General features: G+C 31.4%; 59 protein-coding genes and 2 pseudogenes (2 of these 61 only partly in view). 9 read left to right on the top strand and 52 right to left on the bottom strand.

What is annotated here, in order from left to right; genetic code table 11:
- The 4 genes from LKE46_RS08295 to LKE46_RS08310 form a co-directional block, all read right to left on the bottom strand.
- Positions 1-703 carry the 5' portion of a spore germination protein gene (locus LKE46_RS08295; protein WP_291720426.1) on the bottom strand. The gene continues 779 nt to the left of window position 1, outside the view, so 703 of the gene's 1482 nt are visible here — the first part of the coding sequence; its start codon is at positions 701-703; its stop codon lies off the left edge, out of view.
- Positions 704-827: 124 nt separating this feature from the next.
- The gene (locus LKE46_RS08300) at positions 828-3080 is read right to left on the bottom strand and encodes a transglutaminase-like domain-containing protein (RefSeq protein WP_291720429.1); all 2253 of its coding nucleotides are present in this window, start codon (positions 3078-3080) and stop codon (positions 828-830) included.
- The gene (locus LKE46_RS08305) at positions 3077-4186 is read right to left on the bottom strand and encodes a DUF58 domain-containing protein (RefSeq protein ID WP_291720431.1); all 1110 of its coding nucleotides are present in this window, start codon (positions 4184-4186) and stop codon (positions 3077-3079) included. The genes LKE46_RS08300 and LKE46_RS08305 overlap by 4 nt, the downstream gene beginning before the upstream one ends.
- Positions 4183-5142, bottom strand: a complete 960-nt coding sequence (locus tag LKE46_RS08310; protein WP_434735216.1) for an AAA family ATPase — start codon at positions 5140-5142, stop codon at positions 4183-4185. Before LKE46_RS08310 ends, LKE46_RS08305 begins: the two co-directional genes overlap by 4 nt.
- A 256-nt stretch (positions 5143-5398) precedes the next feature.
- Here LKE46_RS08310 and LKE46_RS08315 point away from each other — a divergent pair, with 256 nt between their 5' ends.
- The 4 genes from LKE46_RS08315 (at position 5399) to LKE46_RS08330 (ending at position 9902) form a co-directional block, all read left to right on the top strand.
- Positions 5399-6184, top strand: a complete 786-nt coding sequence (locus tag LKE46_RS08315; RefSeq protein ID WP_291720436.1) for an electron transfer flavoprotein subunit beta/FixA family protein — start codon at positions 5399-5401, stop codon at positions 6182-6184.
- A 20-nt stretch (positions 6185-6204) separates the two neighbouring features.
- A complete protein-coding gene (locus tag LKE46_RS08320) occupies positions 6205-7143 on the top strand; it encodes an electron transfer flavoprotein subunit alpha/FixB family protein (RefSeq protein WP_291720439.1) in 939 nt (312 codons plus the stop codon).
- Positions 7144-7278: 135 nt separating this feature from the next.
- Positions 7279-8712, top strand: coding sequence for an FAD-binding oxidoreductase (locus LKE46_RS08325; protein WP_291720442.1), 1434 nt, complete (start codon positions 7279-7281; stop codon positions 8710-8712).
- A gap of 50 nt (positions 8713-8762) precedes the next feature.
- Positions 8763-9902 (top strand): acyl-CoA dehydrogenase, encoded by a 1140-nt coding sequence (locus LKE46_RS08330; RefSeq protein WP_291720445.1) that lies wholly within the window; start codon positions 8763-8765, stop codon positions 9900-9902.
- 72 nt (positions 9903-9974) lie between these two features.
- Here the strand turns inward: LKE46_RS08330 and LKE46_RS08335 are convergent, their stop codons facing one another.
- Complete coding sequence (locus tag LKE46_RS08335; protein WP_291720448.1) at positions 9975-11690, bottom strand: methyl-accepting chemotaxis protein; 1716 nt, start codon at positions 11688-11690, stop codon at positions 9975-9977.
- Between the two features lie 308 nt (positions 11691-11998).
- Between LKE46_RS08335 and LKE46_RS08340 the strand changes: the two genes are divergently transcribed.
- Positions 11999-12604: a tyrosine-type recombinase/integrase gene (locus LKE46_RS08340; protein ID WP_291720451.1), complete on the top strand. Its 606-nt coding sequence runs from the start codon at positions 11999-12001 to the stop codon at positions 12602-12604.
- A 174-nt stretch (positions 12605-12778) separates the two neighbouring features.
- Here the strand turns inward: LKE46_RS08340 and LKE46_RS08345 are convergent, their stop codons facing one another.
- Positions 12779-14071, bottom strand: coding sequence for a UDP-glucose dehydrogenase family protein (locus LKE46_RS08345; RefSeq protein ID WP_291720454.1), 1293 nt, complete (start codon positions 14069-14071; stop codon positions 12779-12781).
- Between the two features lie 153 nt (positions 14072-14224).
- Between LKE46_RS08345 and LKE46_RS08350 the strand changes: the two genes are divergently transcribed.
- The gene (locus LKE46_RS08350; RefSeq protein ID WP_291720457.1) at positions 14225-15370 is read left to right on the top strand and encodes a hypothetical protein; all 1146 of its coding nucleotides are present in this window, start codon (positions 14225-14227) and stop codon (positions 15368-15370) included.
- A gap of 24 nt (positions 15371-15394) precedes the next feature.
- On the opposite strand, the gene LKE46_RS08355 is transcribed toward LKE46_RS08350, so the two are convergent.
- From LKE46_RS08355 to LKE46_RS08375, 4 genes and pseudogenes are all read right to left on the bottom strand, one after another.
- Entirely contained in the window at positions 15395-16408 is a 1014-nt protein-coding gene (locus tag LKE46_RS08355; RefSeq protein ID WP_291720462.1) for an Rpn family recombination-promoting nuclease/putative transposase, read from the bottom strand.
- A 160-nt stretch (positions 16409-16568) separates the two neighbouring features.
- Positions 16569-17348: pseudogene (locus LKE46_RS17700) on the bottom strand (DUF262 domain-containing protein); the annotation flags it as partial.
- 311 nt (positions 17349-17659) lie between these two features.
- Positions 17660-17929, bottom strand: coding sequence for a DUF1858 domain-containing protein (locus tag LKE46_RS08370; RefSeq protein ID WP_291720465.1), 270 nt, complete (start codon positions 17927-17929; stop codon positions 17660-17662).
- Between the two features lie 174 nt (positions 17930-18103).
- Entirely contained in the window at positions 18104-18922 is an 819-nt protein-coding gene (locus tag LKE46_RS08375; RefSeq protein ID WP_291720468.1) for a hypothetical protein, read from the bottom strand.
- 141 nt (positions 18923-19063) lie between these two features.
- On the opposite strand from LKE46_RS08375, the gene LKE46_RS08380 reads away from it, so the two are divergent.
- Positions 19064-19225 (top strand): hypothetical protein, encoded by a 162-nt coding sequence (locus LKE46_RS08380; RefSeq protein WP_291720471.1) that lies wholly within the window; start codon positions 19064-19066, stop codon positions 19223-19225.
- 372 nt (positions 19226-19597) lie between these two features.
- Here the strand turns inward: LKE46_RS08380 and LKE46_RS08385 are convergent, their stop codons facing one another.
- The 10 genes and pseudogenes from LKE46_RS08385 to LKE46_RS08425 form a co-directional block, all read right to left on the bottom strand.
- Positions 19598-19747, bottom strand: coding sequence for a hypothetical protein (locus LKE46_RS08385; protein WP_291720475.1), 150 nt, complete (start codon positions 19745-19747; stop codon positions 19598-19600).
- A 145-nt stretch (positions 19748-19892) separates the two neighbouring features.
- Positions 19893-20534, bottom strand: coding sequence for a hypothetical protein (locus LKE46_RS08390; RefSeq protein WP_291720477.1), 642 nt, complete (start codon positions 20532-20534; stop codon positions 19893-19895).
- Between the two features lie 214 nt (positions 20535-20748).
- Complete coding sequence (locus LKE46_RS08395; RefSeq protein ID WP_291720480.1) at positions 20749-21744, bottom strand: Rpn family recombination-promoting nuclease/putative transposase; 996 nt, start codon at positions 21742-21744, stop codon at positions 20749-20751.
- Positions 21745-21917: 173 nt separating this feature from the next.
- Complete coding sequence (locus tag LKE46_RS08400) at positions 21918-22244, bottom strand: hypothetical protein (RefSeq protein ID WP_363316046.1); 327 nt, start codon at positions 22242-22244, stop codon at positions 21918-21920.
- 564 nt (positions 22245-22808) lie between these two features.
- Positions 22809-23501 carry a hypothetical protein gene (locus tag LKE46_RS08405; RefSeq protein ID WP_291720483.1) on the bottom strand — a complete coding sequence of 231 codons (693 nt, stop codon included), beginning with the start codon at positions 23499-23501 and terminating at the stop codon, positions 22809-22811.
- Positions 23502-24459: 958 nt separating this feature from the next.
- Positions 24460-24723 (bottom strand): annotated as a pseudogene (locus LKE46_RS08410) (NAD-dependent dehydratase); the annotation flags it as partial.
- 93 nt (positions 24724-24816) lie between these two features.
- Positions 24817-26151, bottom strand: coding sequence for a carboxypeptidase-like regulatory domain-containing protein (locus tag LKE46_RS08415; protein ID WP_291720486.1), 1335 nt, complete (start codon positions 26149-26151; stop codon positions 24817-24819).
- Positions 26152-26896: 745 nt separating this feature from the next.
- Entirely contained in the window at positions 26897-27166 is a 270-nt protein-coding gene (locus LKE46_RS17705) for a transposase family protein (RefSeq protein ID WP_363316051.1), read from the bottom strand.
- A 306-nt stretch (positions 27167-27472) separates the two neighbouring features.
- The gene (locus LKE46_RS08420) at positions 27473-27640 is read right to left on the bottom strand and encodes a hypothetical protein (RefSeq protein WP_291720489.1); all 168 of its coding nucleotides are present in this window, start codon (positions 27638-27640) and stop codon (positions 27473-27475) included.
- A 66-nt stretch (positions 27641-27706) separates the two neighbouring features.
- A complete protein-coding gene (locus tag LKE46_RS08425) occupies positions 27707-27847 on the bottom strand; it encodes a hypothetical protein (protein WP_291720492.1) in 141 nt (46 codons plus the stop codon).
- 129 nt (positions 27848-27976) lie between these two features.
- On the opposite strand from LKE46_RS08425, the gene LKE46_RS08430 reads away from it, so the two are divergent.
- Positions 27977-28456, top strand: a complete 480-nt coding sequence (locus LKE46_RS08430) for a hypothetical protein (RefSeq protein ID WP_291720495.1) — start codon at positions 27977-27979, stop codon at positions 28454-28456.
- Positions 28457-28572: 116 nt separating this feature from the next.
- On the top strand, positions 28573-28824 hold the full coding sequence (locus LKE46_RS08435) for a hypothetical protein (protein WP_291720498.1): 252 nt from the start codon (positions 28573-28575) through the stop codon (positions 28822-28824).
- Here the strand turns inward: LKE46_RS08435 and LKE46_RS08440 are convergent.
- The 32 genes from LKE46_RS08440 to LKE46_RS08595 all read right to left on the bottom strand — a co-directional run.
- Entirely contained in the window at positions 28821-29045 is a 225-nt protein-coding gene (locus LKE46_RS08440) for a hypothetical protein (protein ID WP_291720503.1), read from the bottom strand. The genes LKE46_RS08435 and LKE46_RS08440 overlap by 4 nt on opposite strands.
- A complete protein-coding gene (locus tag LKE46_RS08445) occupies positions 29038-29433 on the bottom strand; it encodes a hypothetical protein (protein WP_291720506.1) in 396 nt (131 codons plus the stop codon). Before LKE46_RS08445 ends, LKE46_RS08440 begins: the two co-directional genes overlap by 8 nt.
- Positions 29434-29660: 227 nt before the next feature.
- The gene (locus LKE46_RS08450) at positions 29661-30113 is read right to left on the bottom strand and encodes a hypothetical protein (RefSeq protein ID WP_291720509.1); all 453 of its coding nucleotides are present in this window, start codon (positions 30111-30113) and stop codon (positions 29661-29663) included.
- Between the two features lie 287 nt (positions 30114-30400).
- Positions 30401-30820: a hypothetical protein gene (locus LKE46_RS08455; RefSeq protein WP_291720513.1), complete on the bottom strand. Its 420-nt coding sequence runs from the start codon at positions 30818-30820 to the stop codon at positions 30401-30403.
- A gap of 1 nt (position 30821) precedes the next feature.
- Positions 30822-30959: a hypothetical protein gene (locus LKE46_RS08460; protein ID WP_291720517.1), complete on the bottom strand. Its 138-nt coding sequence runs from the start codon at positions 30957-30959 to the stop codon at positions 30822-30824.
- A gap of 138 nt (positions 30960-31097) precedes the next feature.
- Positions 31098-31460 (bottom strand): flagellin, encoded by a 363-nt coding sequence (locus tag LKE46_RS08465; protein WP_291720520.1) that lies wholly within the window; start codon positions 31458-31460, stop codon positions 31098-31100.
- Between the two features lie 41 nt (positions 31461-31501).
- A complete protein-coding gene (locus LKE46_RS08470) occupies positions 31502-31729 on the bottom strand; it encodes a hypothetical protein (RefSeq protein WP_291720523.1) in 228 nt (75 codons plus the stop codon).
- On the bottom strand, positions 31678-32328 hold the full coding sequence (locus LKE46_RS08475) for a hypothetical protein (RefSeq protein WP_291720526.1): 651 nt from the start codon (positions 32326-32328) through the stop codon (positions 31678-31680). The genes LKE46_RS08470 and LKE46_RS08475 overlap by 52 nt, the downstream gene beginning before the upstream one ends.
- Positions 32329-32379: 51 nt before the next feature.
- Entirely contained in the window at positions 32380-32760 is a 381-nt protein-coding gene (locus tag LKE46_RS17710) for a hypothetical protein (protein WP_366843243.1), read from the bottom strand.
- A gap of 37 nt (positions 32761-32797) precedes the next feature.
- Complete coding sequence (locus LKE46_RS08485; protein WP_291720529.1) at positions 32798-33973, bottom strand: DUF2920 family protein; 1176 nt, start codon at positions 33971-33973, stop codon at positions 32798-32800.
- Between the two features lie 54 nt (positions 33974-34027).
- Positions 34028-35035 carry a dTDP-glucose 4,6-dehydratase gene (locus tag LKE46_RS08490; RefSeq protein ID WP_291720532.1) on the bottom strand — a complete coding sequence of 336 codons (1008 nt, stop codon included), beginning with the start codon at positions 35033-35035 and terminating at the stop codon, positions 34028-34030.
- A 37-nt stretch (positions 35036-35072) separates the two neighbouring features.
- A complete protein-coding gene (pseG, locus tag LKE46_RS08495) occupies positions 35073-36047 on the bottom strand; it encodes a UDP-2,4-diacetamido-2,4,6-trideoxy-beta-L-altropyranose hydrolase (RefSeq protein WP_291720536.1) in 975 nt (324 codons plus the stop codon).
- A gap of 16 nt (positions 36048-36063) precedes the next feature.
- Positions 36064-37080, bottom strand: coding sequence for an SDR family NAD(P)-dependent oxidoreductase (locus LKE46_RS08500; RefSeq protein ID WP_291720539.1), 1017 nt, complete (start codon positions 37078-37080; stop codon positions 36064-36066).
- Positions 37081-37110: 30 nt separating this feature from the next.
- The gene (locus LKE46_RS08505; protein WP_291720542.1) at positions 37111-38103 is read right to left on the bottom strand and encodes an SGNH/GDSL hydrolase family protein; all 993 of its coding nucleotides are present in this window, start codon (positions 38101-38103) and stop codon (positions 37111-37113) included.
- 31 nt (positions 38104-38134) lie between these two features.
- On the bottom strand, positions 38135-39235 hold the full coding sequence (locus tag LKE46_RS08510) for a chemotaxis protein (RefSeq protein WP_291720544.1): 1101 nt from the start codon (positions 39233-39235) through the stop codon (positions 38135-38137).
- Positions 39236-39298: 63 nt separating this feature from the next.
- Positions 39299-40390: a UDP-galactopyranose mutase gene (glf, locus tag LKE46_RS08515; RefSeq protein WP_291720547.1), complete on the bottom strand. Its 1092-nt coding sequence runs from the start codon at positions 40388-40390 to the stop codon at positions 39299-39301.
- 21 nt (positions 40391-40411) lie between these two features.
- On the bottom strand, positions 40412-40900 hold the full coding sequence (locus LKE46_RS08520; protein ID WP_291720550.1) for a glycosyltransferase family 9 protein: 489 nt from the start codon (positions 40898-40900) through the stop codon (positions 40412-40414).
- A 12-nt stretch (positions 40901-40912) separates the two neighbouring features.
- A complete protein-coding gene (locus LKE46_RS08525; protein WP_291720553.1) occupies positions 40913-41815 on the bottom strand; it encodes a glycosyltransferase family 2 protein in 903 nt (300 codons plus the stop codon).
- A gap of 108 nt (positions 41816-41923) precedes the next feature.
- A complete protein-coding gene (locus LKE46_RS08530) occupies positions 41924-43003 on the bottom strand; it encodes an FkbM family methyltransferase (protein WP_291720555.1) in 1080 nt (359 codons plus the stop codon).
- A gap of 391 nt (positions 43004-43394) precedes the next feature.
- Positions 43395-44747 carry a glycosyltransferase family 2 protein gene (locus LKE46_RS08535; protein WP_291720558.1) on the bottom strand — a complete coding sequence of 451 codons (1353 nt, stop codon included), beginning with the start codon at positions 44745-44747 and terminating at the stop codon, positions 43395-43397.
- A gap of 26 nt (positions 44748-44773) precedes the next feature.
- Positions 44774-45775, bottom strand: coding sequence for a glycosyltransferase family 2 protein (locus tag LKE46_RS08540; protein WP_291720560.1), 1002 nt, complete (start codon positions 45773-45775; stop codon positions 44774-44776).
- Between the two features lie 35 nt (positions 45776-45810).
- On the bottom strand, positions 45811-47589 hold the full coding sequence (locus LKE46_RS08545; protein WP_291720562.1) for a hypothetical protein: 1779 nt from the start codon (positions 47587-47589) through the stop codon (positions 45811-45813).
- Between the two features lie 30 nt (positions 47590-47619).
- Positions 47620-49374, bottom strand: coding sequence for a UDP-N-acetylglucosamine 2-epimerase (locus LKE46_RS08550; RefSeq protein WP_291720563.1), 1755 nt, complete (start codon positions 49372-49374; stop codon positions 47620-47622).
- 25 nt (positions 49375-49399) lie between these two features.
- Complete coding sequence (locus tag LKE46_RS08555) at positions 49400-50692, bottom strand: class I SAM-dependent methyltransferase (protein ID WP_291720565.1); 1293 nt, start codon at positions 50690-50692, stop codon at positions 49400-49402.
- A 28-nt stretch (positions 50693-50720) separates the two neighbouring features.
- Complete coding sequence (locus LKE46_RS08560) at positions 50721-51383, bottom strand: TylF/MycF/NovP-related O-methyltransferase (protein WP_291720568.1); 663 nt, start codon at positions 51381-51383, stop codon at positions 50721-50723.
- Between the two features lie 93 nt (positions 51384-51476).
- Complete coding sequence (locus tag LKE46_RS08565) at positions 51477-52646, bottom strand: acylneuraminate cytidylyltransferase (protein WP_291720570.1); 1170 nt, start codon at positions 52644-52646, stop codon at positions 51477-51479.
- Position 52647: 1 nt separating this feature from the next.
- A complete protein-coding gene (locus LKE46_RS08570; protein WP_291720572.1) occupies positions 52648-53517 on the bottom strand; it encodes an N-acetylneuraminate synthase family protein in 870 nt (289 codons plus the stop codon).
- A 209-nt stretch (positions 53518-53726) separates the two neighbouring features.
- A complete protein-coding gene (gene pseI / locus LKE46_RS08575) occupies positions 53727-54779 on the bottom strand; it encodes a pseudaminic acid synthase (protein WP_291720575.1) in 1053 nt (350 codons plus the stop codon).
- A gap of 110 nt (positions 54780-54889) precedes the next feature.
- Positions 54890-55639, bottom strand: a complete 750-nt coding sequence (locus tag LKE46_RS08580; RefSeq protein ID WP_291720578.1) for a glycosyltransferase family protein — start codon at positions 55637-55639, stop codon at positions 54890-54892.
- Positions 55640-55645: 6 nt separating this feature from the next.
- Complete coding sequence (locus LKE46_RS08585; protein ID WP_291720580.1) at positions 55646-56317, bottom strand: HAD family hydrolase; 672 nt, start codon at positions 56315-56317, stop codon at positions 55646-55648.
- A gap of 12 nt (positions 56318-56329) precedes the next feature.
- On the bottom strand, positions 56330-57307 hold the full coding sequence (locus LKE46_RS08590) for an ATP-grasp domain-containing protein (RefSeq protein ID WP_291720583.1): 978 nt from the start codon (positions 57305-57307) through the stop codon (positions 56330-56332).
- A gap of 29 nt (positions 57308-57336) precedes the next feature.
- Positions 57337-57671 carry the 3' portion of a hypothetical protein gene (locus LKE46_RS08595; RefSeq protein WP_291720586.1) on the bottom strand. 7 nt of this gene lie beyond the right edge of the window, so the window shows 335 of its 342 coding nt (coding positions 8-342); the start codon falls outside the window, past its right edge; it ends in the stop codon at positions 57337-57339.

Genomic DNA, 57671 nt, shown 5'->3' on the forward strand with positions numbered 1-57671 from the left:
TCTCAGTTGCAAAACATTGAGGAAACACGCTATAGGGATGACTTTCTATATATTGTTCTATAATACCCGCTCCCGTTATTGAATCCACATCTATGGCAGACAACCTATCCCTTATATTTTTCATTATCTTTTCATCTGCAATGCTGTCTATATATATTAGTTTTATATCTGTCTGAGTATATTTTCCCAGGGTAAAATTTTCAATAGTCAGATCGGTATGCTTTATCATCCTTCTGATCATGCTTACATTTGTCTCCAGGTTTTCAACAAATCCTTCTCTTGAGCCCCTGACTGCATATTCATTTAAAGATTCTGATATCTGTCTATAATTTCCATCTCTTGTATCTATTATTATAAAATCATCCGTACATTCTATAATCAATACAGTATCTCCACGTTTCAGGGCAAATATGGCCTGGTCAATATCCTCTTCTATAAGTGTACTACTTGAAGTTATATATTTTTTACATATTATGTTACATATATCCGTAGAGAGACGTAGATTATCATTTGTACTCAGCATGAGAGGCTTTAGTATATTCATATCTATGGATTTTCTGTCTGCAAGAGAATTTACATAAAGGAGTACTGCCTGTATTGGAAATTTATTTCCTATTTCAAAGAATCTTTTTATAACTGTATCTGTATTTCCAAGACCGTCAATAATCTTTTTTATACTGCTGTTCATATCTAAATCATCCATTAATATCACCCATAATAGTTTGGATTTACTCTAGAGAAATTATACAAAAATAAAAAACCGAAGTACTCAAAATTTTTGTTCTTTAGTACTCCGCTTCTCCGATTTATATTAGCAGTTCTATATTCTAAATCCACTTTTTTATATAATATCTTAATATATTGGAATTTTCTTTTATAATTTTTTCCGCAGCACTTATAACAAGCTTTTTATCAAAATCACTTTTTTTATCTCCATATACCTCCCCGTATACGGCTTCCACCAACACTTCAATATCAATTATATTTTTTATTCTGACAGCAAATTCCCTGTCGGTTTCATAAGATTTTTTTACCAGCCCTATTGTTTTCAATCTTTTCAACAGATAGGTATACAATGGTACCAGGGATTCACTATGAACTATACTTTTAAGTATAAATTTTCTCCTTAAAAATTTGACTATGATACATATCAAACCTATACAGACAATTACAGCTGCATATCTATAATTTTTAACTTTACCTAAAATATGAGTAAAATAATTTTTATCTGCCGGCTTCTGCTGCTTACTTTTAGCTTCAGTATCTTCATGTGATTTTGGAATTACTTTTGTTCTTCCATCATTCCCGGTATTCTGCGTCTGGCTTTGCCTGCCAGCACTTTTAGTATTTCCCTGCAAAGTACTGTCTGTACTGTCTGTCGAACCTTCTTCATATCTTGGAGTAGTTTCAAGTATTGACCATATGCCTTTCTCAGCCGATGTAAGAACTTCACACCAGGCATGGGCATCTGAAGATCTTAAAATATATCTTCCTCCACTGTCTTTTTCATCTCTTACTTTAAAACCCTCCACATATCTGGCTGGTATGCCAACAGCTCTGCACAGCATTACAGCCGCACTGGCAAATGACATACAGTATCCCCTCTTCTCATTGAATAAAAAGAAATCCACATAATCTGGAGAACTGTCACCCATTGGATCAGGTTGTAAATCATATTTATAATTGCCAAGCAGATAATTTTGAATGAGCTTTACCTTTTCCGAATTGTCCGATGCCTTTGATGTTATTTTATATGCAAGTTTTTTAACTCTGTCGGAGCTTGTAAAATTCAAGGCATTATTGATCAGATTGTAATTTACATTATTGACATTGGCTTTTCCATGAATGTTGTTTATATCATCCTTATGTTCTGATTTTACATATTTTTCAAATGTTTCCGTGCTGCTGTAGTCATAGTAGTCTATACTATAATTAAATAGATTCTGCCCTACCAGATAATTCTCATTGTCATACATGGTAATATACGAATTTTTATTTGGAACTACTTTTTTTATATAATTAGGTGATATCATTACACTTGAAAAATTATTATTTAAATTTTGAACAGTAATTTTTCTGACCTTAATATTGTTTTCTTCATTGTATTTAATATTCTTTTTGACAAGTTCACTGTTGTCTGCTATGTTGGGTACATTATAACGTATCAAACTATCTACGTTCAATACATTTTTTCCTATTATTATTGGAAGTTGTACATTTTCTATCCATCTATTATAGTTATATCCGTAATATACTTTTGTTCTCAAATACCCGGGAACATCACCGCTTATCAATGAAAGCTTCGTACTTTCTATCTGAAGCTTCTTACCTAAGAAAGACATGTTCCCCTCATTGATTCCAATAGTAGAAAAATTATAAATCCTCGTCTTTTCACCATTAAACATGCTGCTGAGTTTATATTCAATATCATCCGCTTCTTTTCCCGATCTCTCCGGGACAAATTTGAATACAACACCAGATAATATAATGCTCGCTATAAGATAGTAGCTAATTATTCGTTTTTTGGAACCCCCTTTTAACTTTTCTCCAAAATCATATTTGTTCAAATCTATAAAGACAAGAAAGATGTATAAAAGCAATACATCTTTTACAGCTGAATCAAATTGCAATAAACCATACAATACCAGTACGAAAGTATTAATAAATACTGCCGCCGTACCCTTCTTAAATTTGAACAAAATCAAATATATTATTGTTACTACAGGTATCATCAAAAAATAGAATGGATAAATCAATGAAAAATGGACACTTGAATTCACCACAGTCATATTGTCTATTCTCAACGCCATATCCCGCATATCGTTGAACAGCTTTATAAAATAGGAATACCTGTAAATACCTGCAAATATGGACATCGCAGCAAATACCACCGATAAAGCCAGAAATATTTTCTTGCTTCTGTTTAATATATAATTTATAAACTCAAATACTGCCATAGTTCCTACAAGCAGTAATGTTATATATCTGCATGATATATATACAACACCATAAGCCCTGCTGACCAGAACAACAAGTAATACAACATTCAGTATGGCTACGGGAATATATAATTTTTTCATACTTCCTCCTCACTAAATGTCCAATATATGCCAGTATCAGATAACTTTTTCTTCAAATCTCCAGAGATATCTTCCAGTGTAAATATAATCAAATTTTTACAGCTCTCTTTTATTTTTAAAATCATCTTTATATCTCCGGGCAGTATTCCATAAGTTATAATGTAAGTACATTTATATTTTGGGTTACTTTTTTGTTCATTCTTCAATATTCTGTTGAAAAAATTTCCTTCTCCCATGCTTTTGTGTTTTAAATAATATAGTAGGATTAATTCATAGTCTTCAGGTGTTGTCAATTTAAATGAAGCACTATTTGAATTTTCAATATTTAAGTAAATACTCTCGCCACCGTATAATACATGCCTTATTATGGATATGGAGAAAGAAACTATCATCTCATCCGATACGTTGTAATTCAGCATATCCATATAAATTTTAATGCCCTGCTTTTCGACAACATCAAATTTTTTAACATATAAATTATTTCTTTTGGCACTTACTTTCCAGTGCACATTTTTAAGACTGTCTCCAACTGCATATTTTTCAACGGAAAAATATGTATCCGGCATATACATGCTTATATTATTTTCCATGCAATTCACCGTATCATCTATGATTTTCTGAACTTTCAAAGGAAGCTTTATGATTTTAGGATAGATTTTCATCATAAATCCATCGTCAAAATTCAATCGCCTTGACGATATTGAAAACATATCTGACGCTTCCAGAAAATAATTCTGCAGGGTATAAATTCCCCTTTTGCTCAAACTACAGTTCAGTTCAATTTTAATATTGCTAAAAGGCAGTAACCTAAATCTCCCGTCTACATCAATAAATTCAGATGTAAAATGTATATATGGATACAAAAATACACTTTTATTTTTTACTTCAAGATAAATTTTCAGTTTGTCATCCACAAAAAATTTTCCATCTGGAAAACCAAGTCTTACTTTTATATATTTTTTCAAAAAAAGTAACGAAACCATTGAAACAGCAAGCATGGATATGAATGTCAAAAATAATGAGTTGATTATTTCTTTCCCATAAAAATAGTATGCGGCAGCCAATACCGCTAAGGTAACTATAAATGATATTTTAACTTTTATCATAACATATTTAAATTTGGTACCGGTATTTCCTTTACTATATTATCGATAACCTTAAAAACATCATTACCGTTAAACCTTTCTTCTCCTGACAGTACTATTCTATGGGGAAGTACTTTCTTCACATTTTCCTTCACATCATCCGGGACCACATAGTTTCTTCCCTTTACAAAAGCAGTAGACTGGGACATTTTTAATAGTGCTATCGAAGTCCTTGGTGAAGCTCCCAATGATAATTCTGGACAATTTCTGGTTTTATTTACAATATCGACTATGAACTCATATATTCTTTTGTCTACATGTACATTTGCCACCTCATTCTGGCAGCACCTTAATTCGTCAATATCCATAACAGGTTTTATACTATCCAGCTGATTTTTCCCTTCACCATATGTGGAACGATATGCAGAAAGCATTTCTATTTCCTGATTCTTTGACGGATAACCTATGGACAATTTGATTATGAATCTGTCAAGCACCGCTTCAGGCAGCGGGAAAGTACTGGAATAGTCCAGAGGATTCTCAGTCGCCATTACTATAAAAGGACTATCCAGTGGATATGTATTGTTTCCATCAGTAACCTGCCCTTCCTCCATTACTTCAATTAATGCACTCTGAGTTTTGGGAGATGTCCTGTTTATTTCGTCTGCCAGAACCACATTTGCAAAGACCGGTCCCCTATTAAATTGAAATTCATGTTTCTCTGGATTGTAAATAGAAATTCCAAGTATATCAGAAGGCAGTACATCGGGTGTAAACTGTATTCTATTAAATTTCAAGTCCAGACTCCTGCTTAAAGCTTTTACCAGAAGGGTCTTACCTACACCTGGTACATCTTCGATAAGTACATGTCCTCCTGCCAGGATGGCCTTTAATACATCCAATATTACCTGTTCTTTTCCAACTATGATTTTTGATACATTTTCAACTATATTATTTATATCTTCTCGCAATTCAATCTCCCCCTGATAATTAGCTCATATTGATATACTACAATTATATAGGATATTATAAAAAATTTTAAGATATGGCACTAAAAAAAGTTACTTAAATACTTGAAGCATTTTATATATTGTGATAAAATTTTAACTAGAGTGGTAGTACCATTTAGCAATGCTTTTTGGGAAAATCAATCAAAATAGTAATTATAATATGGTACTTTATGGTTCTATTAAAAACAGTTTAATAATATAAAGTATAAAGGAGAGGGAAAATATGCAGATTCTGTTATGTGTAAAGCAGGTTCCAGATGATTCCGTTGAAATCCATTTGGATAGTAAGACTAAAAAACCTAATTTAAATGGAGTCAGTTTGGCAGCGAATGCATTCGATACATATGCATTAGAATTAGCAGTTCGTTTTGTAGAAGCTAATGGAGGTAGTGTCAGTGTATTAAATGTTGGCGCAGAGGATTCTTTAAACACATTGAAAAATTGCATTGCCGTAGGAGCTAAAGAAGCATTCTTTGTAAAAGATGATTCGTATGCAGATTTGGATGCAGCAGTCACAGCTGATGCTTTGGCAGATGCTATCCACAAAATTGAAAAAGACAAAGGTGAAAAATTTGATTTGATTCTCTGTGGTAAGGAATCTACAGATGAAATTACCGGTCAAGTAGGACCGTTGCTGGCTGAAAAGCTTGGAACAGGTTTTGTTGGTAGTGCTATTGAAATCGATTTGAAAGACGATGGAATCGACGTTCATCAGGAAATTGAAGAAGGATATAATGTAGTTTCTTTAAAGATTCCAGCTGTATTAACAGTAAGCAAGCCGGATTATGATCCACGTTATCCTACTATAAAAAATAAGATGGCTAGTCGTAAGGCAGTTATCCCAACTTATTCAGCAGCAGAAATCGGAGAGGTAAAACAGGCAAAAGTACATTACGTTGAATATGTTGACCCTCCTAAAAAAGAGGCTGGTATCAAAATTCAGGAGAAAGATGCTGCATTGGCAGTAAGTACAGCTATAGAGCAGATGAAAAAAGATAAAGCAATCTAATTAAGGAGGAAATCAAAAGTATGAAAGCATTATTGTTTATTGAAACAGATGGAAAAAAGGCATTAGGCGGAAGCCTTGAATTGATTAGTGCAGCAAAGGCATTAAATGCAGAAGGAACAGCTCTTATAGTAGGTACCAGGGATGCTGCGGATACTGCAGCTGAATTGGGAGCTCCAGCTATCTTTATAGATGCTGCTACAGATTTTGATACTTTGACAGAAGTAATATCAGAAACTGTCAAAGAACAAAATCCAGATATTGTTTTACTAGCCAACACAGCATTAGCTAAAGACATTGCACCTCGTGTTGCCGGACGTGCGGATTTAGGAATCGTAAGCGATGTAATAGGAATAAGTGATAATGATGGTAAAATCATATATACCAGACCGGCTTACGGCGGTACAGTTTTAGAACATATTGAAGTAGATGGTAAGGCCATAGTAACAATCAGAAATGGAAGTTTTCCAAAGCCAGAACCTGCTTCAAATGCAGGTGTTACCGAGAAAAAATTAGAACTCCCGGCTGACGCTGTCAAAGCAAAAATTATTGATACAGTAAAAGAAATTTCCGAATCCGTTAATTTGGAGGAAGCCCAGGTTATTGTTTCCGGTGGACGTGGACTTGGAAGTGCAGAAAATTTCAAGCTTGTGGAAGAATTGGCAAATGTCCTTGATGGTGTAGTTGGTGCAACAAGACCGGTAATTGAAGAAGGTTGGATTTCCCGTGCACATCAGGTTGGTCAATCGGGAAAAATCGTGGCTCCAAAACTCTATATTGCATGCGGTCTTTCCGGTGCAACACAGCATACATCCGGAATGTCAGGTTCCAATTATGTTGTGGCAATCAACAAGGATGAAGAGGCTCCAATCTTTGAAATAGCTGATGTAGCTATTGTTGGAAATGTACTTGATATTCTTCCGGTTATGATTGAAGAACTGAAGAAGGTAAAGGCAAATTAAAGATTTTTCTATTCCTTAACAGGGAAGTGAAAATAAAGTCAACAAAATTTATTTGTAAGTTTATTTGATTTGCAAGTATAATGCTCCATTAATTGGAGCATTATATAATAAAAAATTAGAAAGGAATGATTATTAATGCCAGAGTATAATCAATTGACAGAAGAAATAATCTCGAAATTACAGGAGGCAGCTCCAGGACACATTTTAACTGGTGACGATATCAATGAAGATTATAATCACGATGAAATGCCTATTTATGGAACATCAGCTCCACAAGTTGTACTTGTAGCACATTCTACAGAAGAAGTTGCTGCTGTAGTAAAAATATGCAATGAAAATAAGATTCCAGTAACTCCAAGAGGAGCAGGAACAGGACTTGTAGGTGGAGCAGTTCCAGTTTTAGGCGGCGTTTTGATTGATATTACAAAGATGAACAAAATACTTTCTTATGATCTTGAAAACTTTGTTGTTCACGTTCAAGCTGGTGTTCTGTTAAACGACCTTGCAGAAGATTGTACAAAACAAGGCTTATTATATGCACCTGATCCTGGTGAAAAGTTTGCCTGCTTAGGTGGCAACGTTTCAACAAATGCTGGCGGAATGAGGGCCGTTAAATACGGTGCTACACGTGACTATGTCCGTGCAATGACAGTTGTGCTTCCAACAGGTGAAATTACTAACTTTGGAGCTACAGTATCAAAGACAAGTTCAGGTTACAGCCTTTTGAACTTATTGATCGGTTCAGAAGGAACTCTTGGAATTATTACAGAACTTACTTTAAAAGTTATGCCGGCACCAAAAGTTGTTGCAAGTTTAATTATTCCTTTTGAAAATTTAGATGATTGCATTTCCACTGTTCCTAAGTTTAAACTGGCACATTTAAATCCTCAAGCATTAGAATTCATGGAAAGAGAAATTGTTTTATCCAGTGAAAGATATATTGGAAAGAGCGTATTTCCACAAGTAATTAACGGAGTAACTGCAAATGCTTATCTGCTTGTTACCATAGATGCCAACAATGAAGATGAATTAAATGACCTCATCGAACAGGCAAGTGAATTGGTACTAGAAGCAGGAGCAATTGATGTTCTTGTCGCTGATACACCTGCAAAGATAAAAGATGCATGGGCTGCACGTTCCAGTTTCCTTGAAGCAATTATGGCTGAAACAAAATTATTGGATGAATGTGACGTTGTAGTTCCTGTAAATAAAATTGCTTCTTATCTTAACTTTGTAAATAAAACCGGCGAAGAGTGCGGATTGACCATCAAGAGTTTTGGTCATGCAGGAGATGGAAATCTTCACATATATCAATGTAGCAATGATCTCGAAGAATCAGAATTCAAAACAAGAGTTGACAAGTTCTTCAATATTATCTATGATGAGGCAACAAAAGTTGGCGGCCTTGTTTCAGGTGAACACGGAATTGGTAGTGGAAAGGTGAAATACCTGGCAGACAGTGTTGGAGAATTGAATATAAATTTAATGAAGGGTATTAAAAAAGTGTTTGATCCTAATTCTATTATGAATCCAGGAAAAGTATGTTATCCAGTAGATGGTACAAACTAATACAACACAATTTATATACACATATAAGAAAAGAGAGGTAGGAATTTAATATGGATTTTAAACAAGATGAAAATCACCAACAATTACAAGAAATGTATCGTGATTTTGCAGAAAATGAGGTAAAACCAATTGCAAAAGAAATCGATGAGACCATGCGCTTTCCAGAAGAAAATGTAGCAAAAATGGCTGAAATGGGCTTGCTTGGAATTCCATTTCCTGAAGAATATGGCGGAGCTGGAATGGATACATTAAGTTATGTACAATGCGTAGAAGAATTATCTAAATGTTGTGCAACAACAGGTGTTATTGTTTCAGCACATACAAGCCTTGGTACAACACCAATTTACAAATTTGGTACAGATGCACAAAAAGAAAAATATGTAAAACCACTTGCTTCAGGTGAAAAATTAGGTGCCTTTGGATTGACAGAACCAGTTGCTGGAACTGATGCTTCAATGCAGAAGACAACAGCTGTATTAGAAGGAGACCATTATGTATTAAATGGGAGCAAAATATTTATCACTAATGCAGGATATGCAGATGTATATATTATTTTTGCCATGACAGATAAAAGCAAAGGAACAAAAGGTATTTCAGCATTCATCGTTGAAAAAGATTTTCCTGGTTTCTCTGTTGGAAGCCATGAATTAAAGATGGGAATCCGTGCATCTTCTACATGTGAACTATTCTTTGATAACTGCATAGTTCCAAAAGAAAATCTTTTGGGAGAAGAAGGCAGAGGATTCAACATAGCAATGGCAACTCTTGACGGAGGACGTGTTGGTATAGCTGCACAGGCTCTTGGTATTGCAGAAGGTGCACTAGATGAAACTGTAAAATATGTTAAGGAACGTATTCAGTTTGGACGTCCTATTGCAAAATTCCAGAATACACAGTTTGAACTTGCTAAAATGCGTGCCAATACAGAAGCTGCAAAGCTTTTAGTATATCAAGCTGCATATGCAGAAGATAATTATAAGAGATTTACACATTATGCTGCTATGGCAAAATTATTTGCTGCTAGAAATGCCACTGATGTAACAAACCGTTGCTTACAATTATTTGGTGGATATGGATATACAGCTGATTATCCAATTGAAAGAATGATGCGTGATGCAAAAATAACTGAAATTTATGAAGGAACATCAGAAGTTCAGATGATGGTACTTTCCGGTTGGATGCTTAAATAAACAATATATAAAGTTAAAACTAAAAGATGTTCAGAAAATTATTTCTTGAACATCTTTTTTTATCTGATAAATTTAATTGACTTTAAATCTACTTATCATATTTGAAAGTTTTTCGGCCATGGCAGCCTGATTCTGTGAAGAACTGGATATTCCTTCAATTGCCTTGGTTACTTCATTTATACTGCCCAGTATTTCTTCAGAACCTGAAGCTGATTCTTCCGCAGTAGAAGCCGCGCCCTGTATAGCAACACTCACCTGAGATGCAGCTTCACGCATCTGTCCTGCAGAACTGTCAATTTCTTTTGAAATGTTACTTACAAATTCTGCATCTTTTTCATACTGAATTCCTGTATCCATAAGGAATTGATAATTTGGTGCCACACTATCCGCTATATAATTTAGAATTTCTTCGCTGCTTTCAGACAAATTTTCAAAAGCCTTTTCTACAGATAATACCATTTTGTTTATATTATCTACTGCATCGGTGGATTGTTCCGCCAGCTTTCTGACTTCATCGGCAACTACTGAAAATCCCCTTCCCTGCTCGCCGGCTCTTGCTGCCTCAATAGCTGCATTCAATGCAAGAAGATTTGTCTGTTCGGCTATGTCCCCAATAGATGCTGCCATTGTTTTAACCTCAGAAACTATCTTGCCCTCCTGGATGGCTTTTATAATTTTATTTTTCTTTTCTTGATATAAAATCTTCCCCTCCTCTATACTCGTGGAGGCTTTTCCCTTTATATTTGCGGCACGATTCTTTATTTCCTGGGAGGATTTTGCAGCTGAATCAGCTTTTTTTGATAATTCACTGGTACTTGCTTCCATTTCCTCTGAAGAAGCACTTATTTCTTCCGTAATACTGCTTAAATTTTGAGATCCCTCTGCTATTTGACCTGTCGATTCATTTACCGAGGACATCATGGATGATATTTCTTCACTGACGGCAGACAGATCCTGGCTTGATGCATTGATATTATTTATATTCTCTGCTATTTCATTAATCAGATCTTTTATATTCTTGTTTGCAATATTCAAGCCTTCAGATATTATTCCCATTTCATCCCTATTTGAAATTTCCAGCCTCTGACTCAAGTTGCCGGTGCTTAGTTCCTTTGTAAACAGCAAAATTTTATTTGCCGATTTTGATATGGAAGATGAAATTTTAAGACCTAAAATCGTGGCAGCTATCCATCCAAATATTGTTATTATAATTATAGTATACAGGGAAGATCTATATATGATTCCATTCTTTATATCTGTATTTTCAGCATTTTTTGAGGATATCTCAATCAACTTATCTATGATGGAAGTTACCTTCATTCTGTAATCATCGGCCTTTTCATTTAAAGCTGCCGCCTCGTTATATTTTCCTTCGGACATTAGATTTAAAACGTTATTGAATACGTCTCTATACTCAGTTATTTGAATATTTAACTGAGAGGCCAGACTTTTTGTTTCCTGAGTTAAATCGGATTTTCTATATGTATTCAGTATTTTATTGTTTTCTTCCATGTATGGCGATATAATTTTTATAGTGTTATCAGTTTTACTTTTGTCACGACTTACAACTAGATTAATTATATCCAGACGTATTTGCAGTGTATTGTTGTCAAGCTTGTTTAGGTCTCTTATAGTTTTTAAATCATTATTATATAGCTGAGTGGAACCAGCGTTTATTTTGCCCATGTTTATCGAACCTATCAGACCTACCAATACAATAAACAGGGCTATTAAAGAAAAGCTTGTTAAAAGTTTTTGTCTGATTTTCATGCTGCTTAAATTTTTCATAATTGTATCCCTCCAATACTGTTGACTAACTTTACTTGTTTGAACTATAGTAAATAATGTACTATTTTGTTGACACAATATACATATATTGTGTCAATTTAGCTTTGGATTCTGATATTTTTTTACCATATATGAAAAATAAATCACTTGATTTTTATAAATGCTTAATAATATGCAATAAATATATACATATTATGATAAATATAGTTAAATCTTTATTAAAAATTGGTTTTACATCTATATTATGATATAATAAATGCAACAATATATGTATAAAGTTGAATTATTTAAGGAGGATTAATACATTTATGAGATGGCAGAATAACAATAAAGATAGAATAAAATATTTTACACAGGAGGAAGCTACAAGACTTTTCAAAGCTATGGAGAAAAGTCGAAGTAAACATGCTCTCAGGGATCTAGCTATATTCAGGGTAGCATATAGATGCGGCCTTAGAGCTTCTGAAATTGGTCTGATAAAACTGGAAAATTACAATATTTCCAAAGGAGAGATCTACTGCACTAGATTAAAAGGAAGCAACAACAATACTATAAGATTGGACATGAAAACTAAATCGATTCTTGACAAATACATACATAGGAGCAAATTATCAGATACTTCCGAAACTCTGTTTCAAAGCCAAAAAAATGCTCCAATATCCAGGTTTACTTTGGATTATTTAATGAAAAAGTATTGTAGAATTGCCAGAATACCTGATAAAAGCAAGTATCATTTTCATACTATAAAACACAGTACGGCCGTTCATCTAGCTGAATCAGACATGGACATCAAGGAACTTCAGTGGTGGCTTGGGCATAAATCCGTATCAAATACTGAAATATATTTTCAGTTTACTACAAAACAGCAGGAAAAGATGTATGAAAAACTCGACAAAATAAACGAAATGGTTTAGAACAGCTAGTATATATCCCTCCGAAATTCATTTATACTTATATTAACACTATACCAGTTATACATATGTAAAAATAGCGTACCTGAACTTGATTTACACAAATCCGGGTACGCTCCCTTCTGCCCATGGATATAACCATATTCTATAGCTATTTTCTATAGCTCATTAGCATATTTATCTCCCAATAGAATAATACTCTATTCCCATATCTTTAAATGTATCCACATTATAACAATTTCTACCATCATAGATTACAGGTGTTTTCATCAATTCTTTAAACTTACCTGGTTTTATGTTTACAATCTCCTTCCACTCTGTGAATATAAAAGCAACATCTGCACTTTTTAAAGCTTCCTCCGGTGAATTAACATAACACACTTGTTCAGGAAAAATCTTTCTAAAATTATCCATGCCTACTGGATCATAGGCATATATATCCGCTCCTTCTTCAAGCAGCATTTTGACGTTTGGTATGGATGGAGCCTCTCTCAAATCATCGGTTCCCGGCTTAAAAGTAAGTCCGAGAGCTGCAACTTTCAAGCCTTCGAATATCTCGAATCTCTTTCTGGCTTTCTTTATCAATTTGAATTTCTGATTTTGATTGACTTCTATAGTAGCTTTTATGGTTTTGATTTCGTATCCGTTGTCTTCTGCCAGCCAGTGAAGTGCTTTAGTATCTTTTGGAAAACATGATCCTCCATAGCCTATACCGGCTTTCAAAAACTTGTTCCCTATTCTTGGATCGTAGCTCATTCCTTTGACTACATCCTCCACATTGGCACCAACCAATTCACATACATTGGCTATTTCATTAATAAAAGAGATCTTAAGTGCCAAAAAATCATTAGATGCATATTTGATCATTTCTGCGCTTCTCCTGTTGGTAACTACAATAGGCTGACTAAATTTTTCATATACACTCTTCATTATGTCTGCTGCACTCTGTGACTCAGTACCTATAACTATCCTCTTTGCATGGAGTGTATCTTTTACTGCGGTTCCCTGGGATAAAAACTCCGGATTTGAAACCAATTCTATATTTACATTATTCTTCAAATTCCTTTTTATATATGACTCTATTTTATCATTGGTTCCAATCGGGACTGTGGATTTAACAACTACCAGACAATCCTTCTCCACGCTTTGAGCAATCTGTTTTGCTGCTGTATAGACATATTTTAAATTGGCCGAGCCATCATATTTTTCAGGAGTTCCCACACCTATGAATATAACATCAGCGTCCTTATACGCATTTCTATAGTCAGTAGTAAAATCCAGTCTGCCATTTTCACAGTCCTCTTTTAAGATTTTATCCAATCCCGGTTCATATATGGGGGAAATTCCACTTTTCATGAGCTTCACCTTTTTCTCATTTACATCTACACAGGTTACATCATGTCCTATATGTGACAAACATGCTCCTGTGACCAACCCTACATAGCCTGTCCCTGCTACTGCTATTTTCATAATAATTTTTCCTCTCTTGATCTTGACTTGATTATAATATTATATTTTATATCATAATTGTTAAATGCTGATAAAGTTTTATCTTCATACATCAATAATTTAATATATTTGTATTTTTATCCTAAAATTACTAAGAAAGAAGATGAAGCAATCTTGAATCTTAATATATTCGATAATGGAGTTCTTTACAATAAACCAAATTTATATTATCACTTTAACGGGATACCAGCTTTATACCTAAATTTTAATCTGTCCCCTGCATCAAATAGTGATTTTTCACAGGATATAAGCGAAATATCTGATGACGCACATATTCAGTACATCTATATAAAAGAACTGCAGGATTCCGCCAATCCTGATAATCCTGAATTTATTGAAAATTATGCACTACAATATACAAAGATAAAATCAGGGATTTTAAATGAATCTCCTGAAAACGAAATTGATAAAAAAATAAATCTTCTGGATAAAGTCTATAATGATGTCGTAAATTATGCAGCAGATAAGCTGTCCCATAACTTTGAAAGTTTTTTTAACTATTCATACACAGAATGGCCACAAAACGACTCAGAATCTAAAGCATTTGATAAGGAGATTTTCAAAAACACTGTATTGTCCATGTCAGATACGGTTATGTCCGTAGTAGAAAAGGCTTTTGAGAACAATAATTTTGATAATCTCCAGTTAAATATTGAAAATAAACTTTCAAGCATAGAATCAGGTACAACTACGGATATAAAGGAAGTTGCCGTTTTTTTTAAAAGCCTACCTCAATTCAAGAATCACATAAAGGAATACTTTGAAGATAGCACATACAGACCTATTGCCAATAACTGGTCCATATCCGATGCAGCCGATGCCATAAACAAACAGTATTCCATGGCTGAAAATTTTCTTCAATCAGGAAATACATCCAGTAATACAGCTAAAACTGTATACAACACCGTTTTAAAAAATATAAGTGCATATCATAGAAACTTTGCATTTGGATTCCAGCTGGATGACTTTCAGGCGGAAATCAATAAGGACAACAGCTATTACAAATTACTAAAAGCTCAATACGACAAATACGAAAAAAAGCTGCAGGATGCCAGAAAACAGAATAAAATGAAAATAGTACTGATGTATCTTGAAATACTGGGCTCATACAAGGACAAACTCGGTGAAATAAAAGACAAGTTAAAAGATGATCTGGATGCCAAAAACAAGCTATTAAAAAATCCTGAAAGTGTAGTAAATACTGATGCCTATAAGGCTATAAGCAGTCTTGAAACTTTTGATGAAAGCAAAAGAGCATAGCGTACACTATGCTCTAACATCTTCTTAAAAATATTTCTCCAGTTTTTCCACCTTATCAATATCAAATATATCTGTAGCTATAACATCCAAAGTTTCATCCGGCAAATTGCTTATTTTGCTGGTATAACCATCAGGCAGCTTTTTGAACTTCTTTATCAATTGTTTAATAATCAATTCTGATTTACCTTCTTTCCTGCCTTCTTTTCTACCTTCTTTTCTACCTTCTTTTCTACCTTCTCTTATGATATTGTCTATAGTTTTTCCCAGATTAGATACCATGGAATCCGCCTCCTCCTGACCTGATTTTTCTAATATTTCCTCTATTTTTATTTTATATTCATTGTCTAATCTTGGCCTCATTATGCCTTTTAACCATGTCTTTAATATATCAAATTGCTCAGGAGTTATCTTCTTCAACACATATGCAGTCAGCCTGAGTCTCCTGATAAGATCCTCCCTGCTTATTTCCTTGTCAAGCAAAAATACTGTAGACACCATATTTGCCATATTTTCAAGATGCCTTTCATCATATCTATAAATGTCAAACAGCATATACCTGAAATCTACTACATTTTCTTCAAAAAGTTTGCTGCCGCTCAATACATCTTTAAAATTTCTATAAGCAGTCCATGTGTTCTTTCCGTTATAAAGCACCATTGGAATAATTGAAGGGAGCTTGAAGTCTTTTTTTCTTCTGTCATTTCTGGGAGTATTTTTCAATATCTCCCTCCATATCTCCACTATATAAAACAGCAGTCTCATTGGCATTCTATAATCCACAGTTGACTGAAACTCAAGCAGTATATAAAATATTACATCCTGACCCTGTACATTTACCCTATACACTATATCTGATTCCTCTTCACTGAAATCTTCAAGTATATACGACTTGTCAATTAACATCAAATCTTCACTTTTTATTAAATTAACCCAGTCCTTTTTGACAAAACCATGCAGCAGTTCCAGAAATGTTTCCTTGTGAGAAAATATATACTTGTAGCCTACGTCATGTTCATGATGGACTCTATCTTCCGGCATATCATCTTCCTCCTAACAATATCTTACTTTATTATTAGTATTTGCCGGAACATAGGTTCTTATTCATTGAAAAATGTATTTATTATGTTTATTTTATCAAAATATTTCCTGATAATCTATACTTAATCAATAGACAGAGTTAATCTGCTGTAAATGCTTCTCATACTTGTTCCAAAGCAGCACCAATTCTCTTATTTAAATACTTTTCTTTCTTGTCTATAAAGTCCAAGTTACCTAATGCACTATTTTTCTTTTTGCTTAATAAAACCAAATTAAAAGTATCTGCACCCTTTTTTAACTTTGGAGGTACAACCCCATAAATCTTCTCATGAAACTCATCCAATAAATTACTTCTTGCCTTATCCTTAATCAAAATTGTTCTAATAAACTGCAAAAATCGATCAAATCGTTCCCCCTGCTTTCCTTCTATTTCTTCCCAAAGTTCTGCATATTTTTTTATTTCTTTCTCTGTTTTCAACTCACCTATATTTTCCGATTTTAAAATATCAGCAGTAGTAAGTGGGATCCCTCTGTTATTTAGAATTGAAAACATTCTAAATGCATCTTCTGTATTATCAGTAGATACATAAATAAAAATTGCCCTATTAAATATAAATTCTAAAAGCTTCAGTTTATTCTCATCTAGCAGATTTGCTACTAAATATTTCAATATAATTACAGCATTTGCCATGTTTGATAAAGAAACATTACTGGATTTTAAATATTCATTAAGTAGTTCTTTATTGTCTGTTCCTTTACTCGTTATTAAAACATCCTTAATAAAGGTTTCAACATTATCTCTAATTTTATATGTAATACGCATACGCGCCGGTACCTTTTTCAGTTTATTTTCTTTCTGATATATTGTCTCTTGAATAGTATACTTATAATCTTGATCACAAATTGCATCTCTAAATACAGCCATCATAATAAAAAATGTTGTTAATCTCTGCTAGCCATCTAATACTTCATATTCAGGTTTTTCTGACTTTATCTCTCCACTTACCATTATTTATCCCTCCAACATTTACTTTTCCAGCACTTATCTGTTTTATACCTTTAATTATGATTTATTATAATTATACTCTATACTACAGACAAATTAAATTATTTGGAACACATCCTGAATTTTTGGAAGAATACCTGTTCTGTGATCCATGGGTTCAGTCTTCCTGCAAAATAACACGCAGCAAAAAAGACCATTCTATATAAATGGTCTTAAAACTAATTACATCGATTAATCTGTTTATTTTATTTGGAATATCTCGACTTCATACTATTTATAATTTTACTTTTTATTTTCCATTTTATTTTTTCTCCTAATGGAATTTTGTTCAGGCTTTCAATCAGCTCATCCAGATTGATTTTATGAATTTTTGCAGCCTCTTCTATACTCTCTTTCTGAGATGCCGAACATGCAATACATTCCAGGCCAGATTTTTTTAATATCTCAACTGCCTTAGGTCCCATACTTATAATATCTTTTATCAAAGTTTTCTCATTTACCTTTATAATACTCACCCTCATTACTTATAACTTAATGGCAAATTGATAAAGCAATTACAAATGATAATAAAATAATCACTTCCTTACTGATTATCTATTTTCTAGCTTTATTTTATCAGAATGTCCTATGATAATCCATACTTACTCTTAATTAATCATTGAATAATTTGTTGAGTCCAAGCAGACCCGTCAAAGTAATTTCATTACGATATTTTTATTAATTGACAACGATTGTGCGCTTACCGCCCTTGTAGGATCCTGTTTAATTAATTTATTTAAATTTAAGCATCTAGCCCCTGATTGATAACTTTGTTTTAAAATATCTAATTTAGTAGAAAATATCCATGATTTTATACTGTCAAATAAAGTAATACTTGTTAGATTATCTGTCTGTTGACTTAAGTAATTAGAATATTCATTAATTGGACTTATTAATTTATTTTCTATTCTATCTGTATCTTTCAATATATCATCTATACTTAAATCCCCTTCTATAGTTATCTTATTTGTATCCTTTTTCCCAATTTTAGAACTGCTGGTGCTGTTATTAGCTTTTACATTAATAGTTTCATCTTCCAATTGTATATTTAAATTTTTCATACATATAGTTGTTCCCTTACCATTCTCTTCATCAGGTATATATACTTGATTATTACGTATAGAGGAATTATTCCCGAAAGTGTCAGTTAGGAGAGTGTCAATATCAGACAATATCTTTTTTGCTTCATCTTTAACTGTTTTAGCATCATCTGAGTTTGCCTTATTGTATTCAGTTGATAACTCCTTCAGCCGTTGTCCCATATTCTTCAAATTATCAATTTTTTGGCTTGTTTGCTGTATCAACGACATGCCCTGCTGAACTTTATCTTCCTTTAGAGAAAAAAACTTAACTTTTGATTCTAAATCTTCAATTTCCAACTTTTCATCTCTAACATTTTGACTATTAATTTGTTGATTTAACTTTTGAGATAAATATCTATTATTTTTATAACATATATTTTTTATCATATTCAGTCCCTGAACATTCAACACAATATCCCACACTCCTCTCCCCTTATTATATCGAATAATTCATGAAATAATTTACATAGGCAAACGTAAAAACGTACGATATAATATAGAAAGAGGTGATACTGATGAAAACTTATAATGTTACATCAGCAAGAAATGATATATATATATAATATAATAAATCAAAATATAATAAATTCAGAGCCAGTGCAGATAACTAGCAAAAACGGTGATGTCATTATGTTAAGTGCAAAAGATGCTAAAAAGCTAGAATCTTGTGGAAATGTGGACACACTATGAATAGTTAATTATACTTCAATTCGTAATTTGAATAGAGCTTTGTAAAATGTTCAAGAATATACTGCAGGAGGCTCTGGAAGCAGAAATAGATATGCAGCATGGATGACTACATCGATGAAATTTTAAACAAAAGTGCATAGCCGGGGACTCTGTCCCCAAACCCCTGAGCTTTATCCCTTTAAGTCCTCCCGGAAACGGATAAAAACGGACAGCTTGAAACCATCCATTTCCGTAAAGGACACCAATAGGTGCTGGGATTTATCCTCAGCAGTGTCCTATCTTCTATTGGCAGGTATATTATTGACTAAAAGTGGGAATAATATACTTATGATATATTAATAAGGCAACAGAATTTGTCGACTTATGTTGACATTATCTTACAAATTTTTGATTTAAATTATTAGCCTTAAGAAAGAGAATACACAAAATTTTTTTCACAGCCTCATAGAAAGCTCCTTTTGGAACTCTAAGGGAGTCCAACTTTATGTCCGCACTCCCCCTCTCTTTTCCACAGCCAAGCATATTGTTTATATCTTTTATAAATGATGATAATTCACGTTCCCTTTTCTTACCATAGTCAGCAGCTTAGGACTTCACCACTACTTTCTTTACATACTCAACATCTATATCATTTATATCGGCTATATATTCAATTGAAAGTCCTTTACTATATTGCTTCAGTATCAATTGTCTTATACCTTCCTCTTTTCCTTATCACTGCATACAGCGGGTCTTTTATATTTCTTATGTATTCTCTCATCCAGTTTTCTACCAAATTTTTGTCATCATGTTCCACCTGCAAAAGGTTAATATATCGTATTTCGCTATTGTCCAGTTCTCTGGATATTACAATCTGCGTTTCTATGTCCGTATTCCTTATGTAGTATATTCCATTGTATGGATTTTCTATTGAAACTCCCTGCTGCCTGCCTTTCAGATAATCCATCAGCTTCTCCGGATATTTGTTTGATGTCAGTGTTATAGTTATTTCATCTATATTTATTCTATTTGTTCCTTCTGTAAGTGACTTGTACAGGTAGGCATAGGCCTTCACCTTGTAATAGTCATCTATTGATATGTAATCCGTGGGAGACTTATACTCAAATATATTATATTTTCTGAATATTCTCCCTATGGATTTGTCTATCTCTATGTCCTTAAGTTTCTTTACTACCAGTATGTCTATTCTCAGCGGCTCCTGTGTAAGCTGATACTCCGTTACAAACTCCAGATATTTTCTATATTCCTTTAGTTCAAGCTGTACTGCTGCCGCAAAGGCCGGGTGCCATTTTATTTTTCCTTTTCCCATTTCATCACTCTACCTTACTTCTGTTTATTTTATTATATCATAAAACAGAGTGAACTTCTTCACTCTGTCTATCAAACTTTTCCTTTTTTATAACAGAGACTGGCCCCTCCAAAACTTAGTTTCCCCGGCATATACGCCTAAATAATAACCCTGCTCTAGTACTTCATTTACCAGCGCATTCCAATAACACCTATCGAGTATTCTGTTACTACATTTATTCATGAAAATAAAATAACCATTTTCTGATTACTATTACTAATATTAAATACTTATTTAAGTCTTCCAATGCTTTTATATCCAAAATATTTTCAATGATTAAATTCAGCTCACTGCTGCTCGCTTTTTTTATCTTCTCGTCAAAAGCTCCATTTGAGTAATTAAATTTTCTTTTAAGCAACTTTAAAACTCTCTCCGCATCTTTTAATCTTGCATTTTCCTTTTCTTCCTCTCTACCTTTTTGTGTATAGTATGTTTTCCTTATTTCATCCACAGACATTTTAGATACACCTCCCTGTGATTTCTTGAATTCCTCGTATTTATTTTCAAGTTTCGGATCTTCTATCAAAAACAAATACTCTAAAAAATCCACCAGTGCCTTTATCTGCTCTCTATCTTTCACTCCACCGTATTTTTGAAGTTCTTTTGTAAGTTCTATTTTGGCACTGTATATATCTTCATCTGCTGCACCTGTATCCAATAATCTTTTGCCCATTTTAAATACCAGCTTCAGAGGGTTTTCATCACTTATATTTTCAAGCCCCATTTTCTCAACATCCAGTGTCCTGAAATTATATTCCATTATATTTTCTGCAAGCTCAGGTAATTTATATACATACTTTTTATGTTTTCCATTTTCACCTCTATAGGTATAGATTGCTGCTGCCACTATTTCCGATTTATCATTATACTTGTATCTGAATCTCTCCCATATCCTGTAAAAGTATCTGAACATCCTCTCCCCGAAAACTTCATTTCCACTGCTGTAGCTCTGAACTTCCACATGTATGAACAGTATTTTGCTGCCTTTATCTTTCAGTTTTACTTTTATTATCTTATCCGAAATTATTTTCTCATTATTCTGCCTATCAAATATCTCTTTCTGTATTTCACTCAGCTCTTTGTCCAGGGACTCAGTTCCAGTTTCCCATTCTATTTTACAAAACAGTTCTGGAAAAATCAGTTCCACTATCTCGGCTTCAAAAGCTTCCATATGGTCTTCCATGCTGCATCAAAGTCATGTATCCATGACAAAATTTTCACGTCTTCATAGTTTAGTTAATTTTTATTTTATCATACCAAATTATTATTTACACTAACAGCTTCACTATTCTCTGATAATTTAATTATATTATAATTTCTATCTCCACCACAGCAAAAATTTATTCAAATAAATGATGGTAATAGTTTGTATGACTTATTCTTTATCCTTTTTACTAAATTTGATATATTTCCTTCTAAATTCACTTCATATTCTGCCTTTGTAACTTTATCAATGCCTACTGCCTTATTCCCATCCAGTTCTCTGTGACACTGCTTAAGCATCTCATCATCAATATGATGATATAGTGAAGTAAATTCTGGCTTTCTTGTATTTGCTGATATTTCTGTTATTCTTTCTAATTTTGTTCCCACTATTTCTCCTGTCCCTGAGTACAGATAATGTGTCCTCAGAAAGATTGTTATTATGTAGTCCCTTCCTTCCATTGGCATTAGCCAATCTCAGCGGTACTATGAGACTATCTGCCTGTCGTTCATTTGACATCTTCCGTTTTATTGTTGTTCATCATACTTATTACTAAGAAACGGCGGGCTCTCCCCAGTTGATAATTAACCACAATGCAAAGCATGATTGGCCCTTTGACCCCGCAGTTCCACATAGTTCTTACAATCACGACCTATGTGATTTTGCTTTCCGCAGTAATTAATACGTCAACCATCTGAATGAATAAAATTTCGAGGCTCAATAACATTACAAGCCTACTTCCTCGCTGTCTACGCTTAGCTACCATCATTACTGATCACAACTCAAGACTCGCTACTGTTGGTTGCTAGGCCTTACTCAGACAGGATTTCCACCTGCTGGGGTAATTACCCCTTGCTTGGCGCACAATTATTATTTATTCTTATATTTTTGTACCATACTATATATTTTATTACTAATAATACATATAATGTATAATATAATTACAGCTAAATCTATGAAAATTATTATTTGAAGAATAATTTCATTTGGTATAATTTCTCTTTTGTCAAGGAATGCAAATAACATAATAATTATAAAACCCAAAATAGATATACCAATAGATAACTTTTTTTAGAAAAACTATCTTTGAAAATACCTATTATACTTAATCCAGTATCACCAATATATATTAAGCAAAATATTGATATTATTATTATTAAGACAACTAAAAATACTTTAGCTATTACCACCAAGATCATCCATAGTATATTTGAAATTTTATATCCAACTAATTCATTAAATGAATAAAACATATTTCTTATGACATCAGTAAACTTAAACATTATTATTCCCGACTTACTTTCTAATAAGTATTCAAGCTTTAATACAAAAATTAAAAATACTATACTAAATATAAAACATATAATTACCAGAAGCTTTTTTCCAAAATTAAATCCTTTATATATAGTAAATGTTTTTTTAACTTCTCCCACAAAATTAATTACATAGCTTTTTATTTTATCTCTAACAACTGGAAAAGTGACACTTAATATAATACAATTTTCACATATCTTACTACTAATCACTAACTCACTATTATTGTATTCTTTAAATAAAATCGTAAAATTTTCCATAACTTTATCAACTGATAAAATTAAAGCAAATAATAACAATATAAATTGAAAATTAAAAATATCAACATAATTAAAATTATTTTTATACATACCTTCGATTGAATTTATTGTACTTACTGAAGCAACAATGGTTGATATACTATATAACAATAATTTTCTCCTACATTTTACATACGGATTGTTTATTCCATAAACATATATAATAAATATAATAATAAATATAATTATCATAATTAAACTAATAAGTACATTATAATTAATATTTTTTATTCCTGAATTTTTCATATAATTGTCTATATTATAGATTAAAAATATTAGTAATATAATCCAACTAAATACATAAAAGGCAAAATTAATTATACATTTTTCCCAACTCAAACCACTAAATACAGAAAGAATTAAAATCTTAATTTTAGAAGCTATATTAAAATTAGTGTCAAATAAATTTTGAAAAGTTATTATAATCATAACAAATAAATAAAATAAAAATATCCATATAGAAGAAATTAATAGAATATTATTAAAAAACATAGAAATTATAAGAGTCAGTAACGTTAATACTATATCTAAAATTAATAAAAAAATTAAGTTTATTAAAACAACATAATGTATCTTTCTTTATGATAATAGCTTATCCATGATTCAAATAAACATAGTATACATAATAGTTCCCTGCTTCCTTTACAATTTATTTTCATTAAAGTCCCCCTAAAATCTGTATCCTTTCAACTGTATTTTTCCTTCAATAAAACAATAAAACTATAAATTAACCTTGTTTATACTATAATTACCATTTTATACCATAAAAGCCAAATTAGTCCCATTAGTTTGGGCAATATCGCCAATTAACTATATTAATGGTAAGATAAAATTTCCTGTTTGGAATATACGAGAAGTAAAGAGAATATTTCAGAATTAAAGGAATGAATACAGTTATGCAAGAAGCTACAATACTGTAAGAGGTACAAAAAGTAACCCGCCCTGACATGACGGAAATCGGGGACAATCGCCTTATTCTACCTGATACTTGTGGACGGTTTAATCTGCATAGTATCAACTCCTTATATAGATCTTCTTTAAGTACAGTATCTATTTTACATTGCCTCCACTATTCCAGCAGCTTAGTCCCCTCAATCCATTCCCTTGTCTCATCAATTCTCTGCTCAAGGGTATACTTGGGCTCCCAGTCAATAAGACTTTTAGCTTTTGAATAATCACATTTCAACTTCATTATTTCACTCTGCGGATGTATGTGTTTTACATGATTTATTTTCACTTTATCATGACATATAATATCTGCAAGTTCATTTATGGTCACATCCCTGCCCGTACCTGCATTTACTATCTGTCCATTTACATTTTGTGAGTACCCTCAGATACGAATTAAAATGATTCTGGAAATGAGATCGTGACTCGCTTCCAGAATCATTTATATCAAACTTTACATATTATTTTTAAATACGAATTAGTATCCATAAATATACAGTGGCTCAGGACTTCCAATGTTAGTTGCAGGTAAAATTACATAACCGGTAGAGGAATCCTGATACCATAACAAGTATATCTGCGCATAATCATATATATGACCATTTACTGAAGTTTCTACGCCACGAGCCACCGGTGAAGCTGCTGTAAAATTGAAATTTCCATTAATATCTGTACTTGAAGTCTTAGATACTGTAGTTAAATCCTGGTTATATCCGTCCCAAGCTGGGTCATAAACTGCAACTGCAATATTAGCGTTAGATACAGGATTACCCGAAGAATCCAGAAGTTTTCCTGAAATATTAAAATTAGTGTTAGTATCATGTATATAATAGTGATAACCCTCATTCCAATTGACTTTACCTAGTCCAATGTTTACATCAGAAAACTCACTACCTGTCCTTATAGGAAATACTTGAAATGTAAATGGGTCTGATACAACATTTTGATCAGTTGATTGTAATATCACATTATAATTTCCCGGATCTAATGTTTGTGTAGTTAAATAAGAATTTTGCCCCGCTGGATAATTAACAGCAGTGATACTATTGTTATTTGAATTTAATAAGGTCACCGTAATATTTTCACCTATTGGGCAGTCTAACATAATATTATAACTTTCAGGTAATAAAGCTGTGAAATTATAAATAGTAGGAGTTAAAGCACTTAAAACGCCTGAAGCTTTTACAGTAGAGCTTGAGTTTACTACATAAGAAACATCATTTAAGATAAATTGATAGTTACTGCCTGTCGCAGGGCTAGTTGGAATAATTCTAAGAAAATAATAACCTGAAGCACCATTAGCACTATAATTAATATTAAGTGTTCCCGAATCCGTGTCAGAAGCAACAGGAACCAACGTGCTTAAATCACTTTGAAGTTGATATAACACTGCAATATTTTGTTGATCGGATGCTTGTTTTAACATAAAATTGATTAAACTATTATCTTTTGCTGAAAAGTAATACCAATTTTCGACATCATCACCACTAATATAATCTCCTAATGTTTGTCCAAATAACGAACTATCTACATAGCAGGCTGTATCCGGTGAATTGTTTCCAACCGCTTTAGGAGTAGTGCTTGATTTATTTTTGTCTGTAAATAATTTTGGACTATGGAAATTAAATTTACCTAAGGTTAAAGATTTTTGTGGTAAAGATGAAGTTAGCTTTGTTTGAGCACTAATTTTAATGGGTTGTGTTTTACCAAAATTTTGAAGTGTACTGATATTACTAGCAAAAGTCATGGAAGACGTACCAATAATGAGTATACTCACCAATAGAGATGTACCTAGAAATTTTTTTAACTTCATAATAGTTATCCTTTCTTTTATTATTTTTAGTGCAAAATTAATTACTCTTGATTTAGATTGAAGTATGCTATTTATCAAGGATTTAAGATTTCTTTGACACAAAAACAATACTCCCTTGTTTTGGTATAATTGGATCTACGACATCAATATTCATAAAAAGAATACGATTTGTTTGGATAAATCCAACATGGGTATTGATTATCATGTATCATGGAAAATATATTGTTAAAATTAAAAATATGGAAAAATGAATTACATCCTGTTGTTTTTTGATATATTTTTCAAGTTTCATTCACTCCACATACTGTTTCTAATGGTTTTCCATAAGTTATTTTAAGCTAACTTTATTTTTAATTATAAATAAATTGTAACATTTTCCATTTTATAAGTCAATATAACTTTGTAATTACTTCAAGGCAAACGCATGAAAAGTAATATTTTATTTTCTAAGAAGTGTATATTAAATTTTCACAGTTTTTAACATAAATTAAAAGAGATATTTTTAAATAGCCAGATAGTCCTTATTATAGGATATATCCCGTGACATCAAAAATAAGCTCAATCTTATTAGGCTAAAAATGTGTTTTTACAACCAGTTCAAGAAAAGTTTCATCTGTCATTACCTTAACTCTTTTTCTTGAACCACTCATTGCTTTTCTCGTCAGTTTTGACTTGACCTATGACTATTCTGTATTTGCTGGCCCAAGCATTGACTATGTGAATTGGTGATTTTTCCCCATCCATATTACGTGCTCCGCACACTATTTTGCCGTCCAATTGCTACGATAGATCCTTTTAGACTTGCTGATATTTCACCTATCCATTTCATGAAAGTATTCTGGAATTCCCTTGAATCAATCCATTCAAAAACTCTCTGCATAGTATTATGAGAAGGTATACCATAAGGCAAATAAGGATATTTTTTGAAAAAGCTGCTCCCGTCATTTGCAAAATCTTCTATGGCAACCCATCTATTGTAGTTTGCCAGTGTACCAACTACAGATATAACTAATATAAAGGAATGTACTCTTTTTTAGTTATTATAGAAGTGTCCCTGCCTGTTTTCAATATATTTCTATCGCTAAAAATGAGTCCCAGCTTCATTTCTCTCTCCAGCTGGAGCCATTATTATCTTTGACTCTTATATTAACCTGAGAACCATCAACAAAAATATATAATCTGCCTTCCTTACGGTATAGCGGTAATTTCTGAGGTGCAGCCTCTTCCAGCTTGTCATAATCTCTACTGGCTCCAATAAATCTTTTTCAAATACCTGCTGTCCTATTTCTTCTGAAGCAATGTGCATCTAAGCTGGACTTACTTACACGTTAGTAAGATTTTTTATAGTTTCAGAAGCTTCTTTGAATGGCATAAGTTGAGATACATATGTTATTACTTCAGTCATACCTTTTGTAATCCTGTGATTGGCCGGTATTTGAAATTGTTCATCTGAAATTCCGTATCCTTTACCGTCTGCAAAATAGGGCATCTCTTTTAACAGGTATATATCTATTCATTGATAATATATGTGTTTCAGCCCCACGCTTCGCGGTAATTAATTTTTTACCACAACTGCAGTATTTATATTAATATCACTTTTACTATCTAAATTAACAAGTTTATCCATAAAATTTACTAGAATACTTTCGGATTTTTTAATGTTTTGTTCTATAATTTTATCACAATTTTTAATCATAGCCCAAGATACCTCCTTATATTTGGGGTTGCAAGGTTATCTTAGACTATTTTTTATGCTTTTCTACCGGAAATTCAACCTTATAATTGTATCTTTATCCATTTTGCTGAAAACACCAAAGCATACAAAATGAATAAAATAGAAAGGAACATAATTGTAGGAAGTCTCCTTGGCGATGGAAGCCTTGCACTCTATGGGAGAAGCAAAAACGCCTATTACAGAGAACACGTATGCAGCAAACAAGTACCCTATAGAAAGTGTAAAGCCCAGATGCTTGAGAACCTTGATTTCAAACTGCTTACAAGCTGCAAAAATCCCCAGTTCCGTTGCCTCAGCAGCAGTATTTACACTGATCTTTACAATATGTTCTATAAAAACAGAGAAAAGATAATCACCCCTGAAAACATATTGCTCCTGGATCACCCCTTAGGACTTGCATGTCTATATATGGATGACGGCTCACTGATTATAGACTCAAGCAAGAAGAAAAATGGCTCCATATATATTTTCCCCAGATATATTTTCCCCAGTATATACATTTACACTCTAAACTTTTCAAGAGATGAAAACCTCATATTGCAAAGCCATATCAAAAAACATTCGATATAAATACAAAACTAAAGAAACGAAAAGATGGCAAGCATTTTTTACTGGAAATAAATAAGAGAAGTGAAATAATAAATTTTATAAAAGCTATAAGCCCCTTTGTGAAGAAAATACCCTGCATGCATTATAAGATCAAGCCAAAGGAAAGATTTGAAGAAAAAAGATCGGAATTAATAAATGAAGGTTATAAAAATATAAACAAGTGGTCTGAAGGCATAACAGAAAACAAATATTCCAAAGAGGAAGAAAACTTTATCATAACATCAAAACGAACTGGAATTTCAGACAAGAAAATTGCATTCCAGTTGGATAGAAGCTATTGGGGAATAGTGGATAAAGTCAGAAGATTAAAAATTGAAAATAGAATTTAAGTACAATTTTTTCTGCTCTTCCTATATAAAGCTTTAATCTGTGATGCCAGATTACTGAGTTTATGATTTAATTTTTCTACTCCCAGTTTATTTAAATTGGAGTCCTGTAACTTTTGTACAAACTCTTTCATGATAAAAAGTTTTTTATCAATAATGTCAAGCATACTCAATCTGTACTTTATCCACTGCAATTCCTCATATGCATCAGTTTTATTAGTCATATTTATATAATATGGAAGCAATTCTCACAGCTTCAGGAATATCTTCTTCCTCGCTTACTGAAAACTCATACCACTCAAAACCTCCGCTAAACCTATTTCCTTTATTATCAAGCTCCAATATACGTGAATGTATAGGTACACCATCTGTTCTTACAAAAACATCAATAACATTAAATTGAGGTTTTAGAGTAAGCATGAAATAGTTCTGACTTTTTCTTCCTGTGGTATATGGTTTTTCAAGCCTGAAACCAATACTCTCCATATCCTTGACATAAGGTTTCTTATTACAGGAATATTCAGAAACAGCAATGGCCAGTTTAAAAAATAAATCCTGCAGATAATCACTGCATTTATCAAATACATTAGAAAATTCAGGACAATGAATCATTTCATCTTTTATTCTTTCTTTTGATAATTGTATTTCAATGTCACCCCTTTAATAAAATTTTATTTGAAACTTGCTATAAATAATTCACCTTCAATTTTAGGTATGCATGGTAAGCTTTTTTGATACATCTAACATACCTTCTTCAACTTTTAATATATTTCTCTTACTTTCTTCAATAATTGCTTTAAATATACTTTCTACTTTTTTATTATCTTCATACTCTTTATCTAAAATATCAATTTTTTTACCTTTTTAAAATAAGTAAGCCATTTTGCTTTTATATCTTCAATTTTTTTAGCCCCTTGAGTGTTTTCAATAGCATTTCTTAATATCTCTCTAATTTTTCGATCTCCCGGTGCTATAGTTGCTTGCAAAATAATTTCTTTACTTTTAACAGCAGTACCGTACTTAATCTCAAAGAGAAAGCTTTCCTTTAATTTCCATCTTCCTTCACCTGTTCCTGTATTAGGCATAGGAAGTTCTTTTAATTTTTTTGTTAAAAAACGAGTAATTCCCTTGCCCTGTGATCCTAAATCATAACCTTTTTCTGATAAAATTTTTTCAACAATATTGGCTATCTCAGAAGTTCTATCAGACTTATTTTCAAATATGAAATCCAATGCCTCTTTATGACTTGAATATATTCTCTTAGCAAGTTCAACACTTTCTCCCTCTTTCATGATATCACTCCTAATAATTAAAATATAATCTTCTAAATAATATCGTACTTTTTCTGAATAGGTTCATTAAGTTCCAGTTCCAATCTTTCCAAATCCGAATCTTTTATTAATTTGCTTATATTATTTTTAATGTCTTTATCCAATTATTAATCACGACCCTCTATAATTACATTTATGAATATGAATTGAAGAAATATTCACTCTAGAAATGCAAAATTTACATTTTATAATAAGCAGGAGGCTTCATAACTTATTTACTGTAGTTTCCCCCTTTTCTACTTATAAGACTATATTAACAAATCCTCATCATCATTTTCAAATGCACGCGAAACTTGTGCTATGCCTTTTAACGGACTTTCTTTAACTATACCTTCAATACTATCTAACGCTTGACAAACTACAGTATCTCTTCCATCATCCAATGCCCTTTCAACAACATCAAACATCTTATCAACGGTATTTTTTCTAAAATTATATTCTTTTTCAAATACCTCTAATAGAACTTCCTTTTTTGCATCTAATTTTTTAAGATATTTAAAAAGATCACTCTTTATGGCCATTCTTTTAGTTGTTTCCTGCTCTTTTGTTATTTCATATTCTTTTTTACTTTTAATTAGCATTTTAATTATATCAATATATTCCAAACTATTGTAATTTGAATTTTTTCTTTTTACTTCTAATATATCTTTACTTTTAGATTCTGCCATTTTATTGTACCTCTTTAATCTTGGTATCATTATTTATACTTTTTACAATATCTGCAGATTCCTTACTTACATTATTATCAGGATCAAGTATTCTAACAGAAATTATCTTTTTCATCTGCCTTAAAAAATATGCTGCCATACATATTTTTGATCTATCTGGATAAATATTCTTTTAATATCTAACATATTACCCCTCCAAAAATAATATATAATTAAGTTCTATATATTTCCTGCTGAAATTTGAATATTTTCTATGATTTTTAAATTCTTTCCTTTCTCACTGTTTCAATAAATCTAAAATCCTACCTGGAATTTGATTGGATTGTGATAATAAAGATTCTGCCACCTGTTCAAGAATACTGTTTTTGCTCATTTCCATAACTTCTTTTGCCATATCAGTATCTTCAATTTTAGATTCTGAAGAAATTAAATTTTGATAATAGCTTGATATATTATTGGAAATATGCTCAAGTGAATTTTGATAAGCTCCTATTTTAGAACGTTCTGATGATACCTTATTAATTGCATGATCAATTTTGTCCATAGCATTCTGTGCACCTATTCTAGTTGAGACATTAATATCGCTAATTCCCATTGCATTCGTTCTTACATCAGAAATCTTAATTGAAAAGTTATTCAATGCATTGGCTCCTACTTGGAACCTGATGTCTTTTCCCTGTTCTATATTGCATCTTTTCCTGGTTCTATATTTATCAACAAAGATGAAACTGAATTTCCACTTATATCATCAATAGTATGTTCAGTACCATTTTCATTATGAGCTAGTCTTAAATTATTGCCTGAATATGATGCGGTAATATTTACTTCTAAAACTGTTAGCTGATCATTTATCTCAGTTATAAGCTCGCTGATGTATGTACTCCAGCATTCAACATTATTGATTTCCATACTCCGTCAACCTTAAGGTTCAAAATATCATTGACTCCCTCGGTTATTGTTAGACCTGACGATAAGTTTACATTTCCCGTTATAGATGCCGCAAATCCCGTGCAATTTCCAGATATCGTTCCTGAAGAGTCTATACTTTGCCATGCTGGATATTCAATTTTATCCATAAGTGTACCCCTTGCATTTCCTCCAACATTTCCAAAAGTATGAGTTCCTTCGCTTTCATATATGGCAAAATTTACAGCTCTCTTGGGATCTGTTTCGTTACCTTGGACACCAACTATATAAGTTTTTACATTTAATCCGGCATTAGTAAATGCATCATTTAGTGTTTTGGCAAGATCCGACTCGCCGCCAGCTGTAAGTGTTGAATATGTACCTGATGCAATTGTAATACTATGATTAATGCCATCAATATCAAAAGTCAATGTATCATTGTTTCCAGCTGTAATAGTAACATCCGGATATATATCTGTCCAGCCTGTAACTTCAAAAGCTGTTGTATTGCCATACTGTTTTTGCAGGAGCATTGATGTTACTGCATTACCACTGATACTTTCAATAAAAGAAGCTGCCCCAGAAGTATTAATGATAAACATTAAATTTCCATATGTGCCATTACTATATGAAGCAGTAACATCTATATTTTTTTAATTAAGTTTATTATTTATTTCATAAAGTAATTCTGATGAACCATAATTACCAGCTTCAAGTGTAATATTTTTAGTTAGTCCGCCTATTAAAAATTCAAAGAAATCATTTTCTCCAGTTTCAACAATTAATCCACCTTCAGCAGTTTGAATTAATGAAATTCCATCCTGAACATTTTGCTCTGCCTGAGATAATCCCCTTATTTGAGACTTCATTTTTTCAGATATAGATAGTCCGACAGCAGCAACACTTGCCCTATTTATTCTTAATCCTGAAGAGAGTTTCTCCATTGATTTAAATTTAATGTTATTTACTTTTTTCAACTGATTGAATATTCCTATTGATATTAAGTTATGAGCTATTATCATATCTTCACCCACTATTTTACTTTATATTACATAGTATATAGTATTATATTTATTTAACATCAACAATATATATCCGTGGCAGCACATTGTTATAATCCACAATATATTTATGCTTATGTGTAATAAAAGAAACCTCATTTAAAAGGTCAATACGATTATCCTTTTCAAATTCTATATTAAAGTTTTCCATTGTGAAATCAAACAACTTTAGGAAATCTGCACTCAGACCATGGTTCGTAGATTTAAATACAATATTATCTATCTTTTCTTCAGATATTTCATTATATATACAGTTATCAATCCCATTACAGAAATATGACTTCTCCCTGCAACTAATTAAATTATCATTAGCACCATGGTATGATATTATATTACATTTATTTTCAAATTTTGAATATAAATATGAAAGACTTAATATTTCAGTATCTTTTATTATCCTTTTAGCTAAATAATCAAAAAACGTCGTCAAGGTGAGTTTTCCTATTTTCTGCGTAACTGTCCTGCAAATATCATCAGACAAATATACAGGCTTTAACCAAGCTGAGTTATCTATAATCAATGAAAATAAAGTTGGCGCAAGTGCATTACACAAATATGCCAAATAAGCACCATGTGAATGTCCATATATAATTACCTTTTTACTGTTAAAATCCAAATCATTATCATATAAAATATTCATTACACTTAGTACACAGGTTATATTATCTATAGCCTGCAATAATCCCATATCATTGAAATTACTTATTGATTCACCTGACAAATCTGCTTTTACATTAATATTTATTTTATGATTTTTCGCTACATCTAAAAAACTATTAAAATTAAATGCGCCATTTTTGTAAGCTTTAGTAACTTCATCATAAGACAGAATATTTTTAATTTCTTTTTCATTTATATCTGGTACATATGTTTTTTCCGGCATCTGCATAAATTCATATCCGAAATAATTACATTGTATTGTCACAAGATTATATTCATCTGAAAATTCATATCTCATTTTTTTATAAACACTTGAAACAGCTTTCCCACCAAATCCTGATATAAGCAACATTATACCTGTATCTGAATTTATGCCATTTTGAGGAATTGAAAAATAAACTTTCAATTTTCTGTTATCCATTTTATGATTTTCTTTATAATCATAAAAACTACTTTGTGAAAATGTTTCTATCTCGTAGGAAGTAGCCAAAACGTTCATCTCCATTACTATGTAATAATTTTTCATATATTTATACTTTACTTACAATCCAGATGACAACTTATTCTAGAGTGTAACTACCTATTTCAATAACTTAGTCCCCTCAATCCATTCCCTTGTCTTCTCAATTCCCTGTTTCAAAGTATACTTGGGCCCCCAGTCAATAAGACTTTTAGCCTTTGAATAATCACATTTCAACTTCATTATTTCACTCTGCGGGTGTATGTGTTTTACATGATTTATTTTCACTTTATCATGACATATAATATCTGCAAGTTCATTTATAGTCACATCCCTGCCCGTACCTGCATTTACTATCTGTCCATTGACATTTTGTGAGTACCCGGATTCGGATATGAAATCGGCACAGTCCTTTACATACAGTAAATCCCTTGTCTGCTCTCCTGAACCATATATATTTATATCCCTTCCATGCAGGGAATTATTTATAAATATAGCAACAACTCCGCCTTCACCGCCGGTTTTCTGAAACGGCCCATAGGTGTTAAACGGCCTTATTACAACAGTCGGCAGCTTGTAGGCATTATAATAGGAAAGTACCATGTTTTCAGCAGCTATCTTGCTTCCTCCGTAAGGTGATACAGGCTTTACAGGATGCGTTTCCGAAATTCCTTCAGCTCCAGATACATCATATACCATACAGGTACTCATAAATACTACTTTACAGGGATACGTATCCTCGCTTGAATCAAGTATCCAGCTGTTTCCGTCCATTCTCCCATTTTTGCCGAACATCTGAAATCTGGCCTTCTCAAGTATGTTGAAAGTTCCCACGGTATCATTGAAAAAAGTAGTTTCCGGATCATCGATGCTGTCCTGAACATTTATGGATGCGGCAAGATGATATATCACATCAAATTTATCCTTGAATACTTCATCCAGTTTATTTTTATCTCTTATATCTCCACCTATAAATTTAAAATGGGAATTACCTTTAAATTCCTCTATATTCTCAAGTCTTCCATTGGACAAGTTATCCAACACGATTACCGAATGATTTTCACTTAACAACCTTTTTACAACCCAGCGTCCTATAAATCCTGCTCCTCCTGTTACAAGCATGTTCATACACAATCAACCTCCTGAAGTCATATAATTATAAATATTAAATTTCAAATCTGCTGTTTAAAAAATCAGCTATCCTCCCGGCACCAAATCCATCTATAAGTTTCTGCCCCTTGATAGATCTTTGTTGTCTCAAATCATAATTATTGCACAAGGCAATCAACTTATTTTTGAATTCACTTTCATTTAAACTGCCGTACCATCCCAGACTTTCCACCAAATTAATATCACTTAATTTTTTGGATATACCAAATTGGTTATTGGCAATTACAACACTCAAACAGGGTACTCCACAGGCAAGGAATTCATATATACTGCTGCCTGAAGCAGATATTGCCAAATCACATTTCTGCATTACATCCGACATCTTTGCATGAAAGTAAAATACCGTATTATCAATATTTATATTCTCAAAATACCTGGCACTTTTAAATAAAGGTCCTATAATGACATGAAAATTAAACTTCAAATTCTTTATCCAATTGACAATAACTCCGGTAAACTCAACAGGATCAGAAGCCCCCATTGTTATCATTATATCTTTAACGTTCCCATGGATATGTCTTGCAGGTAAATTTCTAAACTCATCTCTTAACATTAGATACTTTAAGCCCAATAGTTTATACTTCTGCCTGTAATCAAATTCAACTGCATTTATATTCTGGTTTATAATTAAATCAACCGGATAATCAAAAGAATTTACATCATCTATATAGGCGGTATATTTTGAAAACTTTTTTGTACTGATAAAATAATTTTCATCTACATCATAGCTGTCAGTTATAAGAATATCTATATCCAAATTTGAAAGTATTTCTAAAATATCACGTTTAAAAGTATACACCTTAAATCCGCTTTTCTGTATTTCCGATATTCCAGCTTTATTTTCCACATTGTTTTTGCATATATAAAATATTTCATTATTCACAGACAACTCTTTTGCCAGCACAAGGGTTCTCATTATATGACCCATACCTATTTTAGTGCCGCCTTCTGCCCTAATGGCTATTTTCAAATTAAATACATCCTTTCTAAATCAGCCTCTCACTTAACAGAAGCTCTCTTACATATTCCTTTGTCACAGGTACAGCATCAGATGAATTATAACTTTTAACTTGTGCTCTGGAATATCTATCATACTTTGAGGCGATGCTTTTACCTGCCTCTGACTGCAGTACGGCATACATCCTGCCCATGTCAACGGCAAATTCGGATTCCTCCAACGTCATAAGCTCTTCAAATTTTCTCTCACCTGCTCTGAGACCTATACTCTCCATATACACTTCACCTTCAAGCATATCTGTCCTATGTACAACTTCTTCTATTATTATTTCTGCCAGATCCTGCAGCTTTATTACAGGCATCTTGAGTATAAAAACTTCTCCACCATAGGACTTCTCTCCTGAATCCATTATGAGATTTACAGCCTGGGTAAGAGTCATCATAAACCTTGTCATATTTGGATCAGTTACAGTTATCCTCTTAAATTCAGCAATCTGTTTTTTAAAAAGAGGAATTACAGAACCACGTGAACCCATGACATTTCCAAATCTCACAGCTACAAATTTAGTTCTGACTTTGCCCTTGCTGTAATTAGCGGCCTGCACAAGCTTCTCTGCAAGAAGCTTTGTAGCACCATAAGAATTGGTAGGATTTATTGCCTTGTCGGAGCTTGTAAATATGACAGCTTCCACGTTGTGATATTCCGCTGCTTTAATCACATTTTCCATACCCATTACATTGGTCTTTATAGCCTCCGAAGGGTTATACTCACAAGCAGGTACATGTTTCATGGCAGCAAGGTTGAATACTATGTCTATTTCATTCATTGCCCTTTCCACCCTCTCATAATCCCTGACATCTCCTATTAAAAATCTGAATCCACGCAGATTTTCCATTTCACTCTGCATTACAAACTGCTTGTACTCATCTCTGCTGAATATCCTTATAACCTTAGGATGCTGTTTTACCAGTTGTGGTATAAGTCCTTTTCCTATAGTTCCCGTTCCACCAATAATCAATATATTTTTTCCTGTATAATATCCCACTTGATTATCATTTCTCCTTTATATCTATTATTAATCATCTATTAAAAATCCTCCAACAACAACCTTATTTCCCCTGCTATTTCGATTTTTTCTACTGCTTACCTTAATTGTCATGTCATGACAGCCATCTGATAAATTAAAAATATTTATTGCCATCAGAAAACTTGGTTTGGAATTTCTGTACAAATCAAGGAAATAATTTATACCATCAATATTTATATCGGCACCACCATTTTCATCTGAAAATAATGTAGTTATAGCAATACATCTACCGTTAAATTTAAATTCAATAAAATCTCCAACAGAATCTGAAACTGCAGCTATCTTCATCTGAGGCATATTTGTCTGTTCTTCCCTCCAATGTCCGTAAAATTCAGCCTTTTCATAGCTGACAATATCAGGATTTTTAAATGAATAGCCTGTTATAGTATTTATCCTGCAAAGCGGCTTTACACTGATTACATCTAAATTTTTCTTTATAGCATCTACTATACATTCAGCATATATATTGTGTCCTCTGTCATTCGGATGAAGATTGTCAATGGAAATATCCTTCCAGGTATACTCATCCATACCAATATGCTTGAATACATAATCCTGTATATCTATAACCGGAACACCATAATAATATGATATGTGTTTATGTACACTGCCGCAGGCATCAGCCAATCCAGTGGGAGCTATCAGTAAAGCTACTGCAGGTCTAGGCTCCAGCCTGGAAAGTTGACTTAATATTCCTTCCATAGTTACAGCAGCATAATTTGAACTCTCTATCCTGTCATTTACGGCAAACTCTATGAATACCAAATTCGGTTTCTTAACTACTACATCCTTTTTCAGTCTGAATAGTCCAAAAGCTGAGCCCGTACCACTAATTCCCGAATTCATTATATTAACTCTCTTATTTTTATATAAATTCTTTAAATATTCTCCTACTATATGTACATATGAATTTTTATAGTTAGAAGCTCCTGCACCATTAGTTATAGACCCTCCAAAAAATACTACATTAAAATCTTCCATAATCAAATCCCTCTCAATTCAGCAAACGTATCTACCAATCAATTTCTTTATTCAATATTCTAGTAAACTTTTCTGCGCCCCTCCAATTCAAATGGGACACATCCCCAAAATCATCATCATCAAATAAATCTGATCTGAAATAATCAATATACTGAAAATCATATTTCTGTCTTGTTTTATTTATTATAGAATGAAATTCTTCTTCAATTTTATCTGAAAAATATTTAGAATAATATCTGGTAACAGGATAAACTAACACTATAGGCTTTATATTATAATTTTTCAGAAACTTCAAATATTCTACAAAAATACTTTCATTTTCAGCTGCGGTTTTAGGATAATTTTTATTGCAGTCTCGCACAGCAGATTCCCTTCCTATTTTCCACTTGTCACTGTAATCCTTAAGTGTTGTGGGCATATCCCATTTAAAATCATAATTTCCCTTCTGATTTTTTCTGAATATATTATCTGCTATGTTTTTATTTATCCTGTAGCCTTCATACACTTTTTCTATATTTTTAAAATGATGTGCTGTTTTGAGAATAGGATAATAAATTACTGTCTTATTTGCCATGGCAGACAGTGACATATCATATTGAAAGCTATAATAGCAAAGTCCAATCAATACATATTTTATATGAGCTGCTTTCTGCGGAAAATTTTTCAAAATATATTTGACAGTATGATAATCATAAAACAAATCTTGATGCCTAACAGCAAATTTAAAAGATTTCTTACAACATATGTGTTCGCTGAAACCTATTTCTGCATAAGATATTCCAGTAGTCATCAATTCTATTTTCTCACTAGATGAAATAAATTTATCCAAATTGTATTTATAGTAATTGAAACAATTATCAATAAATACGCTGAATTGAAGTATTTTATCATTATCTACTCTCATATCAATCAATTGTCCATAAATTTCCTGATTGAATTGACTGCCTATTATTATATAATCATAGTTATATTTTTCTATTTTATCCGGACCTACAACAATTTTTCCATTCCTGGTACTGTCCCACCTACTGCTGTCATTATCCACATAAGCCAGTATATTCACATCATTGTTCAAAACATTTTCTGCCCAAATAGACATTCTACCCGTACCAAACATCAATATGTTATACAAAATATCACTCCCACATACATAATTTACAGTTCATGATTCACGGTTTACAATTTTTGTAAAATCCTATATATACAATTCAATTTTGTCCATCAATACGAGAGCCTCGTGTACAACAGCATCCATGTTGAAATATTTGTAGTTTGCCAGGCGCCCTATAAAATAGGTATTGTCAAGTTCTTTTGCTTTCTTCTCATATTTTTTATACAAGGTCTTGTTTTCTTTCCTGGGTATTGGATAGTAAGGTTCACCTTCAGCTTTTGAATATTCCTTTACAACAGTGGTCACAGGAGCTTTCTGTCCCGTAAAATATTTGTATTCCGTAATTCTTGTAAAGTCATAGTCATTGGGATAGTTTACCGTTCCAGCTTTCTGATAATATTCCACATCATAGGTTTCCTGGACAAATTCAAGAGATCTGTAGGGGAGATTTCCAAAACAGTAATTGAAAAAATAATCTATTGGACCGGTGTATATCAAACTCTTGTAGTTTATCTCATCTTTTATTTCAAAATAATCCGTATTAAACATTACCTTTATATTTTTATGATCCAAAATATTCTCAAACAACCTGGTATAGCCATGCTCCGGCATTCCCTGGTATTTGTTTGTAAAATACCTGTCATCTCTGCTGAACCTTATGGGAATCCTGGCTGTAACCTCACTATCCAGTTCTTCCGGGTAAAGATCCCACTGTTTTTTAGTGTATCCCCTGAAAAATTTCTCGTAAAGTTCCTCTCCTACTTTGGAAACTATCATGTCCCTGGAATTTTTTATGTCCATACTGTCATCTGCAAAAGTTCTATAGAATTCATCTATATTCAGGTAATCATAATGTGTCCCGTAGAGCATATTTACAGTATCCACATTGATGGGGAAAGGAAGCATTTTTCCATCTACATAGGAAAGCACCCTATGCTGATATTTTCTCCAGGTTGTAAATCTAGATACAAAATCCCATACCCTTTTATTTTCCGTATGAAAAATATGAGGTCCATACTTATGCACCATTATACCCGAATTGTCATAATAGTCATAGGCATTTCCCCCTATATGATTTCTTCTATCTATAATCAGAACCCTTTTATTTCTTTCCGCAAGAACTCTGGCACATACACTTCCTGCAAAACCACATCCAACTACAAGATAATCAAACATAAAATTTCCTCCAGTAAATATCTATTGTTTTTTAGTTATTCTCCTTAGCCCAAAGGGTAAAAAAATTATCATAAAGAATGAAATGACAGCAGTCAGTATTACTGACAGTATTTTAAATACAATGCTTTTTATATTCATAAAGTATATCTGAAAATAAGATATTTCCTTCAAGTCAGACACCACATTGCACATTACCATTTTATCCGCTGAAATCATTTTTGAATATCTCAGTACATTGAAAAATCCTGCTCCAGATATGTTGGTTACAGGTATTACAACTATGTCAAATTTTTTATCTTCAATTTCACCAACTCTGTTGCCGGATTTAAAACCTTCTTTATAGGGATAGACGTATATATTGTCAACATCCCTGTACTTTTGTGCCAGCTTCACACCGTGCTCATGGGTGAGAAGATCTATGCTGTACCCAGGGTATTTATCCTTTATGGCAACTATGTTCAAATCCAACTGCTGAAAACTTACAGAGCGAATTATCAAAATGTTTTTCATAAAATACAGCTCCTATTTGAAAAATGTAAATGCAACGTTGAAGGGTATTCGCAAATTTTCCCATATATAATCTTTTACTACTTTTCTCTTGCCGTATATTTTATTTATTTCCCAAAATGCACTGCACATGGCTTTAATATAGATGAAAGTTTTCTGCTCCATGGAATAATAAAAGCAGTCGTACACCATCCTTACCGTAAGCTCCAGTGCTTTTTTTACAGGATAGTTTTTCCATATAAGCCAGAAGGCATTGCGGGTATAGTAGTAGGGTGCTCTCCAGGAAACCCTGTTTTTAGGTGAATACTTGTGATAGGATATGACATCCGAAAAAAATTCTATTTTATAATCCATATCCAGTATTCTGAAGGCGGTATCCTGTTCATTCCAGTACAGGAAAAATTCTTCAGGATAAAATCCTGCCTTCTCCAGCAGTTCCCTTCTCACACCGGCGCCGGCACCATTGAAAGCCATAAGATATCCCTTTGACCCAGCAGCTGTATCTGCTTTTAGCATTTTCTGCTTTTCCACCGCTTTAACCTGGTCGTAATTATAATAGTTTCTCACATCAAAAGCCACCATTCCAAGTTTTTCATCATTCTCAAACTTGTCTACCATTCTCTGCACTGCATATTTATGCGGGAAAGAATCATCATCAAGTATGACTATGTATTTGCCTCCGGCATTTTTAAATCCTATGTTATAGGCTTCTATACCTATATTTTTAAACATTTTTATAAGCCTAACTTCCGGAAATTCACACTCTATGGCCTCTACAGTACCATCTGTAGAATGGTTGTCCACAACAATTACTTCCAGATTGCCGTATTCTATTTCAAATATACCCTTCAGGCTTTCCAGTATATCTTTTTTTCTGTTCCAGCATATAGTCACTATACTTACCAAAGGAGTATCCATTTCAACCTCCAAATTTGTTTAATATTCTATATTAAAATTATCGAAAAAAGAATATAAAAAATAAACCTTGGATACATATTTTAGTACAATATAATATCCTATTAAAGTTTATATTGCATAACAAACAGTATCATAAAGAGTATATTCATATTGTCTCAAATAAATTTTATAGTCCGGCTGAATTGATTTTATAAGAAGAGGTATCTCCCATAAATCATTCATCTTATGATATAAACATATAGATAATGTAGGTTTCACAAATTTTAAAGTTTTAATTCCACCGTTTATAGCGTCTATTTCCGAACCCTCTATATCCATTTTAATAAAAGTTATTTTATTATTTACAGCATAATCATCAATACTAATTGTATTAATTAAATTATTAGGACAACCTTCATTTATACAAGAACCTTGATTAGCAGAGTTAGAGAAACAAACTTTTCCCGTTTGTTTATACAAACCCTTATTTTCTAACTTGATTTTAGAACTATATTCTACTAATCTTTTATTACTTTTTAAAAGAGCAAAATTATTTTTATCTGGCTCAAAAGAATATACAAACTTAAAATTACCTTTTGCTGCTTCTATAAATTTTAAAATAGTCTTACCGTCATAAGCTCCTCCATCAATAAAATAATTTTCTCCTTTGAAGTCCATTATATCCTTATCAAAATACATCTCATTTTTGCTCACACAATTAATCAAATCATTTATATCAAAAGTCAATCTGTAATTTAAAACACTTTTCAACACATTTTTTGACTTTCCATCTTCTAAAATTTTAAATAAGTTTTCTATATTTTCAATATTATTTGCTATGCTATTATAAAGTAATTCATTATAATGTTCCATTATAAAATGCGGTGAAAAATAATATAAATTGTCAAATTTCATTTTTTTTAGCTGTTCATATATTTCACAAAAATAATTATTATAATCACTTGTTATAATTATTGGAGTATCCCTTTTAAATTGAGAAAGCTCATTTGGACTGATAACTTTAATTTCATCTATATTTTTTCCATGTTTATTAATATCATTGTCACAAAAATATTTTATTTTCATATTAAGTTTTTTAAAAATGCTAAACATCAATCTTCCATATCCACCAGCACCAAATAAAATAACATTTCCATTAGAATTTAAAACCTTTTTCAAACAAGATTCCCTATTTAGATCCAAAAACATCTATCTCCACTTCCTGTCATTATATATTATCATAATCATTTATATATTTCTTGTGTTCTTCATCTATTATAATATTAAAGAACCTATCAACATAAAGCACATTTTTAAATTAATCTCACTATTTAAACTTTGAATCTTATTAACAATATTTCTTATAACATCCGTATCCTAATTATTTAAAATAAGAATATCTTTTTCCCTTTATTAGTTCCATAAACCTATCCTTAATTTTTTTCAATGTCTAATATTTTATTATCTTCCACTTTCCCCGTTAAATTATTTAAGGCATCATCAACTACCGTAATTATAAATCTTCATTCATAACCAAACAGATAACATTCTACATTAAATTATCGTAAAATAATATAAAAAATGAAGATTAAACAGAATTTTAATCTTCAAAGGTCTGCTTGAGCTCTAAAATTTTATTTAGAAGTATAGGATACCATATATTTTTCAGCATATTATAAGAGTTGTCATAATTTTTCACATATTCCCTGTCACTATCAGATGCTATTATATTAAAGAATCTATCCACATATATTACTTTATCATCAATACTATACCTTGCATCAAACATATGATAACAAGTTTTTAAATTGCAGTCATATTTATTTAAATTTTCTATATTATCCACATTTAAGACATCCAAATTTTCAAATTGATTTGCTAATTGACCCTCATTATCTGCCGCAACAGTTATTCTTGCATTTTTATTCAAGGATCTTATTCTGTTTATTACATCTCTCAATATTTTTAATTCCGAACCATCTACAATCAATATGTTATTTTTATCTTCAAGTACACTATTGAATTTATCCGATATCTTTTCCAATTGCATTATTCTATTGCCGCCAGCTTTTCCTCTTATACCATTTAGCGCATCATCCACAGCCCTCATTATGGTCCTTGCACTGCTGTATTTTCCTATGTAATTACAGGAATACACAGCCTGAAAGATTTCATCGAATAATTTTAAAGAGAAACTCTTAATCTGTTTTTCATTACAATATTTCGTAAAAAAATGAACTCTATTACGCCAGAAATAGTATGTACCAAAGGTATTGACTTTCTGAGAAACCCCCATATTATGCCATACCATTGACTTGGAGCAGGAAACCACTTTATAACCTGCCAGCTTAAACCTATAACCCCAATCAATGTCATCCCAATATATAAAATTCGCCTCATCCATGATTCCAACTCTTTTAACTGCATCTACTCTTACGATCATGGAACATGCAGGCACATAGTCACATTCAATTACTTCAGGCAGTGTACCATCATCAATATGTCCTTTATAAAAAGGTTCAATATAAAACTTTGAAAAATCAATTACAGCTCCCAATTCCTGAATCTGCTTAGGATTATTCATAGAATACAATTTTGAACCTGCTATAGCTATATTAGCACTATTTTCCAGTAAATCATACAAATTCAAAATTGCTTCTTTATCCATAATAACATCATTATCCAGCAGCAGAATATATCTATAATCCTTTTTTAGAACTTCCTTCAATCCAGTATTAAAACCACCTGAACCACCTAAATTCTCTGCATTTTCGATTAACGTTAACTTACCACTGAAATTCTGCCTTATAGCTTGTACAGATTCATCTGTAGATGCATTATCTACTACATAAATATCTAAATTTTTGAATGATGATTCCATTACCGATTCTATGCATTTTAATATGTAATTTTTTTTGTTATAATTGCAAATTACTACTGCTAATTTAATCATAAATATTTATCCTACCTCAATCCAAGTTATATAGTACACAAAAAATTTTTTATATTTTGTAACCTCATAGATTCTAGCTTATTTATGGCTTCTTCTTTCCCAGGTTCTGTTGCTACAAACACATAATCAAATTTAATGCTATTTAATTTATCGGGATTAAATATCTTTATTCGTTCAAATTCTCCTTTTTTAAACTTGTCAATAAATCCTATACATGTTGAATCTGGAATAATATTTTCTATAACTTCTTTTGATATTTTACCTCCATTAGAGGCACCCCATATTAAATATCTAAAATTTTTTTTAGTACAATTATTGAAAACATCTAAAAATTTTATCTTTATACCATCTTTTACTCCATCAAACCTTTTATTATCTGTACTAGTTTTAGATTCATTATGTATCCTGTATTTCAAAAGTTTTTCATTCATTTTATAAATTTTAAACCCATTTTTTAATGCTCTCAACCATAACTCTAAATCTTCAGCTTTATAATTCTTATACCCTTTTAATGTAGTAACTACATTTATTTTAAACATTATAGATGGATGTGCTAAACAATACCAATAAGTCAATAAAGTTTGTCTAGCTCTTTCAGCATTAAATAAAATATTTAATTTTTTTTCATGTTTAAATTTTTCTTCATCAGTTATATTACCAATAATAGATACTTTAGATCCTAAAATATCTACTTGATTATGATTTTCTAAAAAATCAATTTGTTTCGTAAATCTTTCAGGCATGGATATATCATCCGCATCCATTCGGGCTATATATTCTCCCTTTGCCAACTTTATTCCCTCATTCAAAGAATATACAAGACCTTTATTTTCTCTTGAAATTATCTTTATTCTATTATCTTTTGCTGCATAGTAATTTATTATATTTAATGAATCATCTGTTGAGCCATCATTTATTATTACAAATTCAAAATTTTTATAAGTCTGATTTAATACGCTTTCAATAGATTCTTCTAAATATTTTCCTGCATTGTACACTGGCATAATAACAGAAATATCTACATTCATCGAAGTCCTCCAAATATATTTATTTACCAATAAGCTTAATTTATTAGATCATTAAAAACTTTAGCCAATTCTTTAGTTAAATTTTTTCTTTCATATTTTTCTATTTCATTTTTGTTAGGATAAAATTTTTTGATACCATCCTTCCAATTTCTATATTGATTTAAAATATATTCTTTAATACCATTAATATCATCATATTCAAAATTTTTCCCACTTTTAGTTACATTTAATAGCTGGTCAACTAAACTACCTTTTGGAGATAATGCCAATATAGGTTTATATAGTCTCAAATACTCAAAAAGTTTCCCAGTATAAACAGATTTAACTTTTTCACTTTCTCCCAGTATAAGTAATAAAATATCGGCAGAAGATGCCATCCTCAGACTTAAATTATGTGATAAATATCCACAATATTTAATAATATTATATTTATCATTCTCATATAATAAAGTTTTTATATTTATTGTAATAGTACCAATTAACCTGACTTGCAAATTATTCACATTAATTTTGTGATCATCAATTAATTGATTTATAGATAAAATAATATTCAATGGATTAATTTCTTTATATAAAGAACCATTAAAAATCAATGTGAATTTATCATTTTTTACGTGTTCCAGTTTTGAAAAATCACTTTCATCATATCCATTTGTTATTAATATGACTTTATTCTTCTCTAAATTAAAATTATTAATATAATTTTGGACACAAATAGGTGTAACTGTTAAAATTGCATCTGATAAATTAACAATATTTTCTTCCATTTTTCTATTAATCTTATACTCAATAGGTATTTTAGAATATTCTTCGGAATAGTAAGCATGATTAGTCCATTCATCTCTAAAGTCAGCTACCCAAGGTATATTATACTTTCTTTTTAGATAATATCCTATTATATGATCGGAATAAGGACTTGAACTTGTATACACTAAGCTAATATCATTAAAATTTATAATATTAACTATATTTTTTAATACATTATTTACCCATCCAACACAAATATCTGGAATAAAAATAGAATTTCTGTTGGAACAATTATTATCTTGAATATAATATAAATATTCATTCATAATATATTTGTCATCAACAACTCCATAAATTAAATTTATAAATTCTTTAATTAAATTCTTATTCAATTGTTCCGAATTAAATATATTATGATCTATTCTAATTATATTAATATCTTCTGGAATATCATCAATTAAACTATTATCTTTATTATCATACCCAAAATCATTACCTACAGTTAAAACTATAGGTTCCCATCCATATTCCCTAAGATATTTTACAAATTTTAAAGTTCTTTGAACTCCACCTCCACCTATAGGTGGAAAAATATAGGATACTATTAAAACTTTTTTAGTAGCACTAATATTTTTATTTTTGCAATAATTATCATTTATATTATATATAAGATTAAAATTATTTCTAAATCTAGTTTTAAATTTCTCATCCAACATTATGTCATCATAAATTCTATAATCATGAATCTTATCTACAGAATATCTTTTTTTATATGTTCTATCATTAGGATCACAATAACAAAAATTATATATTTCTTTGAAACCAATATTTTGCAATTGATTTGATATCTCCCCATAATATATACTAGCAATAATAATTTTAAAATCTTTATTATTAAACTTGTATAATTTGCTGGGTTCAATTATTTCTAATCCATTAAAACTTTTTCCCCATTTTTGTTTATCATTGTCACTAAAATAGCATATCTGATATTTATATTTGAGGACATTATATGCTATATTTCCTAGATTAGACGCTCCAAAGATTATAGCTCTTTTATTTTCCATGTTTTTCCTCCACAATATTTTATGAATCTACTAAACCGGTTGTTTTTCTATTAATATAGCTTTAACTATTCTATCTGTAACATGTCCATCAATTTTATAAAATCGCTTTTCTAATATTTTATTATTTAAAATATTTTTTTTATTGATTTTTGTAATATTATTTAATAACTCATATTCATCTTTTACTCCTAACGCTATCCCATCTTTTACAAATCCCGATGCATCTCCATACTTAGGTAATAATATACAAATACATTTTTTATTAAATATCAATGCTTCTTGTGTAACAGTAGAGAATACATTTACAACAAAGTCACACCATTGAAGCAATAAATATAAATCATAATTTTGTACTATTTTAAAATTTTTTAGGTTGTATTGTTTTGTCATATTTTTATAAAAATTATATTTAGCATCTGCTGGGTGCAGTTTAATTATTAAATTATAATCTTTATCCAACTTTTTTAAAGAATTAAATAATATTTTAATTGCCGGTTTATCAGTATCACTTGCTCCTTGAGTGATATATAAAATATTTACTTTATTAGTATTTTTAGTTTGAGAACATTTATTTTGTCTCTGATTAATGTAATATTTAAATATTAAATCTGTTCTAACTTGCCCAGATATTAATACATTAGAATCAGAATATATGGTTCCATTATTAATCAATTTTTCTTTAAAAAATTTCCCCCACACAAATGTTTTTGTAGGCGCTAAAATATCATTGTATTTTGACTCTATAGCTTGTGAAAATCTTTTATTAGTAATAATACCATGCTGACAAGAAAAACTTTTTATCCACAATTTATTTGCAGCAAATATGAATGGTCTTCCACTATAAGTTTCATCCATAATTAAGCATTTTTCTATTTTAAATTGTTTAAATATATTCATTAAAATTAAAATTCTTTTTAAGGCATTATCACATCTTTCCTTATAGTCACTAAAAAAATTATTAACAATTATTTTATATAAATTTAATTTTTTATATTTATAATTCAAATTTTTTAAAATTTTATCATTGATAATAATCTTATTATTTTCTACTTTCACATTTTCTAGACTAATAATATTTTCTATTTGTTCGTAAGGATAATACTCTAAATTACTTTCTATAGATTTATTTAAACTTATCTTATTACACTTTTGAATATTAAGTATATTATAATTTTCTTTCAATCTGTCAATTATAGGACCTATCTGTGTATCATAATAAAATTGTTTTTTATTTATAGTATCATTGATTATATTTAAATTCATAGCATGAGAAAGCACTAAAAAATTTTTTTTTAGTAAATATTTCTTTTTAAATTCACTAAGATGTTTTATCCCTATCTTTGATCTTTGATCTAATAAATATGCAGTGTCAGAATTAACTTCTTTTTTATTTTTATTGGTTGGTTTTACCTTAATACATTGTAAGTTAAATAATTGTGTTGCAACATTATACATCATAAAGCTATCAGTTGTAACTATGATATCATCAATTGAAAATTTATTTTCCAATTGATTAATTATTTCTATACAATTTAATAAATGTTCAACTCTAGCATAAAGTGTATCTCTAAAAAAGAAATATAAAGGTATATCATCATACATATAAATATCTTCTAAATAAAATCCGTTATAATTTTGACATTCTAAAAATTTTATATAATTAAAAATCTCTTCTCTACTAACTTCATTTAAATAATTGGATATATTTTCATTTTTACTATGTATAGAAATATACTTTTTATTCTGCGATAAAATATAAAATAAATTAATAATAATTTTTTTCACATCCAATCCATGATTAATATTCTGTTTAGTAAATTTTTATTATATCAATTCCATATTTCTCATAATCCTTAATTCTATCATATATTATTTTTTGGTAACTATCTGAAGATATAACTATAGCTTTTATTTTATGAAATATTTTTTCTAAATTCAGAACTTCATATCCATAATACATCTTATTAATTTTGTCTTTCCCTTTATCTAATAAGCCCAAAATCTTATTAGTATAGCCAATATAATCCAATAAAATTTTAGTATGATTTCCTGTTCCATACAAAACCACAGTATTATCTTTATAATTGCTTATTCTTTCTTTTACTATTTTAAATTTCTTTTCCCTTTCAGCTCTACTTTTTTTCTCCATAAAATTCTCATATTCTTTTTTATATTTATCCTTATTTTTCTCTAAATCTACAAGGTAACTTTTTACATCATTATAATAATTAACAACAGTATTACTTCTATAATCAATTTTTTTAAATAGACTATGTATTCTCTCATCGCCCTTTATAAATTTAAATTTACTCCATTTCATTATTTGCACCAATGTATCTAAATCAAAACTATACGTATGTGCATTTTGTAAATAATATAAAAAGTCACACTTGTCATATCCAATTAGTAAACTTTTTAATCCAGGAACTTCTACATACAAATATCCAGTCGGCTTTAATAATTTATATATTATTTCTAATTCACTATCTATATCTAGGAAATGTTCTAACACATGGCTCAATATTATTAAATCAAATTTTTCCAGATACTTATCAATTAAGTTTTTTGAATGTGTACAATAAAGTTCTAATCCTTTATCTATACCATAATTTATGTAATTGCTATCTAGATCCACCCCTATAACACTACATCCATTTTTTTTAAATATATCTAATATTCCACCTGCCCCACATCCTACTTCTAATACCTCATTATTATCTAAATTAATTGAACTACTAACATACCTAAATATTTTTTCTCCTCTTTTTTGTTCAAGATTATAAAAATCAAAATTAGGTTCCTGTACACCCAAATATAATTTCCTATATTCCTTATCATAGAACTGATCATATGAAAATTGGTTCATTCTTGGATTTGTCATAACTAAGCCACATTTTTGGCAGATTACAGTAGTTAAAGGAATCCCATATCTATCTTTTTCAGACAAAATTTCAAAACTATTATTTCCACATTGACATTTTACCTCTTTATTTAAATAAATCCCTTTATTTAGCTTTTCCAAAACTTGGTTTTTAGTTAATTTTTGAATATTATTTAAATTAATACATTCTAAGCTATCATATTTAAATCTATCACTTAACATAATTTTTCCACCTCCTGATTAAACCAATTTAAGGTTTTATTATGAAACTAGGTGTACTATTTAATTTTGATTTTTCTATAATTACGTTTTTATCTTTAAAAAATTCATCTACAGCCTTAGTTTCTCCTGGGAATACTCCGTAATCATCTAATATTAAAATACCATTTTTAACAATTCTAGGATATAAATTTTCTAAGACTGTTACTGCAGGTTCATATATATCTGTATCTAAATTCAATAATGCTATTTTGAGTTCAGAGTGATTTCTTACAAATTTAGGTACAGTCTCATTAATATCACCTTCTATTAATTCAATGTTATTATATATTTCATTTTTAGAAAGAACTTCAACAAGCTGATTTTTTGATATTCCTTCTTCACCTGCTTCTCTTATAAATTTTTCTCTTTTTCCCTTATCATCTTGAAATAATGTTGTAGGAAACTTGCCAAAAATATCAAATCCTATAATTTTCCTAGAATTTTTGTTTTCTAATAAATCTCTATAACAAATAAATCTTTTTAAGGAAATTCCCTTAAAAAGTCCACATTCAATTACTGCTCCCGGTAAATTCAATATTCGCTTGTATAATTCATAATGAATTAAAGGCTTAGCAATTCTAGATATATCACAAGTTAAATAAAAATTATTTTCATATTCAAAAGATTTGTTTTTATCTGGTAAAGTTATCACAATTTACACTCCAGTTCTATAGAATACTAAAATATCAATTTTACTTTTTTGACTTAAATTTTATCATATATTCCATTTGAATCTTCAGATCTATCATTTATATTCTATTATTAATTCAGCAATTTCTCTCACAGCTCCATGTCCACCTTTTGTTTTAGTTACATATTTAGATGCCTCCTTTACATTTTCCATGCCATCAGCTACACAGCATCCAAATCCAACGTTTTTTATTGCTTCCAGATCATTTATATCGTCTCCGATATATGCCATTTCATTAAATTCAATATTATATTTAACACTTATTGCCTTAATAACATCAATTTTATTCTTTATTCCTAAATATACTTCATCCGCTTCCAGTTTTTTTGCTCTTTTTTTAACTATATCAATATCTTCTCCCGTTATTATAATAATTTTAACCCCTTTTTCCCTCAGCAGTTGAAAAGCCATTCCATCTCTGGCATTAAATTTTTTCAACTCATCTCCTCTTTCAGAATAATACATTCCCCCATCAGTTAAAACTCCATCACTATCAGTTATTAGCATCTTTATATTTTTCAAAATATTATTAAAATTATTTTCTGTTTTTATTCTTTTTCTTAATAGACTTTCAGCAATAACCCAATCACTAGGTTCATCTATTTCAAAATAGGAATCTTCATTCATCCCTGAAATACCAATATTACCTGAAATTCTACATTTAGAATTTAAGAGTAATTTCTTTTCTGTTATATAAAAAGCCCCATTTTCAACAAAATATCCTTCAAATTCCTGTCTTCTAGGTCTATTAAATGGATTATAATTTTGGGGTATAAAAATATTTCCCCCTTTACTTGTCCAGATAAATCTTTTTTGTGTTACTCCAGATAAGACACTATCATAATTATGATTTAAAAACTTTTCAAAACCTCTATCTAAATCTTTACTTTGCAGAAGTGGTGAGGTAGCTTGTATCAATACAATATTTTCAAAATCATAGTTGTTAGCAAATTCAAGCATAGCTGATTCCGTGCTGGAATTATCTTCCACAGTATACTCCGAACGATTTACAACTTCAATTTTAGTACAGCCATATTCTTCAACTGTTTTTTTTATCATATCACTATCCGTAGAGACAAATACCTTGTCTATATAAGAACAATTAACTGATGCATCCAATACCCAATAGACTAAAGGTCTTTCTAATAATTTTTTTATATTTTTTAGAGGAATTGATTTACTCCCTCCTCTTACAGGGATAAATGCTATATTTTTATATTTCATATCATGCCCCTTTATATTTCAACTTTTTCCTTTGAGGTTTCTCTATATCAAGTATTTCTTTTCCTTTATAAGTTAAAGCTTTATAAGCATTCCCCACATCTCTAGCTAATCTCCTCATTCCATCTGGTTCAAGCGAAGCAGCATGGTCTGTGCCTTTCCATGTTCTATTCAATGTGAAATGCCTTTCTATTGTAGATGCTCCCAATGTATATGCAGCTATATCCATAGCTATTCCATTATGATGTCCAGAAAATCCTATTTCCTTTACATCATCTTCATATTTCTCTTTTATTCTACTTATTTCTAGTAAACATAAGTCCTCTACTGGAACTGGATATCCTGATGTACATGCATAAATCACTAAATCTTTATTTCTATTTCTACTTTTAAAAAATCGGATTAGTTTTTCTTCCTCTTCACGAGTTGTCATACCTAAAGAAATATGAATTTCTCCATTATAATTATTACACAGCCAATCAAGCATAGTATAATGATTATTACAAGCTGAAGGTATTTTTATCAATTTTGGATTTAGAGAAACTATCTCTTTAGCTGAAGTCAGGTCCCAAACTGAGGTACTATATTCAACTCCCATTTCTTCACAAAATATTTTTAGCTCCTTATGTTGTTCTAAAGAAAATTCAAGAAATTCTCTATGTTCTCCATATGTTTTTCCATATGAATTAGTAGGATTAGGATGCGGTGTATTATATTGCTGTTTTGTCAAACATTCTCTGGGATTTCTTTTCTGAAATTTAACTACATCAACTTTGCAAAATATAGCAGCCATTTTTATAAATTCCTTAGCTATCTCAAAATTTCCCATATGATTACATCCCACTTCTGCTATTACTTTTGGCTTCTTATACATATATCTAAATCCTCCTGTATACACCTTAACGAATTTATATTAAATTTTTATATGATATACCATTAAATTTTCTAATACCAAAGATTATTTTTTTCATTTCTAGAAAAGATAACTTTTTCTCTTTTTTCTTATGAAATTACTATTATACAAAACATTGCATTATTCTTCTAAAGTATCAACAGCTAAATATTTTATGAATTATTTCCTTTTTATTCAACCAACCCCCACTTCAGTGGAGTTCCCTTCTCAATATCACACCTTGCCCTTTTTCCAATCACATCATCAATATACTTGGTTTCAAGTCCAAAGCCGGGCCTTATACTCTTTACATTGTCTACCGTAAATACTTCTCCTGCCTTTATGTCCTTCACTACAAAAAGGCTTCGGGAATGTTCTCTGCTCTTAATCTGCTTTTCTGTCAGCTCGTAGTTCACTCTTCCGAGGGCTTTTTCCATATCTCTTATCCCCTTCACCATCTGCAAAAATTCCTCCGGCTCCATGGAAAAAGCAGAATCCGGACCTCCCTCAGACCTGTCAAGGGTGAAATGTTTTTCCACCACTTTTGCCCCCAGTGCCACTGCTCCTAGAGACACTGTCTGTCCCAATGTGTGGTCTGATATGCCTGTCAGCGTACCAAAGGTGTCATGCATGTTGGGTATTGTCTTTAAGTTTATGTCTTCCAGTGGTGATGGATATTCTGAAGTGCATTTCAGTAGTATTACATCATTGTTGCCGGCTTTTTTGCAGGCATCCAGTGCCTCCTGGATATCTCCAAGTCTTGCTATGCCCGTAGACATTATAACCGGCTTTCCCTTTGAGGCTACATACTCCACAAAAGGTATATCCGTAATCTCAAAAGAAGCTATTTTGTAGGCTGGAACATTCATTTTCTCCAGAAAGTCCACAGCAGATCTGTCAAAGGGTGATGAAAAACATATCAGACCCTCTTCCTCAGCTATTCTCTTTAGCCTGGGCTGCCAATCCCAAGGAGTATATGCCTTCTGATAAAGTTTATAAAGTGTAGTACCATCCCATATAGTTCCCTGCTTTATCTGGAAATACTGGTTGTCACAGTCCAGTGTTATGGTATCCGGAGTATAGGTCTGCAGCTTCACTGCATCTGCTCCTGCTTTTTTTGCTTCTTTTATGAGCTTCACCGCATTGTCAAAATTCTGGAGGTGATTTGCAGAAAGTTCTGCAATTACAAAGGCAGAACTGTATTTATCTATTTTCTTACTGCCTATAACTATGTTTTCGTTCATAAATCCTCCGCATCGATTTATATATTAAAAAAATATTTGTACACACTTTTACATATATTTAATTATCGTAGATATATAAAAAAACTTAGACATAAATCTAAGTTTTGAACCTATCTTTGAACAACATTTGAATTTATATTCGATATTTGAGGATTTTCGTCTAAATAACCCACTATTTGTCTCGAAGACACATATTCACTATTAAAATGTTCATATATATTCTCCACCAGTTTAAAATCCTCAATAGTATCTACACACAGCCTGTAATCCCTGTTATAGAAATCACTTCCTCGTACATGTCCTATTTTAAACTCATTGGGATGTTTGTAGATATAGTACGTAACATGTTCCTTATACATATCAAGGTCTGTTCCATTTGGCTCTTCCGTTTCCACACTGCATACAGTATTATAAACTCTGTCAAGTGCATCTTTGCTGAATACCTCCACATCAAATCCCCTAATAAAGCTGTCAGGTACATCCAGCCTTGCATAATCATAATCATTCATTTCAAAATAGGTTATAACATTGTCCACTATAACCGGATCTATAAGAGGACAGTCCCCGGTGACCCTTATTATAATGTCTCCGCCGTATTTGTCTGAGCAATCCCTGTACCTCTTTAAAACGTTGGACTCATCTCCCCTGAATACATTGTACCCAATACTACTCACTACCTCCACAAGAGGTTTTTCTCTTTCTTCAACTGATGTGGCAAGTACAATCCGGTCTATATATCTGCTTCTGCTCAATCTGTCCAAGGTGTACAATATCATGGGCCTGTTCAGTATGGGTTTTATGACTTTCCCGGGAAGTCTTTCAGATCCCATGCGTGCCTGCACTATACAGAGTATTTTCATAAAAAATCACATCCTGTTTTCAATTATATTCTCCAGTTCTTTCAAATTTCTTATATTGAAGTCAGCTTCATGGCAGCTGTCGAGAAGTGTATTCCTGTGATCGCCCCACTGCCTTATTATCCTTACCGTATTCATTCCTGCTTTTCTGGCACCTATAAAATCCTTATTGGGATTGTCACCAATATACATACAATCTTCAGGTCTGCATTTAAAATACTGAAGCATTTTCAAATAAGCAAAACTGTTTGGCTTCCAGCATTCCTTGCCGTAGTCATCTGTAACTATTATTTTATCCGTATACTTTTCCAATTTCAAAAGCCTTATCTTGTTCCACTGTACAGAGGCCTTTCCATCCGTTATTATTCCAAAACTATATTTATGTCTATATTTTCCCAGGAAATAAAGTGCATCTTCATAAAGCTCTATGTTAGGTAAAGCATTTCTGTATATATTCACAAGTTTATCTATGTTCTCTTTTATGTTGTATTTATCGCATAGAAAATCGAAAATTTTTCCCCGGCCTCTATGTTCCAGAATGGAAATGGTATTCCAGTAAAGTTTTTGAAAGCTTATGCCATGCTGCTGTGATAAATAGCTGCAGACACTCCTGAAAGCCCCTTCCACAAAATCTCTTTCCCTGTAGAGCGTATCATCCAGATCAAACACCACTGCTTTCATACCCTGCACCTCTCAATTAAGGAAAACCGCTTCATCATATCTGAGCATGGTCAATTCCCTGAACTTTCCTATTATAGGCTGTATTTTCTCTCCCGACACCATCATGTTGAAATATTTTCCGTAATTCACTCCTGCTTCAAAGGTCAGCGGAACTCCGCCTCCAAAACGGGGATTTATCTCTATGAACTTTATATTTCTTGAGCCGTTCACCCTGCACTGAATTGTATAAGGACCAATTACAGAGCAGCCGCCTCCTGCAGCTTTGGACTTTGAGAGGCACTGGACAACTCTGAAGGTTTCCTCTATTATATTTCTGTCCATTGCAGTTCTGCTCTTCGAAACCTCTCCGTCCCTGACCTCCAGTCTTTCCCTGGGAACTACGGATATGATATTCCCTGTTAAATCACAGAGTACATCCACAGTGTATTCTTTTCCATCCACATACTCCTGCACTATGGGATCTTTTACATATTCCACAAAGAATTTCAACTCATCTATACTGTTCACTTTATGTACATTCATGCTTCCCATGCCATTTATAGGTTTTACTATGAGAGGAAACTTTATGAGGTTAGTGTTATGATTGATTATAAAAAGAATCTCCTCTTTTGAATAGGTTCTGGGTGTGCCTATACCATTTACAGAAAAAAATTTATAAGTATTAAGTTTGTCCTGACATATGTCAATTATATTTCTGCTGCTCAGAAGAAGTATTGTACCAGCTTCATCAAATTTATCCCTGCTGCTGCACAGTTTGTAAAATTCATATTCATGGAGTGGGACAATCATATCTACCTTTTCTTTCCTGCATATGTCAATCAGTGAATTTACATATTCCCTGTCTGCTATTCTGGGAATTTTATAAAATTTATCTGCAAAATCAATGGCAGGTGCCATGTCTCCTGCATCTGTTCCTATTACAGTACAGCTTCTTTTCAGATACTTTATGAGCTGCACCCTTTTTCCTATGGATGTTATCAATATTTTCATAATTTTTTATGTCATACCTTTCAATATAATTATGCCAATAGTTCTTTCCATTTTCCCAGTATGGGGTCAATCTCATATTTAAGCAAATCCGCACTGTAAACATAATCTTTTATAATTATACATTTTTCTAATTCCTGTAGAATTTCAAGCATATGACTAATACTTATATTTGCTTCCAGTCTGCCATTTATATCGGCAATATAGGTTATAATCCTGTCCAGACCAATCATAATCTCTCCAAAATATTTCATGCCATTGTCAAATTCACATAATACAAAACTTTCCCACGCTTTCTCAATGTACTCCTGTACAGCAGATATCTTATTTATGTATTCTGCATTCTGAATATTGTCCCCTGATTTCA

The sequence above is a fragment of the Clostridium sp. genome (assembly GCF_022482905.1).
Classification (GTDB): domain Bacteria; phylum Bacillota; class Clostridia; order Clostridiales; family Clostridiaceae; genus Clostridium_B.

Coding starts and splice junctions, on each gene's coding strand:
- LKE46_RS08300 (WP_291720429.1), bottom strand. CDS start 3,080: ATGAAAAAATTATATATTCCCGTAGCCATACTGAATGTTGTATTACTT.
- LKE46_RS08305 (WP_291720431.1), bottom strand. CDS start 4,186: ATGATAAAAGTTAAAATATCATTTATAGTTACCTTAGCGGTATTGGCT.
- LKE46_RS08315 (WP_291720436.1), top strand. CDS start 5,399: ATGCAGATTCTGTTATGTGTAAAGCAGGTTCCAGATGATTCCGTTGAA.
- LKE46_RS08320 (WP_291720439.1), top strand. CDS start 6,205: ATGAAAGCATTATTGTTTATTGAAACAGATGGAAAAAAGGCATTAGGC.
- LKE46_RS08325 (WP_291720442.1), top strand. CDS start 7,279: ATGCCAGAGTATAATCAATTGACAGAAGAAATAATCTCGAAATTACAG.
- LKE46_RS08330 (WP_291720445.1), top strand. CDS start 8,763: ATGGATTTTAAACAAGATGAAAATCACCAACAATTACAAGAAATGTAT.
- LKE46_RS08335 (WP_291720448.1), bottom strand. CDS start 11,690: ATGAAAAATTTAAGCAGCATGAAAATCAGACAAAAACTTTTAACAAGC.
- LKE46_RS08340 (WP_291720451.1), top strand. CDS start 11,999: ATGAGATGGCAGAATAACAATAAAGATAGAATAAAATATTTTACACAG.
- LKE46_RS08345 (WP_291720454.1), bottom strand. CDS start 14,071: ATGAAAATAGCAGTAGCAGGGACAGGCTATGTAGGGTTGGTCACAGGA.
- LKE46_RS08355 (WP_291720462.1), bottom strand. CDS start 16,408: ATGCCGGAAGATAGAGTCCATCATGAACATGACGTAGGCTACAAGTAT.
- LKE46_RS08375 (WP_291720468.1), bottom strand. CDS start 18,922: ATGATAAAAAATATATGTTATAAAAATAATAGATATTTATCTCAAAAG.
- LKE46_RS08380 (WP_291720471.1), top strand. CDS start 19,064: ATGTTACATCAGCAAGAAATGATATATATATATAATATAATAAATCAA.
- LKE46_RS08385 (WP_291720475.1), bottom strand. CDS start 19,747: ATGCTTGGCTGTGGAAAAGAGAGGGGGAGTGCGGACATAAAGTTGGAC.
- LKE46_RS08390 (WP_291720477.1), bottom strand. CDS start 20,534: ATGGGAAAAGGAAAAATAAAATGGCACCCGGCCTTTGCGGCAGCAGTA.
- LKE46_RS08395 (WP_291720480.1), bottom strand. CDS start 21,744: ATGGAAGCTTTTGAAGCCGAGATAGTGGAACTGATTTTTCCAGAACTG.
- LKE46_RS08400 (WP_363316046.1), bottom strand. CDS start 22,244: ATGCCAATGGAAGGAAGGGACTACATAATAACAATCTTTCTGAGGACA.
- LKE46_RS08415 (WP_291720486.1), bottom strand. CDS start 26,151: ATGAAGTTAAAAAAATTTCTAGGTACATCTCTATTGGTGAGTATACTC.
- LKE46_RS08420 (WP_291720489.1), bottom strand. CDS start 27,640: ATGCCCTATTTTGCAGACGGTAAAGGATACGGAATTTCAGATGAACAA.
- LKE46_RS08425 (WP_291720492.1), bottom strand. CDS start 27,847: ATGATTAAAAATTGTGATAAAATTATAGAACAAAACATTAAAAAATCC.
- LKE46_RS08430 (WP_291720495.1), top strand. CDS start 27,977: ATGAATAAAATAGAAAGGAACATAATTGTAGGAAGTCTCCTTGGCGAT.
- LKE46_RS08435 (WP_291720498.1), top strand. CDS start 28,573: ATGCATTATAAGATCAAGCCAAAGGAAAGATTTGAAGAAAAAAGATCG.
- LKE46_RS08440 (WP_291720503.1), bottom strand. CDS start 29,045: ATGACTAATAAAACTGATGCATATGAGGAATTGCAGTGGATAAAGTAC.
- LKE46_RS08445 (WP_291720506.1), bottom strand. CDS start 29,433: ATGATTCATTGTCCTGAATTTTCTAATGTATTTGATAAATGCAGTGAT.
- LKE46_RS08450 (WP_291720509.1), bottom strand. CDS start 30,113: ATGAAAGAGGGAGAAAGTGTTGAACTTGCTAAGAGAATATATTCAAGT.
- LKE46_RS08455 (WP_291720513.1), bottom strand. CDS start 30,820: ATGGCAGAATCTAAAAGTAAAGATATATTAGAAGTAAAAAGAAAAAAT.
- LKE46_RS08460 (WP_291720517.1), bottom strand. CDS start 30,959: ATGGCAGCATATTTTTTAAGGCAGATGAAAAAGATAATTTCTGTTAGA.
- LKE46_RS08470 (WP_291720523.1), bottom strand. CDS start 31,729: ATGGAAATCAATAATGTTGAATGCTGGAGTACATACATCAGCGAGCTT.
- LKE46_RS08475 (WP_291720526.1), bottom strand. CDS start 32,328: ATGTTTATCATTAATACTTCTGGGGCAGCTTCTTTTATTGAAAGTATC.
- LKE46_RS08485 (WP_291720529.1), bottom strand. CDS start 33,973: ATGAAAAATTATTACATAGTAATGGAGATGAACGTTTTGGCTACTTCC.
- LKE46_RS08490 (WP_291720532.1), bottom strand. CDS start 35,035: ATGAACATGCTTGTAACAGGAGGAGCAGGATTTATAGGACGCTGGGTT.
- LKE46_RS08505 (WP_291720542.1), bottom strand. CDS start 38,103: ATGGAAGATTTTAATGTAGTATTTTTTGGAGGGTCTATAACTAATGGT.
- glf (WP_291720547.1), bottom strand. CDS start 40,390: ATGTTTGATTATCTTGTAGTTGGATGTGGTTTTGCAGGAAGTGTATGT.
- LKE46_RS08520 (WP_291720550.1), bottom strand. CDS start 40,900: ATGAAAAACATTTTGATAATTCGCTCTGTAAGTTTTCAGCAGTTGGAT.
- LKE46_RS08525 (WP_291720553.1), bottom strand. CDS start 41,815: ATGGATACTCCTTTGGTAAGTATAGTGACTATATGCTGGAACAGAAAA.
- LKE46_RS08530 (WP_291720555.1), bottom strand. CDS start 43,003: ATGTTTTTGGATCTAAATAGGGAATCTTGTTTGAAAAAGGTTTTAAAT.
- LKE46_RS08535 (WP_291720558.1), bottom strand. CDS start 44,747: ATGATTAAATTAGCAGTAGTAATTTGCAATTATAACAAAAAAAATTAC.
- LKE46_RS08540 (WP_291720560.1), bottom strand. CDS start 45,775: ATGAATGTAGATATTTCTGTTATTATGCCAGTGTACAATGCAGGAAAA.
- LKE46_RS08545 (WP_291720562.1), bottom strand. CDS start 47,589: ATGGAAAATAAAAGAGCTATAATCTTTGGAGCGTCTAATCTAGGAAAT.
- LKE46_RS08555 (WP_291720565.1), bottom strand. CDS start 50,692: ATGTTAAGTGATAGATTTAAATATGATAGCTTAGAATGTATTAATTTA.
- LKE46_RS08565 (WP_291720570.1), bottom strand. CDS start 52,646: ATGAAATATAAAAATATAGCATTTATCCCTGTAAGAGGAGGGAGTAAA.
- LKE46_RS08570 (WP_291720572.1), bottom strand. CDS start 53,517: ATGTATAAGAAGCCAAAAGTAATAGCAGAAGTGGGATGTAATCATATG.
- pseI (WP_291720575.1), bottom strand. CDS start 54,779: ATGAACGAAAACATAGTTATAGGCAGTAAGAAAATAGATAAATACAGT.
- LKE46_RS08580 (WP_291720578.1), bottom strand. CDS start 55,639: ATGAAAATACTCTGTATAGTGCAGGCACGCATGGGATCTGAAAGACTT.
- LKE46_RS08585 (WP_291720580.1), bottom strand. CDS start 56,317: ATGAAAGCAGTGGTGTTTGATCTGGATGATACGCTCTACAGGGAAAGA.
- LKE46_RS08590 (WP_291720583.1), bottom strand. CDS start 57,307: ATGAAAATATTGATAACATCCATAGGAAAAAGGGTGCAGCTCATAAAG.